At 55.6% G+C, this 57,671-nt stretch carries 46 protein-coding genes and 8 tRNA genes (1 of these 54 running past the window's edge); 21 read left to right on the top strand and 33 right to left on the bottom strand.

The genetic code is table 11. The features are described from left to right. The 6 genes in view from LZP73_RS16140 to cmoA are tightly spaced (at most 23 nt apart) and all read right to left on the bottom strand, a layout consistent with a single transcriptional unit that may run on beyond the window. Positions 1-916, bottom strand: partial view of a M2 family metallopeptidase gene (locus LZP73_RS16140; RefSeq protein WP_234235999.1) — the 5' portion only. Its footprint begins 881 nt before the window's first position; only the first 916 of its 1,797 coding nucleotides appear in the window; its start codon is at positions 914-916; its stop codon lies off the left edge, out of view. Continuing rightward, a complete protein-coding gene (locus tag LZP73_RS16135; protein WP_234235998.1) occupies positions 879-1,835 on the bottom strand; it encodes an alpha-L-glutamate ligase-like protein in 957 nt (318 codons plus the stop codon). Before LZP73_RS16135 ends, LZP73_RS16140 begins: the two co-directional genes overlap by 38 nt. A 2-nt stretch (positions 1,836-1,837) precedes the next feature. Further along, positions 1,838-3,343 carry a UUP1 family membrane protein gene (locus tag LZP73_RS16130; RefSeq protein ID WP_234235997.1) on the bottom strand — a complete coding sequence of 502 codons (1,506 nt, stop codon included), beginning with the start codon at positions 3,341-3,343 and terminating at the stop codon, positions 1,838-1,840. 8 nt (positions 3,344-3,351) lie between these two features. Further along, a complete protein-coding gene (locus tag LZP73_RS16125; protein WP_234235996.1) occupies positions 3,352-4,113 on the bottom strand; it encodes an ATP-dependent zinc protease family protein in 762 nt (253 codons plus the stop codon). A 23-nt stretch (positions 4,114-4,136) separates the two neighbouring features. Further along, on the bottom strand, positions 4,137-5,129 hold the full coding sequence (gene cmoB, locus LZP73_RS16120; RefSeq protein WP_234235995.1) for a tRNA 5-methoxyuridine(34)/uridine 5-oxyacetic acid(34) synthase CmoB: 993 nt from the start codon (positions 5,127-5,129) through the stop codon (positions 4,137-4,139). Beyond that, positions 5,126-5,857, bottom strand: coding sequence for a carboxy-S-adenosyl-L-methionine synthase CmoA (gene cmoA, locus LZP73_RS16115; RefSeq protein WP_234235994.1), 732 nt, complete (start codon positions 5,855-5,857; stop codon positions 5,126-5,128). Before cmoA ends, cmoB begins: the two co-directional genes overlap by 4 nt. A gap of 150 nt (positions 5,858-6,007) precedes the next feature. On the opposite strand from cmoA, the gene LZP73_RS16110 reads away from it, so the two are divergent. From LZP73_RS16110 to LZP73_RS16075, 8 genes are all read left to right on the top strand, one after another. Then, positions 6,008-8,860 (top strand): transporter substrate-binding domain-containing protein, encoded by a 2,853-nt coding sequence (locus LZP73_RS16110; RefSeq protein ID WP_234235993.1) that lies wholly within the window; start codon positions 6,008-6,010, stop codon positions 8,858-8,860. Between the two features lie 186 nt (positions 8,861-9,046). Then, a complete protein-coding gene (gene aspS / locus LZP73_RS16105; protein WP_234235992.1) occupies positions 9,047-10,849 on the top strand; it encodes an aspartate--tRNA ligase in 1,803 nt (600 codons plus the stop codon). Between the two features lie 88 nt (positions 10,850-10,937). After that, positions 10,938-11,684 (top strand): YebC/PmpR family DNA-binding transcriptional regulator, encoded by a 747-nt coding sequence (locus tag LZP73_RS16100; RefSeq protein WP_234235991.1) that lies wholly within the window; start codon positions 10,938-10,940, stop codon positions 11,682-11,684. 20 nt (positions 11,685-11,704) lie between these two features. Further along, positions 11,705-12,226 carry a crossover junction endodeoxyribonuclease RuvC gene (gene ruvC, locus LZP73_RS16095; protein WP_234235990.1) on the top strand — a complete coding sequence of 174 codons (522 nt, stop codon included), beginning with the start codon at positions 11,705-11,707 and terminating at the stop codon, positions 12,224-12,226. After that, positions 12,223-12,840 (top strand): Holliday junction branch migration protein RuvA, encoded by a 618-nt coding sequence (ruvA, locus tag LZP73_RS16090; protein ID WP_234235989.1) that lies wholly within the window; start codon positions 12,223-12,225, stop codon positions 12,838-12,840. The genes ruvC and ruvA overlap by 4 nt, the downstream gene beginning before the upstream one ends. A 15-nt stretch (positions 12,841-12,855) precedes the next feature. After that, positions 12,856-13,860 carry a Holliday junction branch migration DNA helicase RuvB gene (gene ruvB, locus LZP73_RS16085; protein WP_234235988.1) on the top strand — a complete coding sequence of 335 codons (1,005 nt, stop codon included), beginning with the start codon at positions 12,856-12,858 and terminating at the stop codon, positions 13,858-13,860. A 220-nt stretch (positions 13,861-14,080) separates the two neighbouring features. Beyond that, positions 14,081-14,335, top strand: coding sequence for a hypothetical protein (locus LZP73_RS16080; RefSeq protein WP_234235987.1), 255 nt, complete (start codon positions 14,081-14,083; stop codon positions 14,333-14,335). A gap of 238 nt (positions 14,336-14,573) precedes the next feature. Then, positions 14,574-17,123: a TonB-dependent receptor plug domain-containing protein gene (locus tag LZP73_RS16075; RefSeq protein ID WP_234235986.1), complete on the top strand. Its 2,550-nt coding sequence runs from the start codon at positions 14,574-14,576 to the stop codon at positions 17,121-17,123. A 142-nt stretch (positions 17,124-17,265) separates the two neighbouring features. Here LZP73_RS16075 and gloA read toward each other — a convergent pair whose 3' ends face one another. The 13 genes from gloA to LZP73_RS16010 form a co-directional block, all read right to left on the bottom strand. Continuing rightward, a complete protein-coding gene (gene gloA / locus LZP73_RS16070; protein WP_169562496.1) occupies positions 17,266-17,676 on the bottom strand; it encodes a lactoylglutathione lyase in 411 nt (136 codons plus the stop codon). Between the two features lie 463 nt (positions 17,677-18,139). Further along, entirely contained in the window at positions 18,140-18,781 is a 642-nt protein-coding gene (gene nth / locus LZP73_RS16065) for an endonuclease III (protein WP_234235985.1), read from the bottom strand. A gap of 30 nt (positions 18,782-18,811) precedes the next feature. Beyond that, positions 18,812-19,507, bottom strand: a complete 696-nt coding sequence (locus LZP73_RS16060; protein ID WP_234235984.1) for an electron transport complex subunit E — start codon at positions 19,505-19,507, stop codon at positions 18,812-18,814. Beyond that, positions 19,500-20,138: an electron transport complex subunit RsxG gene (gene rsxG, locus LZP73_RS16055; protein ID WP_234235983.1), complete on the bottom strand. Its 639-nt coding sequence runs from the start codon at positions 20,136-20,138 to the stop codon at positions 19,500-19,502. The genes LZP73_RS16060 and rsxG overlap by 8 nt, the downstream gene beginning before the upstream one ends. Positions 20,139-20,150: 12 nt before the next feature. After that, on the bottom strand, positions 20,151-21,203 hold the full coding sequence (rsxD, locus tag LZP73_RS16050) for an electron transport complex subunit RsxD (protein ID WP_234235982.1): 1,053 nt from the start codon (positions 21,201-21,203) through the stop codon (positions 20,151-20,153). Between the two features lie 3 nt (positions 21,204-21,206). Next, complete coding sequence (gene rsxC / locus LZP73_RS16045; protein ID WP_234235981.1) at positions 21,207-23,423, bottom strand: electron transport complex subunit RsxC; 2,217 nt, start codon at positions 23,421-23,423, stop codon at positions 21,207-21,209. Next, positions 23,417-23,986, bottom strand: a complete 570-nt coding sequence (gene rsxB / locus LZP73_RS16040) for an electron transport complex subunit RsxB (RefSeq protein ID WP_234235980.1) — start codon at positions 23,984-23,986, stop codon at positions 23,417-23,419. The genes rsxC and rsxB overlap by 7 nt, the downstream gene beginning before the upstream one ends. Further along, complete coding sequence (rsxA, locus tag LZP73_RS16035) at positions 23,987-24,565, bottom strand: electron transport complex subunit RsxA (RefSeq protein WP_169562502.1); 579 nt, start codon at positions 24,563-24,565, stop codon at positions 23,987-23,989. Positions 24,566-24,829: 264 nt separating this feature from the next. Beyond that, positions 24,830-24,905 (bottom strand) — tRNA-Asn (locus tag LZP73_RS16030). A gap of 33 nt (positions 24,906-24,938) precedes the next feature. Then, a tRNA-Asn gene (locus tag LZP73_RS16025) sits at positions 24,939-25,014 on the bottom strand. Positions 25,015-25,049: 35 nt separating this feature from the next. Continuing rightward, positions 25,050-25,125: transfer RNA gene (locus LZP73_RS16020), tRNA-Asn, on the bottom strand. A 57-nt stretch (positions 25,126-25,182) separates the two neighbouring features. Then, positions 25,183-25,258: transfer RNA gene (locus tag LZP73_RS16015), tRNA-Asn, on the bottom strand. Between the two features lie 76 nt (positions 25,259-25,334). Further along, a tRNA-Asn gene (locus tag LZP73_RS16010) sits at positions 25,335-25,410 on the bottom strand. A gap of 1,046 nt (positions 25,411-26,456) precedes the next feature. Here LZP73_RS16010 and uvrB point away from each other — a divergent pair. Next, positions 26,457-28,466 carry an excinuclease ABC subunit UvrB gene (uvrB, locus tag LZP73_RS16005; protein ID WP_234235979.1) on the top strand — a complete coding sequence of 670 codons (2,010 nt, stop codon included), beginning with the start codon at positions 26,457-26,459 and terminating at the stop codon, positions 28,464-28,466. A 51-nt stretch (positions 28,467-28,517) separates the two neighbouring features. Here the strand turns inward: uvrB and rrtA are convergent, their stop codons facing one another. Both rrtA and queC read right to left on the bottom strand, forming a co-directional pair. After that, entirely contained in the window at positions 28,518-29,141 is a 624-nt protein-coding gene (gene rrtA / locus LZP73_RS16000) for a rhombosortase (RefSeq protein ID WP_234235978.1), read from the bottom strand. Next, positions 29,138-29,818, bottom strand: coding sequence for a 7-cyano-7-deazaguanine synthase QueC (gene queC, locus LZP73_RS15995; RefSeq protein WP_234235977.1), 681 nt, complete (start codon positions 29,816-29,818; stop codon positions 29,138-29,140). Before queC ends, rrtA begins: the two co-directional genes overlap by 4 nt. A gap of 188 nt (positions 29,819-30,006) precedes the next feature. Between queC and queE the strand changes: the two genes are divergently transcribed. After that, positions 30,007-30,675 carry a 7-carboxy-7-deazaguanine synthase QueE gene (queE, locus tag LZP73_RS15990; protein ID WP_234235976.1) on the top strand — a complete coding sequence of 223 codons (669 nt, stop codon included), beginning with the start codon at positions 30,007-30,009 and terminating at the stop codon, positions 30,673-30,675. A gap of 101 nt (positions 30,676-30,776) precedes the next feature. On the opposite strand, the gene LZP73_RS15985 is transcribed toward queE, so the two are convergent. The 4 genes from LZP73_RS15985 to LZP73_RS15970 all read right to left on the bottom strand — a co-directional run bounded on the left by LZP73_RS15985 (position 30,777) and on the right by LZP73_RS15970 (position 32,476). Continuing rightward, positions 30,777-31,838 carry a PLP-dependent cysteine synthase family protein gene (locus LZP73_RS15985; protein ID WP_234235975.1) on the bottom strand — a complete coding sequence of 354 codons (1,062 nt, stop codon included), beginning with the start codon at positions 31,836-31,838 and terminating at the stop codon, positions 30,777-30,779. A 316-nt stretch (positions 31,839-32,154) separates the two neighbouring features. Further along, positions 32,155-32,239 (bottom strand) — tRNA-Tyr (locus tag LZP73_RS15980). Positions 32,240-32,265: 26 nt separating this feature from the next. Continuing rightward, positions 32,266-32,350: transfer RNA gene (locus LZP73_RS15975), tRNA-Tyr, on the bottom strand. A gap of 41 nt (positions 32,351-32,391) precedes the next feature. Beyond that, positions 32,392-32,476: transfer RNA gene (locus LZP73_RS15970), tRNA-Tyr, on the bottom strand. 125 nt (positions 32,477-32,601) lie between these two features. Here LZP73_RS15970 and LZP73_RS15965 point away from each other — a divergent pair. Continuing rightward, the gene (locus LZP73_RS15965) at positions 32,602-33,090 is read left to right on the top strand and encodes a VC2046/SO_2500 family protein (protein ID WP_234235974.1); all 489 of its coding nucleotides are present in this window, start codon (positions 32,602-32,604) and stop codon (positions 33,088-33,090) included. Between the two features lie 197 nt (positions 33,091-33,287). Continuing rightward, entirely contained in the window at positions 33,288-35,474 is a 2,187-nt protein-coding gene (locus LZP73_RS15960) for a putative bifunctional diguanylate cyclase/phosphodiesterase (protein ID WP_234235973.1), read from the top strand. 120 nt (positions 35,475-35,594) lie between these two features. Here LZP73_RS15960 and LZP73_RS15955 read toward each other — a convergent pair whose 3' ends face one another. From LZP73_RS15955 to LZP73_RS15945, 3 genes are all read right to left on the bottom strand, one after another. Continuing rightward, complete coding sequence (locus LZP73_RS15955) at positions 35,595-36,068, bottom strand: YchJ family protein (RefSeq protein ID WP_234235972.1); 474 nt, start codon at positions 36,066-36,068, stop codon at positions 35,595-35,597. Continuing rightward, the gene (locus tag LZP73_RS15950; protein ID WP_234235971.1) at positions 36,061-36,630 is read right to left on the bottom strand and encodes a YybH family protein; all 570 of its coding nucleotides are present in this window, start codon (positions 36,628-36,630) and stop codon (positions 36,061-36,063) included. The genes LZP73_RS15955 and LZP73_RS15950 overlap by 8 nt, the downstream gene beginning before the upstream one ends. A 346-nt stretch (positions 36,631-36,976) precedes the next feature. Beyond that, positions 36,977-38,833: a M2 family metallopeptidase gene (locus LZP73_RS15945; protein ID WP_234235970.1), complete on the bottom strand. Its 1,857-nt coding sequence runs from the start codon at positions 38,831-38,833 to the stop codon at positions 36,977-36,979. 199 nt (positions 38,834-39,032) lie between these two features. Between LZP73_RS15945 and LZP73_RS15940 the strand changes: the two genes are divergently transcribed. Both LZP73_RS15940 and LZP73_RS15935 read left to right on the top strand, forming a co-directional pair. Further along, on the top strand, positions 39,033-39,689 hold the full coding sequence (locus LZP73_RS15940) for a TetR/AcrR family transcriptional regulator (RefSeq protein WP_169562512.1): 657 nt from the start codon (positions 39,033-39,035) through the stop codon (positions 39,687-39,689). Then, entirely contained in the window at positions 39,686-41,962 is a 2,277-nt protein-coding gene (locus LZP73_RS15935) for an acyl-CoA dehydrogenase (RefSeq protein WP_234235969.1), read from the top strand. The genes LZP73_RS15940 and LZP73_RS15935 overlap by 4 nt, the downstream gene beginning before the upstream one ends. An 80-nt stretch (positions 41,963-42,042) precedes the next feature. Here the strand turns inward: LZP73_RS15935 and pyk are convergent, their stop codons facing one another. Both pyk and LZP73_RS15925 read right to left on the bottom strand, forming a co-directional pair. Then, complete coding sequence (gene pyk / locus LZP73_RS15930) at positions 42,043-43,482, bottom strand: pyruvate kinase (protein ID WP_169562514.1); 1,440 nt, start codon at positions 43,480-43,482, stop codon at positions 42,043-42,045. Positions 43,483-43,665: 183 nt separating this feature from the next. Beyond that, positions 43,666-44,520 carry a MurR/RpiR family transcriptional regulator gene (locus tag LZP73_RS15925; protein ID WP_169562515.1) on the bottom strand — a complete coding sequence of 285 codons (855 nt, stop codon included), beginning with the start codon at positions 44,518-44,520 and terminating at the stop codon, positions 43,666-43,668. 302 nt (positions 44,521-44,822) lie between these two features. Between LZP73_RS15925 and zwf the strand changes: the two genes are divergently transcribed. From zwf to LZP73_RS15905, 4 genes are read left to right on the top strand one after another with little or no spacing between them, the layout of a single operon-like run. After that, complete coding sequence (gene zwf / locus LZP73_RS15920; protein WP_234235968.1) at positions 44,823-46,295, top strand: glucose-6-phosphate dehydrogenase; 1,473 nt, start codon at positions 44,823-44,825, stop codon at positions 46,293-46,295. Positions 46,296-46,305: 10 nt separating this feature from the next. Then, a complete protein-coding gene (gene pgl / locus LZP73_RS15915; RefSeq protein WP_234235967.1) occupies positions 46,306-47,004 on the top strand; it encodes a 6-phosphogluconolactonase in 699 nt (232 codons plus the stop codon). 9 nt (positions 47,005-47,013) lie between these two features. Continuing rightward, a complete protein-coding gene (gene edd / locus LZP73_RS15910) occupies positions 47,014-48,840 on the top strand; it encodes a phosphogluconate dehydratase (protein WP_234235966.1) in 1,827 nt (608 codons plus the stop codon). 21 nt (positions 48,841-48,861) lie between these two features. Then, positions 48,862-49,503, top strand: coding sequence for a bifunctional 4-hydroxy-2-oxoglutarate aldolase/2-dehydro-3-deoxy-phosphogluconate aldolase (locus LZP73_RS15905; protein WP_169562519.1), 642 nt, complete (start codon positions 48,862-48,864; stop codon positions 49,501-49,503). An 83-nt stretch (positions 49,504-49,586) separates the two neighbouring features. Here LZP73_RS15905 and LZP73_RS15900 read toward each other — a convergent pair whose 3' ends face one another. The 3 genes from LZP73_RS15900 to LZP73_RS15890 all read right to left on the bottom strand — a co-directional run bounded on the left by LZP73_RS15900 (position 49,587) and on the right by LZP73_RS15890 (position 52,884). Continuing rightward, positions 49,587-50,915: an anti-phage deoxyguanosine triphosphatase gene (locus tag LZP73_RS15900; RefSeq protein WP_234235965.1), complete on the bottom strand. Its 1,329-nt coding sequence runs from the start codon at positions 50,913-50,915 to the stop codon at positions 49,587-49,589. Positions 50,916-50,923: 8 nt separating this feature from the next. Continuing rightward, a complete protein-coding gene (gene yfbR / locus LZP73_RS15895) occupies positions 50,924-51,511 on the bottom strand; it encodes a 5'-deoxynucleotidase (RefSeq protein ID WP_169562521.1) in 588 nt (195 codons plus the stop codon). Positions 51,512-51,669: 158 nt separating this feature from the next. Continuing rightward, positions 51,670-52,884 carry a pyridoxal phosphate-dependent aminotransferase gene (locus tag LZP73_RS15890; protein ID WP_234235964.1) on the bottom strand — a complete coding sequence of 405 codons (1,215 nt, stop codon included), beginning with the start codon at positions 52,882-52,884 and terminating at the stop codon, positions 51,670-51,672. 698 nt (positions 52,885-53,582) lie between these two features. On the opposite strand from LZP73_RS15890, the gene LZP73_RS15885 reads away from it, so the two are divergent. The 3 genes from LZP73_RS15885 to LZP73_RS15875 all read left to right on the top strand — a co-directional run bounded on the left by LZP73_RS15885 (position 53,583) and on the right by LZP73_RS15875 (position 57,490). Continuing rightward, positions 53,583-54,962 carry a Na+/H+ antiporter NhaC family protein gene (locus LZP73_RS15885; protein WP_234235963.1) on the top strand — a complete coding sequence of 460 codons (1,380 nt, stop codon included), beginning with the start codon at positions 53,583-53,585 and terminating at the stop codon, positions 54,960-54,962. Positions 54,963-55,654: 692 nt separating this feature from the next. Continuing rightward, a complete protein-coding gene (locus LZP73_RS15880) occupies positions 55,655-56,626 on the top strand; it encodes a heme-binding protein (protein WP_234235962.1) in 972 nt (323 codons plus the stop codon). Between the two features lie 684 nt (positions 56,627-57,310). Beyond that, positions 57,311-57,490, top strand: a complete 180-nt coding sequence (locus tag LZP73_RS15875) for a hypothetical protein (RefSeq protein WP_234235961.1) — start codon at positions 57,311-57,313, stop codon at positions 57,488-57,490. Positions 57,491-57,671: the final 181 nt, after the last annotated feature.

Raw genomic sequence — 57,671 nt, 5'->3', positions numbered from 1 at the left:
TGGGGGCTGTTGCCAGCGCCCGCCCGAGATCCCAGGGGCTGAGGGTTAACTGCCGGGTTTGGCCATCGAGAAAGGCCTTGACCAGTTCAGGGGTATGCAGTTGCTGTCCTGCCAGGCGATAAGTGCTGAAGTCGCTGAAGCCCGCCTCCTCGGCCTGGGAGGCACTGAGCGCCAAGATGCGCTCGAACGCCTGGCGGTTACGCTCTGTGGCCCGGGTTTGATAAGCCTGCCACACCCTGAAGCGGCATAGGTCGTCGCTCTGATGCATGAGATAAGCGGCGATGCTGACATCTAAGCTGGGCTTGTTTGCCTGCTTGCTCACCTGCTTGCTCATTGGGGGGGCGTCGGCCGCCGGGGGCTCGCTGGTTGAGGCCATCTCGGGCGCCGGGCTTGAGGGAACAGGCGAGGGTAACTGGCATTGCTCGGCGGCGATCACCAGACTCAGGTCCTGACTGTCGAGGTTTTGCTTTATGCCTGTCTGGGCCGTATGCAGTTGCGATTTGCGCTCCCGCGGCCAGCTTTGCTGTTGCAGCAGGGCCAGATGTTTGGCCAGCCGGCGCTGGGTCCGGTCGCCTTCAGCCAGCGCCAGGCTTAAGTCAGTCAGTTCGTGGCTTGCGAGCAGGCCCTGAAGCGTGTCGGCGAGGAACAGCTGACATTGCAGCAGCGCCTGACTGTCGTCCGGGGTGAGCCGGTAACCCCGGTAATAATTGAGCCTGTCGTTGACATTATTGAGTGCCAGGGTCTGACGTTCGAACGCCAGCGCCAGCCGGTCGGGATCCGCCCCGGGGGCGACGGAGGGCAGTTCCTGGGACAGTTGCAGGCACTGCTCGACCAGCAGGCTGATGGGTGTGCTGGTGGCCTGGGCCACCGCAGGCAAACTAAAATACAGAACTGCTGCTAAAATGCGTCTTGGCATAAGCCACCCTTTCCTCCGGTGACATGCTGGGGCCTCTCATGGCCTCTATGTGTCTCAGTCTGGGTAAAATCCCCTTACCGTTCGCTATCTGAATGGCCAGCCCAGGACGGGCATTGAGTTCCAGCAGCAAGGGGCCCTTGCGCTGATCCAACACCATGTCGGTACCCAGATAACCCAGTTCACACATCTCATAGGTGCTCGAAGCCGTATGCAACAGGGTATCCCAGTGGGGCACCTTGATGTCTATGAGTCTTTTGCCTGTATCCGGATGATGCTCGAGCGGGCAATCGAACTGGACCGCATGCAAGCCTTGTCCTGTGGCGATATCCAGGCCGACACCGACGGCGCCCTGATGCAAGTTGGCCTTGCCGTCCGAGGCCGTGGTCGACAACCTGAGCATGCCCATCACGGGAAAGCCTTTGAAGACGATGAGGCGAATGTCGGGCACGCCCTCGTAACTGTAACCGTCGAACACGGGATCGAATTCGATCAGCCCCTCGACTATGGCCACATCCGTCTTGCCGCCGAGGGAGAATAGGCCGCTGAGAATGTTGGAAACATGGCGGTCGACTTCGGACGGGGTGATCTCATGGCCATTGGGTTTGTAATAGCGGTGATGTTCTACATGGGTGATCACCAGTATGCCCTTGCCACCCGAACCCTTGGCGGGTTTGATCACGAAACCGCTGCGGCCGCGGACCATTTCGGGAATGTCGGCGATTTCGTGTTGTTCACGTATCACGCCGATGAGATCCGGCACTGCTATGTCATTGGCCAGTGCCAGCTGCTTGGTGAGCAGCTTGTCATCGACCCGCTTATAGTGTTTCCGCGGATTATAACGCCCAATATAATTGATATTGCGCATGTTCATGTTGAGCACGCCATTACGGCGCAACTGCCAGGGCCAGGCGTATTTCATGCTTATTCTCCCGCCAGAGGTTTAAAGCGCTTGAGTTCGAGCAGCCGGTAGCCCGTGTATTGGCCCATGAGCAACACCAACGCGAGGATCACCAAGTGCATGCCGAGAAAGTTAAATACCCAATGCTGCACCCAGGTCGCGCTCATCGCCAGGTAGGCCAGGGTGGCGACCAACAGGCTGCCGCCGCCTTGCATGACGACTTCCTTGGCGCCTTGCTCCTCCCAGAGGATCGACATACGTTCTATGGTCCAGGCGAGAATGATCATGGGGAAGTAGGTGATGGTCAAACCTTCGCTCAGGCCAAACTTATAGGCCAGCATGGTGAACAGGCCTATGATGCCTATCACTACTATGATCACCGCCGAGATGCGTGAGATCAGCAACAGATTCAGGTAAGAAAGGTAGGAGCGGATCATCAGGCCGAAGGAGACGATCAGCAGGAAACCTATCAGACCGGTCAAGAGGGTGGTCTGGATGAATGCCAGGGCGATCAGCACAGGCATGAAGGTGCCCGAGGTCTTGATCCCTATGATGACACGCAAGAACACCACCATGAGCACCCCTATGGGGATCAACAGTATGCTCTTAAACAGGCTCTGCTCTTCCAGCGGCAACTGATACAGGGAAAAGTCCAGCGCATTCTTGTTGACCATCATATCTATGGAGGTCGCGAGCGCCGAACGTGTGTCCTGCAACATGGAGAAATTCACCAGGGAATTGACCCCGCCCATGACATCGAGCACCGATCTGCCGGTGCGTTCCCATAACAACAGGTTGTTGGGGCGGCCCTGGGTCCCCTTATTCAGGTCGAACAGTACCCATTGCTGCTTATGGTAGACTTCGACGAAGCTGGACAATTGCTGGCGCCGGCGCTGATCTTCCAAATACAAGCCGTTGACTTCCATCGCCGGAATGCCTTTGCTGTGCAGCATACGGACAAACAACTTGGTTGGACTCTGGCTCGAGAGCAGCAACTCCACGTTCTGGCTTCTGTCCTTGCCTGTGATCACCGCCATGAGTTGCTGGGCGAAGGTCAGGTTGCTGGCGCTGCGGCTCCAGACTTCATCTATCACTTTTTCGGCCGCCGTCTGTTCGGTCGCCGGCCACAGATACTCTTCCACGGCTGGCGGTGTGTCCGGTGCGGCTATTTGGGTTTGACCCGTTGGGATCAGCGTGACCTTATAGTAGAGGTCCTGTTTGCCTATGGCGTTGCGGGTCGACCAGACGGCGCGTCTGTCGTGTTCGTTATTGCTTATGGTCAGGCCATAGCCAGGGGAGGTGGTATTTTCGACCAAGATCTCGAAGGCCGGGTCCTGTGGCAAGGAGAAGGAGACTTCGGCCGGTTCACCCTTGCCCTGAAAGCTGACCTTGGCATCGACCGTCCAGCTCTGCACCTGTTCGCCGGGCAGGAAGGGAACGTGATGCTCTATGCCACGGTAGATGCTGGCACTGAGCCCGAGGGCGAAGAGCAGTGCCACGAAGAGGTAAAAGGGTTTACGTGAATGCATGCTGGCTCCTATTGTGATGCCGATGTCACTTGGTTCTTCGCTTTACCATGGACATAACTCTGACCCACATCGACCACGGCAATATCCTTCATGAATTTCCGCCCGAGTAGCAACGGATAGTCCAGGTGGCTGCGATCTGTCAGGTTGAGATCTGTCTCGGCGGCATATTTGCCTATCTTGAGATGGGCATGGATGACGGGACGGCGATCATCGTCCGTGTCTGCGTCTTGTTTGATGCGCACGAAACGTACTACCCTGGACTCGAAGGTCTGCGGCGGCGCATCATTGCCTTGGGTCAGGACATCGAAGCGGACCCATTTGTGACCGTCGCGTTCGAACACCACTATGTTGCGGGCGTCGATGGAAGAGGACTCGGCGCCTGTATCTATGCGGGTCGCAAAATTGGCATTGAGCTCATCGACCATCACACTCTCCACTTCCCCCAAGATAAACTTCTCGCCTATGGGGGAGGTTTCGCATTGGTCCGGCACTGCGGGCTCGGGAACCTTGGGGGTGTTCTGCAACTGGGTAACTTGTCGTTGTAACTTTTTCAGTTGCTGTTGTACATCCTGTGTCAGGGTACTCAAGGGGCCAAGATCTGACTGACAGTGCTGCTGCACCCCTTCTATTATGTCGCTCTGCTGCTTTGTCAGGGCGGTATTCAAGGCGGCGGCGTCTATGGGGACAGGCGCTTGGGAGGGCGCCTGGGTGCTGGTGCAGCCGCTAGCCAGGGTGGCGGTGACAGCGATAGCGATCATCTGCTTTAACATAGTCTTTCCTTCTTGCATTCCGGCTAGATCAAGTCATGATTCGGTTGGTTTTTTACCGCTATTATGGTCGCCCTCTTGGGGGCCGGATAACCTTCTACCGTGCGACTGACATCATTTGGATCTAAGTAATCGACTAAAGATTCATTCGGCATCCAATCGGTTCTGCGTTGTTCGGCGAGCGAGGTCATATCGACATCGACACAGCGGACATCGGTGAAATCACATTTCTCCAACCAGAGGATGAGAGCGGCAATCGAAGGAATGAACCATACATTATTCATCTTGCCATATCTATCCTGGGGTACCAGAACGGCGTTCTCATCACCGTCTATCACCAAGGTTTCCAGGACCAACTCACCGCCGGTGCGCAATTGATCTCTCAGTTGCAACAAATGATCTATGGGCGAGCGCCTGTGATAGAGCACGCCCATGGAGAATACAGTGTCGAAGGCGTCCAAGGGGGGCAATTCCTCTATGCCCAGAGGCAAGAGGTGCACCGGATGCTGTTGACCGGCCAGGCGCTTGACCGCTTCGAACTGGCAGAGAAACAGCGGCGATGGGTCTATACCCACGACGCGTTTGGCTCCGGCGCCGAGCATGCGCCACATGTGGTAGCCGCTGCCACAACCTACGTCCAGCACGGTACGGTTGGTCAGGGGGGCAATATGGGGCTTGACCCTGTCCCATTTCCAGTCGCTGCGCCACTCCGTGTCTATGTGTATGCCATGAATATGGTATGGCCCCTTGCGCCATGGCTGAAACAGGCGCAATAAATTCTCGAGTTTTTCCTGCTGGCCCGCCGCCAACTGCTTGCCCGAACCTATGGTGACACTGTCGACTAAGTCTAGGCTATCGGCATCTGGGTAGTGCAGCTTGTTGAGCACCTTTTCCCATTTGGGCAAGTTGCCGTGTTTATGTTCCCGCTGCCACTCCCCCAAGAGTGAGGGTAAGGTTTCCAGCCAGTGTTGCAGATTGGAGTCGGCGATTTGTTGGTAGAACGAACTGAAGCTGATCACTTGATGGCCACCATAGAGGCAAAGTTAAAACATTGAAACCAGAGGCTGAAATGGCTGAAGCCCTGGGCCTTGAGCCTCTGCTCATGGGTGGCCAGGGTATCGGGTTTCATCACGTTCTCCAGGGCGCTGCGTTTCTGGCTGATCTCCAGCTCGCTGTAGCCGTTGGCGCGTTTGAAGTCCAGATGACGCTCTTCCAGCAGTGCCTGGATCGGGGCATCGTCGAAGCATAACTTTTCCGACAGGACCAGGAGACCACCGGGATTCAGTCCCTGATAGATCTTGGTGATCAGGGCATCACGATCCTCGGGTGGCAAAAATTGTAGGGTAAAATTCAGCACTACCATGGAGGCGTTTTCGATTTCTATATCCCGTATGTCACCGCAAATGAGATCCACCTGGGTATCGCTGACATAGGCGTTGAGATTTTCCTGACAGCGCTCGATCATCGACTGACTGTTATCCACGGCCAGGATGCGGCAGTTTCTGCCCTGGATCTGCCGGCGTATACTCAAGGTGGCTGCCCCGAGCGAGCAGCCGAGATCATAGACGCGGCTGTCTGGGGTGACCAGGTTGTTGGCGAAGTCGCCCAGGGTATTGATGATCTGGGTATAACCCGGAACCGAGCGGCGGATCATGTCACTGAATACACCTGCTACCCTATTATCAAACTGAAAGTCACTGATGTGTTCGCTCGCTTGAGCGTAGAGAGTATCTTGAGTAGAGTTCATCTGGGCGTTATTGGGTGGGTTCAATTAGGCATTTTAGCCAATCAGGTCGAGGAGCAGCAAGTATCCTGCTGGCAATTTGCGATAAATTTTTGTCTAATACCTTGGAAACAACAAATTTTTTACAGGTACTTAAGGTACTAGGGACAGCGCTTGAAGCGAGTAATTCACTTGGTTGTTATCTTTTGCACCTTCTTGCTGGCGCTGCAGAGCACGGCGAAGGCCGCTGCCATGGACGTCGCCATAGACGCTGCCAAGGGCAGCGCCGGGAGCAATACGCCGCCCCTCATCATAGTTGCCGGGGAAGATAGTTATCCATTTCAATTCCTTGACGATCAGGGAGAGGTTGCCGGCCTGTTGGTCGAACTCTGGCAGGAGTGGTCCAGAGTCACGGCAACCCCAGTGGTGTTCGTGGCCAGACATTGGTCCGAGTCCTTGGAGCAGCTCAGGCAAGGACACGCCCAGGTGCATATCGGCCTGGGGAAAACGGCGCAACGCAGCAGCGAGTTTGATTTTTCCGCCCCCATCTCCGAAGTCGGCACCTATCTCTATCTGCATAAGAGCCTCAAGGACAAGAAACAGTTCAAGGATTTGCTGCCCTACCAGATAGGCGTGGTGGCAGATTCGGCCCATATTCCAGAGCTGCAACGCCTGCAACCCGGATTGATGCTCAAGACCTACCCGAGTCGCGAGGCCCTGCTGGAGGCTGTGTCCAGGGGAGAACTCTATATCTTCGCCGGCATGGAAGGGTACCTGAGGGATCAAGGGCTGCAGCAGGACATAATGAACAGCTTCCCGGCCAATATCCGTATCGCCATCAAGAAGACCCCAATCCGGGCGGCGGTACGCAAGGGCGAGCACAAGTTGCTGGCGCAGATCGACTCAGGCTTTGCGCGACTGGATAAGGATTTCATTCAGCAAGCCGAGCGGCGTTGGTTGGGTTACCAGCGTCAACAGGCGGGGATCCGCATCGCCATGCCGCTCGGGGCCGAGCCCTACGGGGATCTTGGGCTGGATGGCCAGCCACACGGACTGTTTGTCGACATTTGGCAACTCTGGTCCGAAAAAACCGGCATCAGCATCGACTTCGTTGCCAGCGACATGAATGGCAGCCTCAAAGACGTGCGCAATGGCATAGCGGACGTGCAGATAGGTTACCCGGAAAACGATGAACTCAACTCGGGTCTGCAGCGGGTATGGAACCTCTATACCATGAAGAGCAGGTTGTTCGTGTACCAGCAGCCACTGACGGACTTGACCGAGCTCAAGGGCAAACGCATAGGCGTGTTTCCTACTTCTCCCTACCTGGCACAGTTGCGCCAGGCCCTGCCTGAGACCCAGATCCGTTTCTACGACAGCATGGCGGCCATGACGGCGGCGGCGCGCAAGGGCGACATCACTGGCTTTGTCGCCTCGGGTGCGCTGACGTCACATTACCTGCTGCTGACCCAGGGCTGGGGGGATTTTCACCAGGCGCCCATGCTGGAGTTCAGCACCAATAATTATGTGTTGACCCGCGAAGATGAAAAGGGCCTGGCGCAACGGGTCGCCTCTGGCTTCAACAGCATAAGTCTGCAGGAACTGGCGGCGATCGAACGCAAGTGGATGTTGAATCCCCAGGATCTGATCTTCACCGGGGCAGACAAGCGGGTGGTGCTCAACGACAGCCAGCAAGCCTATCTTGCCGGTCTGGGCGAGTTGAAAATGGGTTATCTCAAGCATTGGTCGCCGATGGAATTCACAGATGCTGCCGGTAAGTTCGCCGGTATCAACAGCGATGTCGCCAAGCTGCTGACGGAGCAGCTGGGTCTCAAGCTAGTGCCCCTGGCCTTCGATGACTGGCAGTCGCTCATCCAGGCACTGCTCCGCGGCGACATAGATATTGCCGGCAGCGTTGCCGAAACGGCCGAGCGCAAACAGAGCCTGGCATTCAGTGCCCCCTATTGGCCATCGCCTTGGGCCCTGGTCAGCCGGCTGCAGCAGGTGTCGGTTTTTAACCTGGAGCAACTCTCGGGCCAGCGGCTCGCCGTGGTGGAAGGTTATCACCTGGTGCCCCTGTTGATGAGTCTGCAACCCGGGCTCAAGCTGGTGCTGGTGGCCGACTCGGATGCCGGCCTGGCAGCGGTTGCCGACGGCAAGGCCGATGTGTTTATCGACAAGGTGGTCACCCTGGCCCAGCGCCTGCAGGGGGGGCATTTCGGGGAGCTCAAGCTGTCTTTGCTGGCCGACTTTTCCGATCAGCACAGTCGTTTGGGGATCAATCCCAAGTATGCCGAGCTGGTGCCGCTGATTGATATGGCGCTGGGCATGCTGGATAAACCCAGGCAGCAGCGGATCTACGAGCATTGGCTGACGGCAGATGCAGGGCATGGGCCGCTGCAGATGTCAGGCTGGCTGAGTTATTTGCTGGTGAGCCTCTTGAGTCTGGGCCTGGCCCTGGTGGGGTTACTCATCTATCGCCGTCATGGCGCCGAAGCGCAACTGCGGCGCAAGTTAGAGAAACAGCTGCAGCTCTTGGGCAACCGCGACCGCCTGACAGGTTTGCCAAACCGTCATTTGCTGGATGACAGGTTGCAGCAGGCGGTGTTGATGCATGGGCGTGAGCAGGGAAGTTTCGCTTTGGTATTTGTCGGGCTGGATGAAGTTAAACGCCTGACCAAGGCCCGCAGCGCCAAGGAAATGGATAGAATACTGCTGATAGTCGCCGGCTTGCTGCAGGACGCGGTCAGGGAGTCGGATACGGTCGCTCGCTTCGGCGCCGAGGAGTTTGTGCTGATCCTCAACAGGATCCATGGCCGCGACCAAGTGTACCAGCTGGTCGATAGCCTGTTACATGGATTGACGACGGCGGCTGAGTTATTGCAGGGCAAGGATGCCGTTTCGGCCAGTATAGGTGTGGCCTTCTATCCCAAAGACGGCGACACCGCCATCGACATACTCAAACGGGCGGTGCAGCTCAGCTCCTTGGCCAAGGAGAGTGGCGGCAGCTGTTATCGGGTCGGTTAGCTGGTTTTTTGAACGCTCGTGGGAGTTGGCCGCCTCAGGCGCTGGCCAGGGGGAAAAAACTGTCTGATACTTCGCCGCCTAAGCGTTAAGTAGTTTGGTAATCGGCATTATTTCATTATAATGCCGCTTTTATCTCGTTTTGATCATTTCCAGAGCACAGGTTGCAGGAACAAAGGATAGGGCTAGATGCGCAGTCATTATTGTGGAGACGTCAATAAGTCTCACGTTGGAGAAGAAGTTACCCTGGTGGGTTGGGTGAACCGTAGTCGCGATCTCGGCGGCGTGGTGTTTTTGGATCTTCGCGACCGCGAAGGGTTGATCCAGGTCGTTTACGACCCCGACTTGCCTGAGGTTTTCGAAGTCGCCAGCACGCTGCGCGGTGAGTTCTGTGTCCAGGTCAAAGGCCTGGTACGCGCCCGTCCCGACAGCCAAGTCAACGCCCATATGAAGACGGGTGAAGTCGAAGTCTTGGGCAAGGCCTTGACCATAATCAATGCCGCCGATCCGCTGCCGCTGAACATGGACCAACATCAGCATAACAGTGAAGAGCAGCGTCTCAAGTACCGCTACCTGGACCTGCGTCGCCCTGAAATGGCCGAACGTCTGATTTTCCGTGCAAAAGTGACCAGCGCCGTGCGGCGTTTCCTTGATGGCAATGGTTTCCTGGACATAGAAACCCCTATCCTGACCAAGGCGACTCCCGAGGGTGCCCGTGACTATCTGGTCCCCAGCCGTACCTATAAGGGCCAGTTCTTCGCGCTGCCGCAGTCGCCACAGTTGTTCAAGCAATTGCTGATGATGTCCGGTTTCGATCGTTACTATCAAATCGTTAAATGTTTCCGTGACGAAGACTTGCGCGCCGACCGTCAGCCCGAATTTACCCAGATAGACATAGAAACGTCTTTCATGACCTCTGAGCAGGTGATGGCCAAGACGGAAGAAATGATGCGCGGCCTGTTCCTCGAGCTGCTGAATGTGGACCTGGGCGAGTTCCCGCGCATGAGCTACGACGAGGCCATGCGCCGTTTCGGTTCCGACAAGCCGGACTTGCGTAACCCGCTGGAACTGGTCGACGTTGCCGATCTGCTCAAAGAGGTCGAGTTTGCCGTGTTCAACGGCCCGGCCAACGACCCTGAGGGGCGGGTCGCCGCGCTGCGCATTCCGGGTGGCGCCTCGCTTTCCCGCAAGCAAATAGATGAATACACTAAGTTTGTCGGCATCTATGGCGCTAAGGGCCTGGCTTGGATGAAGATCAACGATCTGGACGCCGGCATGGAAGGCATACAGTCGCCCGTGCTCAAGTTCCTCAACGAGTCGATCGTTAACGACATCCTGGCGCGTACCAGCGCCCAGAGTGGCGATATCCTGCTGTTCGGTGCGGATAAGGCCATGGTGGTTGCCGAAGCCATGGGCGCCCTGCGTCTGAAGGCGGGTGAAGATTTTGAGTTGCTCGAAGGTGAATGGCGGCCGCTATGGGTGGTCGACTTCCCCATGTTCGAGAAGATCAATGGCTGCTTCCACGCAGTGCATCATCCCTTCACCGCCCCACGTGGCGTGACGGCGGCAGAACTGGAAGCGGATCCGGCCAACCGCGTCTCGGATGCCTATGACATGGTGCTCAACGGTTGTGAACTCGGTGGCGGCTCTGTGCGTATCCATAATCAGGATATGCAGAGTGCGGTATTCCGCATCCTGGGGATAGGCGACGAAGAAGCCAAAGAGAAGTTTGGCTTCCTGCTCGAAGCCCTGCGTTACGGCACCCCGCCTCATGCGGGTCTGGCCTTCGGCCTGGATCGCATCATAATGCTGATGACGGGGGCGACCTCTATCCGTGATGTGATGGCCTTCCCGAAAACCACCACTGCAGCCTGTCCGCTGACCAATGCGCCCGGATTTGCCAATCCGCTGCAGTTGTCCGATTTGGGCATAGAGGTGGTCAAAAAAGTAGCTGCCGGCGATGAGCAGGGTGACGAGAAGCACCAGGACTGATAAGTGTAAATAAACCGGGGCGCAAGCCTCGGTCTGTTTTTATCCCTGTTAATAGTGTCGACAACAGGCGATACAGAGGAGAATGATTATGGCAGGTCACAGTAAATGGGCCAACATCAAACACCGCAAGGCGGCACAAGACGCCAAACGCGGCAAGCTGTTTACTAAACTGATCCGCGAGTTGACCGTCGCCGCCCGTGAAGGAGGCTCAGATCCCGATGCCAATCCCCGCTTGCGTACCGCGATAGACAAGGCGCTGGGCGGCAACATGACCCGCGACACAGTCGAGCGGGCCATCAAACGTGGCGCCGGCGAGCTGGAAGGCCAGCAGCTGGAAACCATCATCTATGAAGGTTATGGTCCGGGTGGCACGGCCGTGATGGTCGAAACCATGACAGATAACCGCAACCGCACTGTGACCGGGGTGCGCAATGCCTTCAACAAGTCCGGCGGTAACTTGGGCACAGACGGCTCTGTTGCCTACCTGTTTACCAAACTTGGGGTGCTTTCCTATGAGAGCGGCGTCGACGAAGATGCCCTGATGGACGCCGCATTGGAGGCGGGTGCCGAGGATGTGGTCACCAACGACGACATGTCTATCGATGTGTTTACCCCGCCGGCAGATTTTTACAGCGTCAAAGATGCGCTGGTGGCGGCTGGATTTGTGCCTGCTCATGATGAGATAGCCATGATAGCCTCGACCAAGGCGGAGTTGGATGCCGATACCGCGGCCAAGTTCCTGCGCTTGATTGATACCCTCGAGGAGCATGACGATGTGCAGGAAGTCTATCATAACGCCGAGATCTCCGATGAGATCATGGACAGCCTGGAATAGCGGCTGTTATTAAGGAACCTATGGCCATTATTTTAGGGGTCGACCCGGGATCCAGGATCACAGGCTACGGGGTGATCCAATGCCAGGGGCGACACCAGTTGTATTTAGGCAGTGGCTGTATTCGCACTTCTTCCGATGAACTTCCCGGCAGGCTGAAACAGATCTTCGATGGCCTCTCCGAAATTATTCGTCAGTACCAGCCGGATGAGTTCGCCATCGAACGTGTGTTCATGGCCAAGAATGCCGATTCGGCGTTGAAGCTGGGCCAGGCCCGTGGTGCCGCCATAGTAGCGGCCACAGTTGCCAATCTGCCTGTGGCGGAATACAGTGCCACTCAGATCAAGAGCGCCGTGGTGGGCACTGGACGGGCGGAAAAAGCCCAGGTACAGCATATGATCCAACAGTTGTTGAAATTACCCGCAACTCCCCAGGCCGACGCCGCCGATGCACTCGGAGTGGCGGTATGCCATTATCATACCGGCCAGAGCCTGGTGGCATTGAGCGGCAGGGCGAGAAGCAGAACATACGGAAGGTATAAATGATAGGTAGACTCAAGGGCGTGTTGCTGGAAAAACAGGCGCCGGAAATATTGTTGGATGTCGGCGGTGTGGGTTATGAGCTGCAGATGCCGCTCACCAGTTTCTATGAGCTGCCGGAGATCAATCAACAGGCTGTGCTCTACACCCATTTCGTGGTGCGCGAAGACGCCCAGCTGCTCTATGGCTTCATTACCAAGCAGGAAAGGGCGCTGTTTCGCTTGTTGATCAAGACCAACGGTGTCGGTCCCAAGTTGGCCTTAACCATATTGTCCGGGATGACGGCGGGCGAGTTTGTCGGCTGCGTCGAGCGTGATGATATAGCGACTCTGGTCAAGCTGCCGGGTGTCGGCAAGAAGACCGCCGAGCGTTTGCTGGTCGAGATGCGCGATAAGCTCAAGAGCCTGATGGCGGCATCACAAGGCTCGGAGCGTGAGTTTGTGTTGCAGTCCAACTTTACCCCGGCTCCAACTGTCAATACGGCCGAAGAGGATGCCATAGCGGCCTTGATTTCCCTCGGCTATAAGCCGCCACAGGCGAGCAAGTCTGTGTCCGCCGCCTTCAAGGAAGGCATGGACAGCGAAACTTTGATCAAAGCCGCACTCAAATCAATGTTGTAGGCATAAGGAATCGGCATGATAGAGGCAGACAGACTGATCCAACCCCAGAGCGTAGGCCTGGACGAATCCATCGACAGGGCCATGCGCCCCAAGTTGCTCGATGAATATACGGGCCAGGACGACACCCGTGCGCAGCTCAAGGTGTTTATCCAGGCGGCCAGGAATCGCGGCGAGGCCCTGGATCACATGCTGATCTACGGTCCTCCCGGATTGGGTAAAACCACCCTGGCGATGATAGTCGCCAACGAGATGGAGGTCAGCATCAAGTCCACCTCGGGTCCCGTATTGGAAAAGGCCGGCGATCTGGCGGCGCTGCTGACTAACCTGGAAGCCGGCGACGTATTATTTATCGATGAAATACACCGTTTGAGCCCAGTGGTGGAAGAAATCCTCTATCCGGCGATGGAAGACTATCAGCTGGACATAATGATAGGCGAGGGGCCGGCGGCGCGCTCGATCAAGCTGGATTTGCCTCCCTTCACCCTCGTCGGTGCCACTACCAGAGCCGGCGCGCTCACCTCTCCGCTGCGGGCCCGCTTCGGCATACCGCTGCGGCTGGAATTTTATAACCTCAAGGATTTGACCACCATAGTGACCCGTTCGGCCCAGGTGATGGAGTTGGAGATAGATGCCGGCGGTGCCACCGAGATTGCCCGCCGTGCCCGCGGTACGCCGCGTATAGCCAACCGTTTGCTGCGCCGGGTGCGTGACTATGCCGAGGTGCAGCACCAGGGCAAGGTCAGTCAGTTTGTTGCCGAGCAGGCGCTGGACTTGCTGGATGTCGACACCGAGGGCTTCGACTACATGGACAGGAAACTCTTGCTGGCCATCATAGACAAGTTCGCTGGTGGCCCCGTGGGCTTGGATAACCTGGCCGCCGCCATAGGTGAGGAGCGGGAAACCATAGAGGATGTATTGGAGCCTTTCCTCATTCAACAGGGCTTCGTGCAGCGCACCCCCAGGGGGCGTATCGCCACTTCGCGGGCCTACCAACACTTCGAGATAATCAAGCCTGAATAGCAGGCTGCCAAGGCGTTGATGGGGATTGTCGAGTTGCAAGACTGAGAGAGCCTAGGCTCTCTTCTTGTTTCCGGCAAGCTGCGGCTAGCATCCAATGCCCATTAAGCACAGTAGCCCTCATCTATAGCTGCCTGTCTTGCCTTCATGCATATCCACAGTGCACAGCCTAGCTATTGGCATAACGTCTGTCTGCCACTCCCTATCTCCCATGTCTCAAGCCATGCACAAGAAATTAACAAAGGTATCGCTTCCCCGGCTTGGCGCCGCAATGGGCCTTGGCCTGGCAGGCACAGGCTTGCCGAGGGTTGAAAGTAAACGTCTTGTATCAAAAGCTTATTCGATGGTTGTTTATGCAGTTTTTTCGAGTGATGCATTCGATAAATGGCATTTTTTTGTGACCGGTGTCACGTTTTTATTATTTTACAATGTTGCGTACTCGTTGGGTTTTAACAAGCAGGAATCACTGCTCTTTTAAAGTTTGGCTGATTTTTTATGCTGGTGCGTATAAATAATAGCCCGCCATGGCCGGGTCGTTTCTCTGTAATTAACAAATTGAGACCTTTTGGGTAACAAAATGCCCTCCATAGGTTAAAAATCGGGGTGATTGACGGGGCAAAGGTGAAACTTCAGTATCGTGCAACGTCGTGCGCTAATGCACTAATAAGACGTCGAATGATTAGAAAAATAAACTAGGTAGTAAGGGAGTTTTATCTATGATCAAGAAAACCAAATTGGCCGATGCCGTTAAGCTTGGCTTAATCGCATCGCTTTCAACTTCAGCCTTCGTTGCCTCTCAAACTGCTGTCGCCGCCGAAGGCGAAGCCAAAGTTGAGCGCATCGAAGTGACAGGTTCACGTATCCAACGCCAGGATATGGAAACGGCTTCGCCTGTGACTGTGATCGATGCCAGCGCCATTCGTGCCGAAGGCTTCACCTCAGTCGACCAGTTGCTGCAGGCACAAACTTCCATGGCGGGTGCCGCAATAGGCTCCACTTCCAACAACGGTTCCGGCGGTTCGGCTCAGGTGGATCTGCGCGGCATGGGTGCCGAGCGTACCCTGGTACTGCTCAACGGTCGCCGCATGGTCAGCTCAGGCACGGGCGCCGACAGTGCCGTGGATCTGAACTCCATCCCAGTTGCCATGATTGCCCGGGTTGAAATCCTTAAAGACGGTGCATCTGCCGTTTACGGTTCCGACGCTATCGCCGGCGTGGTGAACATCATCACCAAGAAAGACTTCGACGGTCTGCTGCTGGATGTTAATGGCAGCGGCACAGACAGAGGCGATGGCCAAACAGCCGAGATGAGCGCCCTGTATGGCGTCAACACAGATTCAGGTAACTACACCTTCGGTGCCGCTTACTCGGACCGTAAGAGTGTGATCCAATCTGATCGCGCCTGGACCGAGGCAGGTAGCAGCTCTTATATCCCAACCGGCACTTTGGGCGGCAAGGTACAAGACGCCAACGGCAACTGGGTTAAGCGTACAACAGGTTACGACTTCACCCAAGACAGCTATTATCAGACGCCAAGCGAACGCTACAGTCTGTTTGCCAACATGACCCAAGATCTGGGCAGCGACTTAGTGCTGACAGGCGACATACTGTACACCAAGCGTAAGTCCAACCAACAGATGGCGGCTCAGCCTGCCTCAGTTATGTTGGACGTCTGTGGTGCGCCTGGTGCCGATGCAGCCAAGTGCATCACCCTGGACAGCGCCATGACAGCCGGCGGCATTGAGGCCGACAAGACAGGCCGGGTAGAATACCGCCGCCGTACCAGCGATGTGGGTCCACGTATCAGCTCGCAGGACACAGATACTTACCGCGCTTCAGTAGATTTAGCCGGTTCGCTGGACATCAACACAGGCATGAACTGGGATGTGTCTTACACCTACGGCAAGAACAAGGCGTCGTCCACAGTCGACAACTCGATCAATGCCACCAAGATGGAGCAATCTGTCTACGCCAACCAGGATGCCTGGTTCAGCGGTCAGCCTCTGACTCAAGACATCATGGGTGACATAGGCTACTTCCAACAAGCCGATGGCGGCAACGAGCAACACACAGTTGCCGGTGTGTTGAACGGTGAGCTGTTCGATCTCAGCGCCGGTGCCGTAGGTTTCGCTATCGGGGCCGAATACCGTCGTGAGAGCGGTTATTACAACCCGGATCCTGTGGTTGTTGCCGGTGACAGCACCTCTGCCCAACAAGATCCTACCGATGGCAACTACAACGTTATCTCTTTCTACCAGGAAGTGAGCGTGCCTTTCACCGAGAAATTGACCGGTGAATTTGCCCTGCGTTTCGACGATTACTCTACCTTCGGCAAGGCGACTACCTGGAAGATAGGCCTGACCTATGAAGCGACAGATGAGCTTATGCTTCGTACCGTTGCTGCGACCGGTTTCCGCGCACCTAACGTGAGCGAGCTGTTCGGCGGCAATACAGGTTCATTCGACTATCTCGATGATCCTTGGGGTAATGAGCAAGATCCACAGATCAAGGTTAACTACACCTCAGATCCGGATTTGAAGCCTGAAGAGTCTGAGTCTTATACCGCGGGTCTGGTGTACTCACCAAGCTTCATCGATGGCATGTCTGTGACGCTGGACTACTGGCGTTTCAAGGTCACTAACGCCATCACGCGTCTGGATGCGCAAACCGGTCTGAACGAGTGTCATGCCGGCAATGTTACAGCCTGTGAAACCTTCAAGATCACCTTGGACGGTAACCTGGACGATTTCACCAATCCTCTGACCAACGTAGGGACTCAGGATACCAGTGGTATCGATTTCAACCTGGCCTATGGCTTCGAAGCCTTGGGTCTGGATTGGAAAATCAGCAACGACATGACTTATCTGCTGAACTTCGAGCAAGATAAAGATGATTATACCGGAACTATCGACGGCAACTTCGGTGCCTACGCCAAGATCCGTAACAACTTCAGCATTCAAGCGGGTCAGGGCGATTGGAGCGTAACTTACTTCAACCGCTTCATCGATTCCATGGATGATATCTACACGGATTACGACGCCAACGATGAGCCATTTACCGCGGTTCGTCAGTCTGACTCAGTGCTGTATCACAACATCACTGGTACTTACCATGCAACGGATGCACTGACAGTGAGCGTCGGCGTGAAGAACTTCACAGACGAGAAGCCATCGACAGTGAGTAACGGCAGCGACGGCGGCACAGTACCAGAAGTTTACGACACTATAGGTCGTCAAATTTATGGTGGCGTGACTTACAAGTTCTAAGCTTGTAGTAGCCTAAAGAAAAAAAGCGCCGTAAGGCGCTTTTTTTTTTTGAGGGAGGATGGGCTTCAATGTGCAGTATGCGCAGCAGTACCACTGAGCAGCAAAGCCACCTACAAGGGTGGTTTTTTATTAATGCCGGAGATCAGCCCAAGCCGTTCGAGGCAGACTTCATCTGGATCAGCTCTATCTTGTAACCGTCCGGATCTTCGACGAAGGCGATTTCCGTGCGGCCACCGGCAACCGGGCCTGGGGCGCGGACTATCTTGCCACCGGCGGCGGCTATGGCCTCACAACGGGCATAGATGTCGTCTTCGCCTATGGCGAGATGGCCGAAGGCAGTACCCAGGTCGTAACTCTCGGTGCCCCAGTTGTAGGTCAGTTCGACCACGGCTTGGCCGGAGGATTCATCGGCGTAACCTACGAAGGCCAAGGTATACTTGTACTCAGGATTTTCCGAGGTCCGCAGCAGTTTCATGCCCATAACCTGGGTATAGAAGGCGATACTGCGTTCCAGATTGCCGACACGCAGCATGGTATGTAAGAGTTGTGACATAGGATCCTCATCTTGGGATTGAAATGGGCCTCATGGAGCTGGAGGCGTTAAGGCTTTGGCATTATAGCAAATTTCTGGAGGGGGTCGGCGGAAATAGGGCTTCTGGGCCGGTATATAGCATGAGCTGCAGTAAGGGGATAACAGCGACAGCCAGATGCACTAGGCTGGCCCATGTTGCAAGGATTGGGCTAGAGTAACAGGGAGTGGCAATCAGGGGAGGCAATGTGACTCTGACAGCCCCCACCAGGGATTGGCACACGAGGGAGTCACAGATGGAGAGCAAAACATGAATACCGAACTTAAGATGGCATTGGCGATTAGCCTGATCATCGCCTTATGCCTGAGTGTGTTCTTTTTTATGATGTTTTAGGCTTGCCCCCTGCTGGCCATTGGCCATTGGCCATTGGCTATTGGCTATTGTCTGTTAGCTATTGCTATGGGGGGGGGCCGGCATTTCAGCCGGTTATTCTTCCGGGTAGACCTTGTCTTTGAACTCGCACAGATCTTCTATGATACAGCTGCCACAACGGGGTTTGCGTGCCAGACAAGTATAACGGCCATGGAGTATGAACCAATGGTGGACATCCACCTTGAATTCGGCCGGCACCACCTTGAGCATACGCTCTTCCACCTCTTGCACATTCTTGCCTGGGGCGAACTTGGTGCGGTTGGCCAAGCGAAAAATATGGGTGTCGACCGCTATGGTCGGCCAGCCGAAGGCGGTATTGAGCACCACATTGGCTGTCTTACGACCAACACCTGGTAAAGACTCCAGAGCTTCCCTGTCTTCGGGCACCTCGCCGTCGTATTTTTCCAGCAAGATCTCACAGGCTTTGATGACGTTTATGGCCTTGTTGTTATATAGGCCTATGGTCTTGATGTAGTCCTTAAGCCCATCGACGCCCAGATCATAGATGGCCTTGGGGGTATTGGCCACGGGAAAGAGTTTAGCGGTCGCCTTGTTGACACTGACATCCGTCGCCTGTGCCGACAAAGTCACGGCGACCAAGAGTTCGAACGGACTGGAGAAGTGCAACTCCGTCTGTGGATGGGGGTTGTTGTCACGCAGTCGGGTTAAGATCTGGCGCCGTTTTTCATTGTTCATAAGTCTGACTCTCGCTCCTAGTCATCATGCTCAACTGACCTTAGTGATCCGCGCCCGGGTCACAGTGGCAGTTTCTATCTTAGGTTGTCTTTCGGCCAGTTTTCTGTCTATGACATTCTTCAGGGCGATGAGCAAACCCATGGCGATGAAGGCGCCGGGTGGCAACATGGCCAGCAGGAAAGGAGTATCTACCTGCCAAACCTGGATGGTGAGTGATTCGGCCCAGGGACCGAGCAGCTGCTCGGCACCGTAGAAGAGGGTGCCTTGCCCCAAGAGTTCACGTACCGTGCCCAGCACCACAAGCACGGACGTGAAGCCCAGCCCCATCATCAAGCCGTCGAAGGCCGAGCTGACGAGGTTATTGCGTGACGCGAAGGCTTCGGCACGGCCTATGATCACGCAGTTGGTCACTATCAGCGGCAGAAAGATCCCCAGCGACAGATAGAGACCATAGGCATAGGCATTGATCAGCAGCTGTACCGCGGTCACCAGCGCGGCGATGATCATCACAAACACAGGAATGCGTATTTCCTTGGGGACGAAGTCGCGTACCAGGGACACCAGCACGTTCGAGCCTATGAGCACCAGCATGGTCGCCAACCCGAGCCCGAGGGCATTGGTGATAGTGGCGGTGACGGCCAGTAGGGGGCATAGCCCGAGTAGCTGCACCAGGCCAGGGTTATTCTTCCACAGTCCCTGCCAGGCGATTTCGCGGAAATTAGTCATGCTGTGCCTCACAATTGCGTGGTTGCCTGAAGATGGCTTGCTGATGCTGTTTAACGTACCAGAGGGCCCGCTTTACCGCCTTGACGTAGGCTCTGGGGGTGATGGTGGCGCCGGTAAATTGATCGAAACTCCCGCCATCCTTCTTGACCCGCCAATGCGCATCGGCTTCATCGCTGAGCTCCTTGCCGGCGAAACTCAATACCCAACCGGATTTTCTCAGCTCTATTCTATCACCCAAGCCAGGGGTTTCCTGGTGGGATAGGGTTCTTACCCCGAGCACGGTACCGGCGGCTGAGATACCGACGATAAGCTTTATCTGGCCGTTATAACCGTCGGGCGCTATGGCCTCGAGTGCAATGGCGACGGCCTGGCCTGCCTGAGTTGCGATATAGGCGGGCAGGGGACTGTCGGTGCCCAGCGCCTCCTTGTCCTGCAACAAGGTGCACTGGGATGTCAGTTCATTGTCGTGTATGGCGTCCGGGATTATCTGGTGCAATACCCGCATCAGTTCATGCTTCTGTTGTTGTTGTATTTTGGCGGCGGTTTGCTGGTTAACCAATGCCACCAGGCCGGTGCAGAGCAAGGCAAACAGGCCGAGCAGCAGGCCATTTTTCATCATAGCGTTCTTCACATCTGTCTCCTGCTAGCTGCCGGCCCTGTGGCCATAGGTCCTGGGACGAACATAATAATCGATAAAGGGGGCACACAGATTCGCCAGTAAGACGGCGAAGGCGAACGCATCCGGGTAACCGCCGAAGGTACGGATGAAATACACCAGCATGCCAATCAGGGCGCCAAAGAGGAAGCGGCCGCGATTGCTGGTCGCCGCGGTGACGGGATCTGTGGCGATGAAAAATGCCGCCAGCATGGTGGCGCCGGAAAACAGGTGCAGCAGTGGGCTGGCGTGGTTATCCGGCCCGAGCATCCAGCCGACGCTGGCGCAGACAAACAGCGCCACCAATATCCCAGTGCTGATCTGCCAGCGGATCGCCTTGAGCTTGAGCAAAACCAAGCCGCCCGCCAGATAGGCCAGGTTGACCCAGAACCAACCTACACCCGTGCTGCCATCGAATATCGCCTTACTCAGGCTTTCGCTGCTGGTCAGGCCCAAGGCGAGATCTGTCTTCAAGGTATCCAGTGGCGTCGCCATGGATACGCCGTCTATGCCCAGGCTATAGAGCTTGAGTTCGCTGCTGGTAAGGCTGCCGAAGATGGCCTGCAGGCTCGCCAGCAGATCCGGGGCCTGCTGTGCCACTGTGCTGGGGGCTACCCAGCTGGTCATCTGCACCGGATAGGAAATGAGCAAGAGGACATAGGCGGCCATCGCGGGGTTGAACAGATTATGTCCCAGGCCGCCATACAGCTGTTTGACTATCACGATAGCGAACACTGTGCCTATGACTATCAGCCACCAAGGCGCCAGGGGGGGGATGGCGACTCCGAGCAAGACAGCGGTCAACATGGCACTGTTATCACCCAGGGCCGCGGCAGGATTTCTGCGTCTCAACTTCATGACGGCCGCTTCGCTGCCGAGGGCGACGGCAATCGCCAGCATCACCTGGATAAGGGTTCCCCAGCCGAAAAATACGCACTGGACCACCAAGCCGGGCAGCAGGCATAAGATCACTCTCTGCATCACGGTTGCCGTATGCAGGTTGCGACTGACATGGGGGGATGAGGCTATTTTGAACGCCATCTATTATTCCTTATCTTGCTTTGCAGCCGAGGCGGCTTTCTTGGCTTTCGCCTTGGCAACGGCGGCGGCGATTCTGGCTTGTTTGTCATCGACAGCGGCCGGAGCTGCAACTGTTGTTTCAGCATTGGAGGCTACTTGCACCTCTGCTTGCACTTCTGTCTGCACTTCGGCTTGGCTATCCGCCTGGGCTTGTTGGGCTTTCTTGGCCTTGGCACGGGCGACGGCGGCGGCGATTCTGGCTTGTTTATCGTCGGCAGCAGGTTGTACTTCTGGTTGCACTTTTGTCCGTACTGCGGCCTGGTTATCCACCTGGGCTTGTTGGGCCTTCTTGGCCTTGGCACGGGCGACGGCGGCGGCGATTCTGGCTTGTTTGTCGTCGGCAGCGCCAGGTTGCACTTCTGTCTGCACTTCTGTTTGCACTTCTGTCCGTACTTCGGCTTGGCTATCCGCCTGGGTTTGTTGGGCCTTCTTGGCCTTGGCGCGGGCAACGGCGGCGGCAATTTTGGCTTGTTTGTCGTCGGCAGCAGGTTGTACTTCTGTCTGCACTTCGGCCTGGCTATCCGCCTGGGCTTGTTGGGCCTTCTTGGCCTTGGCGCGGGCAACGGCGGCCGCGACTGCGGCGGATTTATTGCCGCCGGCCACTTCTGCGGTCTGGACATCCGGGCTAACAGCCGCAGTTTCGCTGGCGGCCTTCTTGGCCTGAATGCGGGCCATGGCGGCGGCGACAGCGTCTTTATCCTTGGTGCTCATGCTGGCCTTACGGCGTTCGGCGGCTTCCTTGGCCTTGGCCTCGCGGGCGAGTTTTTCTTCCTCGAGTCGCTGCAATCTGGCTTCGAATCTCTGCTTGGCGCGCTCGGCCTGCAATTTATCTTCCGCCGCTTGGCGCAATGCCGACTTGGCTACCCGATAATATTCCACCAGGGGGATGTCACTCGGGCAGACATAGCTGCAGCAACCGCATTCGATGCAGTCCTTGAGGTTAAAGTCGGCCGCCTTATCATATTCCTCAGCCTTGGCATGCCAGAACAATTGCTGGGGCAGCAGCTGTGCCGGGCAGGCCTGGGCACATTCGCCGCAGCGGATGCAGGCCTTCTCTTCGACCTCGGCGGCCAGTTCTGCTGCGCCCGGAGCCAGGATACAGTTGGTTCCCTTGAGGACCGGCACTTGCGTCTGCGGCAAGGCATGACCCATCATGGGACCGCCGACGATAATCTTCTGTCCCGCAAAAGCCGTGGAGCCACTGGCCTTGAGCAGATGCGCCACAGGCGTGCCAATAGGTACCCAGTAGTTCCCCGGCCGGCCGATACTCTGACCCGTCACAGTTACCACCCGCTCGATGAGAGGTTGACCTTGCAGCACCGCCGCCTGAATCGCATAGGCAGTGCCGACGTTATGTACCAGGACCCCGAGTTGCGCCGGGATGGCGCCGGCGGGCACTTCCTTGCCCGTGATGATTTGGATCAGCTGTTTCTCACCGCCGGAAGGGTATTTGGTCGGAATGACAGTGACCCTGGTACTGCCGGCCAGCAATTGACTGCGGCCAATCGCCTGGGTCATGGCCTCGGCGGCTTCGGGCTTGTTGTCTTCTATGGCGATCACTATCCGCTGCGGCTGCACCAGCTTGTGAATGATGGCGATGCCGGCGAGGATGTCATCGCTATGCTCACGCATCAGCCTGTCGTCCGAGGTGATATAGGGTTCACACTCGACACCATTGATGATGACCAACTCTATTTCACTGACGGGGTTGAGCTTTATATGACTCGGAAATGCGGCGCCACCCAGACCGGCTATGCCGGCGGAGCGCACCTTATCGAGTATCTGCTGTTGGCTCAGCTCGGCCGGATCGCTCGGCTGCAGGGGACACCAGCTATCCTGGCCGTCGGCCGCTATGATGCAGGTATTGACCGGCAGGGCCGAGGCATGATTGCTCGGGCGCGGCTCTATGGCGATGACGGTGCCCGATGTCGGGGCGTGTACCGGCAAGTGCTGCAGGCTGCTGCCTTGGGTCAGGGGCGTGCCCTTGAGTACCCTGTCGCCGACCTTGACGCTCAGGGTGCAGCTCTCGCCGACCTGAGGCACGGGCACCAGATATTGCTGCGCCAAGGCGAGCCTGGCGATGGCTGTGGTGTTGGACAGGGATTTTTCTTGTGGTGGATGTATGCCACCGGGTGAACGCCAAAGGGTACCTTGGTCGAGTTGATCTAATAAGGTCAGCACGGCTTTTCCTCATCCAACAGCGTGACCGGAATGGCGTTGAGCTGCCAGTTCCAGTTCTTGAGATTAGGTGTCACGGGGATCATGTCGATACAGTCGACCGGGCAGGGTTCGACACATAAGTCGCAACCCGTACAGTCAGCGGTCAGCACTGTGTGCATCAGCTTGCCGGCGCCTATGATGGCATCGACAGGGCAGGCCTGAATACACTTGGTACAACCGATACACTCATCTTCGCGTATATAGGCCACTTTCTTGACCTGTGTCTCGGCGCTGGCATTCAAAGGTTCGGGGTCGACGCCCATGAGTTCGGCGAGTTTTTCCATGGTGGCAGTGCCACCGGGCGGGCATTTGTTGATCTTGTCACCATTGGCTATGGCTTCGGCATAGGGCCTGCAGCCAGGGTAGCCACACTGACCACATTGGGTCTGAGGTAACAGAGTATCTATTTGATCGACAATGGGATTGCCTTCGACTTTAAACTTTTGGGCGGCAAAACCCAGCAAAATCCCAAACACCAGCGCAAGCAGGGTCAACAGACTAACGGCGATAAACATCTCGGACATCTACTTCACCAATCCGGTGAAGCCCATGAAGGCCAGTGACATCAGGCCGGCGGTGATCATGGCGATGGCGCCCCCTCTGAAAGGAAGCGGTACGTCAGCCGCCGCCAGACGCTCACGCATGGCGGAAAACAGAATTAACACCAATGAAAAACCGACGGCAGCCCCGAAACCATAGACGGCCGACTGGATGAAATCATGCTTTTCATTGACATTGAGCAAGGCGACCCCCAACACGGCACAATTGGTGGTGATCAACGGCAGGTAGATCCCCAGGGCGCGGTGCAGCGAGGCACTGGTTTTTTGCACCACCATCTCGGTGAATTGCACTACTACGGCGATCACCAGGATGAAGCTCATGGTGCGCAGGTAGCTGAGGCCGAAAGGCTGCAACAGATATTCATTGACTAAATAACTGAGAATAGAGGCCAGGGTCAGCACGAAGGTCGTCGCCATGGACATGCCAATGGCAGACTCCAGTTTGCTCGACACGCCCATGAAGGGGCATAACCCAAGGAATTTTACCAATACGAAGTTGTTAACCAGTACAGTACCTATCAACAACAGGAGATATTCACTCATCCCGATACTTTTCTAATCCGATCTTAGCGGTATTATCGGCTTTTCCGGCGTCATAAACAACATATAGAATGCAGGGTTAACTATCTTTGGCGTAAATTGCAGCTATGTGCCAGAGAGCAGGACGCAGGGGAGAGGAGCCGGGGGCATTTGCCTTGGCGGGATAATAGGCCAACAGGCAGGGAGATGCTGCAATGGCGCTGAGATGCCTAGGCCATGGTCTGAAGAATAAGAAAGCAAGCAGGTGTGGAGTAGGATTCGATAAATTGGCTCCCCAGACTGGACTTGAACCAGTGACATACGGATTAACAGTCCGCCGTTCTACCGACTGAACTACTGGGGAGTAGGGATATTGCTGAGGTGTTGCTTGATAAATTGGCTCCCCAGACTGGACTTGAACCAGTGACATACGGATTAACAGTCCGCCGTTCTACCGACTGAACTACTGGGGAGTAGAGATATTGTTGCTGTTTTGCTTGTTAAAAATTGGCTCCCCAGACTGGACTTGAACCAGTGACATACGGATTAACAGTCCGCCGTTCTACCGACTGAACTACTGGGGAATTAATTTTTGACCTGAACTCATTCATGTCACAAACAAAGTTGAATATTCATTTGTGTGGCTCCCCAGACTGGACTTGAACCAGTGACATACGGATTAACAGTCCGCCGTTCTACCGACTGAACTACTGGGGAATACACAATTAGCATTCAATGTTCTTAATACAGTTTTGCGTTTATTTAGTTGATTATATTTATCAATTAAATAAATTGGCTCCCCAGACTGGACTTGAACCAGTGACATACGGATTAACAGTCCGCCGTTCTACCGACTGAACTACTGGGGAATCGTTTCGCAACCTGTCGTTGAGAACGGAGCGCATAGTAAAACGCCCGCTCAGACGAGTCAACTCGAGTTATAAAAAAAAGTGTAATTATAGTGTTAAGTGCTCATCTAATGTGCATGGTGATGCAGAAAGCGGCATTTAGCCCTGAAAATCAGGGAAAGGACGCTGCAATATGGATTATTTCTTCCAGTAAATTCAGGCGACTGCGGCCTGGGATGGCGTTGATTCATAGGCTTGTCCTCATGATGAGGCCCTCAAGGGGTGGGGTTGCCAAGCCGGCCCTATGTTCATGGGTATGTTCATGGGTATGCCCGTGAGTATAGGTCTGATGTATGGCGTGACGTTCGTCCTGTCACGGGACGGCGCAATAGAGGACATGAATAGGAGGCAGAAATAGAGAGCATAAATAACGGGCATAGAGGGCTAAGGGCGGCGACTTTCAAATGTAATAAACTTACCAAAGTCCGGTCGAGGCCGGATAAGGATTGGCGCCGACCGCTAACCCGCGTGGTTTCTGGCTTGTGTCGACTTATCCACTAAATCTGTGGATAAGCCTGTGGGTTAAGGCGAATTTCAGCCGGCAAACCCTTGGCGGGAGGGCGCCGGAGTTAATTTGCACCATTTTGATGGCCTAAAATAAAAGTAAATAAATACAAATAGATAAAATCCAACCCCCGGACGCATCCTGCAGGGTTATCCTGGTTGCAAAATGGTAACCCTGGCGGAGAGTCTCTTGTGTATTAATTTGGCATTTTCAATGGTTTTGCGGGTGATTTGCGCATCTTTATCCTGTTTGTCGCTTTTTGTGCCAAAGTTTCATTGTGGCGCGCTGGAGCAACTGACAGGCGCCCAGGGCCATTTGCCCGCCGGTTGCCGCAGCGCTGTTTTCTGGGACCTTATCGCCAAGGGCCGGATTAAGGTATCATGGGCTCAAGCTTGCAGTAGGGTTTGACATGCGCGGCTCGGCATTCCAGTGCCAGGGCAAGCATGGCAGAATAGGACCAGGCCCAGTGTTTCAGCATAAGTCATATAAAGGATAAGTTTGAGTGTCAGCATCAGTATTCCAACTCGAATCCCAATTTGCCCCCGCCGGTGATCAACCCGCGGCGATCAAACAGCTGGTCGAAGGCCTGGAGTCAGGATTGGCGAGCCAGACCCTGCTCGGCGTTACCGGTTCGGGAAAGACCTTCACAGTAGCCAATGTTATTCAGACGCTTGGCCGGCCAACGATCATCATGGCCCCCAACAAGACATTGGCGGCACAGCTCTACGGGGAGATGAAAGAGTTCTTCCCCCATAATGCGGTGGAGTATTTTGTCTCTTATTACGACTACTACCAACCCGAGGCCTATGTGCCGGCCTCCAACACCTTCATAGAGAAGGATGCCTCGGTCAACGCCCACATAGAGCAGATGCGGCTGTCGGCGACCAAGGCATTGCTGGAGCGCAAAGACGTCGTCTTGATCGCCTCGGTATCCGCCATCTATGGCCTGGGCGATCCCGACTCTTACCTCAAGATGCTACTGCATCTGCGCCAGGGCGATACCATGGGCCAGCGCGACATTCTCAAGCGTCTGAGCGAACTGCAATACAGCCGTAACGACATGGAATTGCAGCGTGGTACTTTCAGGGTGCGCGGCGAGGTGATAGACATTTTCCCCGCAGATTCCGAGCGGGACGCCATCAGGGTCGAGTTGTTCGACGATGAAATTGAGCGCCTGAGCGAGTTCGATCCCCTCACAGGACATATCAATAAACGCATCGCCCGCACCACTGTGTACCCCAAGACACACTATGTGACCCCGAGAGAGAAGATCCTCGAGGCGACGGAGCATATCAAGGTCGAGTTGCGTGAGCGCAAACTGCAACTGCTGGAGCTGCATAAGCTGGTCGAGGAGCAAAGGCTCACCGAGCGGGTGCAATACGATCTCGAGATGATGGTCGAGCTCGGCTATTGCTCCGGCATAGAAAACTATTCCCGCTATCTGTCCGGTCGCGCCGCCGGCGAGGGACCGCCGACCCTGTTGGACTATTTGCCGGCCGACGGTTTGTTGATCATCGACGAGTCCCACGTGACAGTGCCGCAGATAGGCGCCATGTATAAGGGCGACAGATCCCGCAAGACGACCCTGGTGGAATACGGTTTCCGCCTGCCGTCGGCCCTGGATAACCGGCCGCTGAAATTTGAGGAGTTTGAGCAGTTGATGCCCCAGACCATCTTCGTGTCTGCCACCCCCAGCCAATACGAGCTGGATAAGAGTGGCGGTGAAGTGGCGGAGCAGGTGGTGCGGCCGACCGGGCTGCTGGATCCCGAGCTGGAAGTGCGTCCGGTCGCCATTCAGGTGGATGATCTGCTGTCGGAAATTGCCAAGCGGGTGGCGGTCAACGAACGCGTCCTGGTCACCACGCTCACCAAACGCATGTCGGAAGACTTGACCGAATATCTGGACGAGCACGGGGTCAAGGTGCGCTATCTGCATTCGGATATAGACACGGTCGAGCGGGTCGAGATCATCCGCGATCTGCGTCTTGGGGTATTCGATGTGCTGGTCGGCATCAACCTGCTCAGGGAAGGGCTGGACATGCCCGAAGTCTCCCTGGTGTGCATCCTGGATGCGGATAAGGAAGGTTTCCTGCGTTCCGAGCGTTCACTCATCCAGACCATAGGGCGTGCCGCCCGCAACGTGAACGGTAAGGTGATCCTATACGCCGACAGGATCACCAACTCCATGGCCAAAGCCATGGGCGAAACCGAGCGCCGCCGAGAGAAGCAGCGGCAGTATAACCTGGAGCATGGCATAGTGCCCAAGGGCGTGGTGAAACGCATCACGGATGTGATGGATGTCGGCGACAGCAAGCAGGGCAAACGCCAGCCCTACGGCAGAGTCGCAGAGCCTCAGGCCAGCTATCAGGTACTGGATATAGGCGACCTGAGCCATAGGATAGATAAGCTCGAGCAGCAGATGCACGAGCATGCCCGCAACCTGGAGTTCGAGCAGGCGGCGGCGCTGCGCGATGAGGTGAAACACTTGAGTGAGCTGCTGATGAAGGCCTGATATGACTCAGGCCTTATAGCTGCGATGAACACCGCCTGAGCGCTTAAGCGCTCAGGCGGTTTTTTTGATTATGGCTGCGGCTCTGCAGCGGCCATAGCCCAGGACCAAGGCGGCACAGCTTAGACCGCATACCAGGCCGACAAGGTGCGACTCGGTCGCGACCCTGGCGCCTATCATGGCGCTGACGTCGGCGGGGGCACCGAACAATTGCTCATTCGCGACCTTTATCATCACTCCGAGCAATAGCAGGTAGCCCGACTTGGTGCCCGTGCGTATGTCCTGGATGGCGCCATAGGCGAACAGCCCATGAAGCACGCCGCTGAGGCCAACATAGGCCAGCAGGCCAGGGTAGAAGAGGTACAACCCCAGCCCTTCGAGCAGACAGAGGCAGGCCAGCAGGCAGAGCAAACCTTTGAGCCGGTAATGGAAATGGTGCAGCAAGAGCAGCACCCACAGACCGGCCAGGTTCATCAACAGGTGCCAATGATTGGTGTGCAGTAAATTACCGCTGATGAGTCGCCACCACTGGCCCTGGGCTATCTCGGTTCTGCGGTAGGCCAGCCCGGCATCCAAGCCGGTGAAGTAGAGCCCGGCAAGATACAACCCCAGGCATACCAGACTCAACAAGATGGCCGCCATATAGGGGCTGTTCAGGCGCCGGGACACAGGGCTCATTGGTGTGCCAACGAAGCCATCACGGCCTGGGCATCCTGCAGATAGTCTTCCAATCCACGTCGCCTGAGCAGGCAGGCGGGGCAATCGCCGCAGCCATCGCCAATGACGCCGTTGTAACAGGTCAGGGTCCGGTTGCGAACCAGCTCAAGTTGCTGGTATTTATCGGCCAAGGCCCAGGTCTGGGCCTTGTTGAGCCACATCAGCGGAGTGACTATCTCAAGCTTTCTGTCCATGCCCTGGACCAGAGCCGATTCCATCGCCTTGACGAAGTCATTACGGCAATCGGGATAACCCGAGAAATCTGTCTCACACACACCAGTGATGATGGCATCTGCGCCGAGCTGGTAGGCATAGATACCTGCGAGGGTGAGGAAGAGGATATTGCGGCCAGGGACGAAGGTGTTCGGCAGGCCGTTGTCCATCAGCTCATGGGACACGGGAATGGCATCCCGGGTCAATGCCGAGATCGCCAGCTCGTTGAGCAGGCTGACATCCATGACTTTATGACTCTTGATCTTCAGTTCTGCGGTCAGGTCCTTGGCGACCTGGATCTCCTGACTATGACGCTGACCATAGTCGAAGGTGATGGCATGGACTTCATCATACTGGCCAAGGGCCTGGATCAAACAAGTGGTCGAATCCTGACCACCACTAAACACAACGACAGCTTTTGACATAATTTTGCATCACAGGATCATAAGGATCTCTAGTGTAACCCAGCGGCGGGGGCTTTTAAACCTGAGGGAAAGGGCGTAAAAACTTGCAGCACCTGATAAAATCCTCTATAAATGCCGCCCCACGAATGCGCAGACGCATGACTCAAGTGCAATAGAAGTGCAATAGTTGACAGTGTTGAAGGTAACCCATGAAATATCCGGTAAATGAAGTATTCGAGACCATACAAGGCGAAGGCGTCTTTACCGGGGTGCCGGCGATATTCGTGCGTCTGCAGGGATGCCCCGTCGGCTGTGCCTGGTGTGATACCAAGCAAACCTGGGAACTGCTGCCGGCAAACAAGGTGAGCCCGGAGCAAGTGATCCGGGTCGATGGCAGTATAGGCCGTTGGGCCGAGCACACGCCCCAGAGCCTGATCGCCGCCTTCGAGGCCAAGGGCTTCACTGCCCGTCACCTGGTGATCACCGGCGGTGAGCCCTGCCTGTACGATCTTGTCGACCTGACCCGGGCGCTGCATGCGGCAGGTTACCAAACCCAGATAGAAACCAGTGGCACCTTCGAAGTGCATTGCGCCGACGAGACCTGGGTGACTGTCTCTCCCAAGATCAATATGAAAGGCGGCTATAAGGTGCTGACCCAGGCCTTGGAACGCGCCAATGAGATCAAGCATCCCATTGCCACAGAAAAACACCTGGATGAGCTGGATGCCTTGTTGGCGCCGATAGATCTGAGTGACAAGACCATATGCCTGCAACCCATCAGCCAAAAGCCCAGGGCCACGGCACTGGCGATGCGGGTATGTATCGCCCGTAACTGGCGGCTGTCGATCCAGACCCATAAGTATCTCGACATAGACTGAGCCTGCCATGGTCCAGCCTCACTGCCTGATAAAAGAAACGCCGAATGTCCTGCATTCGGCGTTTTTTATTGGGCTTATGCCTTTGTGTTTAGGGAGCCACTCTAGGTTAACTTGCCGCTGCGACTGAATTCGGCCAGTTTGGCCTGATACTCACTCAGATCCCCTATCTGCTCCGCTATCCACTGGGGATTGTAATAGGTGTCCAGGTAGCGCTCGCCCGAATCGCAGATCAGTGTCACTATCGAACCTGTCTGCCCCTTGGCCTGCATCTCGGCCGCCAACAACAGGGCGCCGTAGAGGTTAGTGCCTGTGGAAGCGCCTGTCTTACGGCCGAGCAGCTGTTCCAGCCATTGAACGGTGGCTATCGACGCTGTATCGGCAATCTTAAACATATGATCTACGACCCCGGGAATGAAAGACGGCTCGACCCTGGGTCTGCCTATGCCTTCGATCTTGCTGCCATTGCAGCAGGTGATGCCCGCATCCCTGTTGTGGTAATAGTCGAAGAACACAGAGTTTTGCGGATCGACCACGCACAGCCGGCTGTTGAGTCTCTGGTAGCGAATGTAACGCCCTATGGTGGCCGAGGTACCGCCCGTGCCCGGACTCATGACTATCCAGCTGGGAATGGGATGAGGCTCGTGCGACATCTGCTCGAAGATGGAATTGGCTATGTTGTTGTTGCCGCGCCAGTCGGTGGCGCGTTCGGCATAGGTGAACTGATCCATATAATGGCCATTCAGTTCGCGGGCCAGGCGTTCAGATTCGGCATAGATCTGACTCGAGTGTTCGACGAAATGACATTGACCGCCATAGAAGCTGATCTGCTCTATCTTCTTCTTGGCCGTCGAGCTGGGCATCACGGCGATGAAGGGCAGGCCCAGCAGACGGGCAAAATAGGCCTCGGAGATGGCCGTGCTGCCGGATGATGACTCGATAATAGGCGTGCCTTCCTTGATCCAACCATTACACAAGGCGTAGAGGAAGAGTGAACGTGCCAGCCTGTGTTTGAGGCTGCCGGTCGGGTGAGTGCTCTCATCCTTGAGATAGAGATCTATGCCCTGCAAGGCGGGCAGTTCCAGCTTAATCAGGTGGGTATCTGCGCTGCGCTGAAAGTCGGCTTCAATTTTCGCTATGGCTTGATTTACCCATGGCTCTATCATGTTGTCTCCGCTGAGATATAACTTAAAGAGATAAATCATAATTAAAAAGCATGAATAAGGGTAGCGAAAGCTGGCAACGGGCCGCAATCTCTGGCGTTAATGAGAGCAGATCTACTTGCGGGGAGATGTATGACAAGAGTGTGAGCTTGGGGGCTGTTCGAGCCGTAGAAGATGAGCTGAGAGAAGACTGGATGTAGATGCTGCTATTGCTACCGATATAGGAACTGATGCGATAACTAGGATTTGGGTGATAACTCGAATTTTGTCAATGAAAGATATGCTGGCGTTGGCGTCTGGAATGGAGCGGGGGAGAAAATGGTGGAGGGAGAAGGATTCGAACCTTCGAAGGCTGAGCCGTCAGATTTACAGTCTGATCCCTTTGGCCACTCGGGAACCCCTCCACTGATATATGATATGAGAGTAAAGATGGTGGAGGGAGAAGGATTCGAACCTTCGAAGGCTGAGCCGTCAGATTTACAGTCTGATCCCTTTGGCCACTCGGGAACCCCTCCACGAATATCTTTATTCGCACAACATATTTTTTCTTCGCAAATGGTGGAGGGAGAAGGATTCGAACCTTCGAAGGCTGAGCCGTCAGATTTACAGTCTGATCCCTTTGGCCACTCGGGAACCCCTCCTCAATTGCGGCGGCAATAGTAGTCACAAAAGATTTGTATGTAAAGGGCGAATATGAAAATAATCCTAAAGTTATGTATCGACTGGTCGATTAACTAACAACGAATTGTTTTCCTGATGTTTTTATATGCAAATTGATGTCCCTTTAGTCAACGAAGCCCAAATAGGCAGCCGACTCAACTTAGCGGTCGAATCCGACCGTCGTGGTGAGTTCGGCCTGCTGTTGGCCTTGTTGTCGACCGATGCGAGGGACATGGCGCAGTTTCATTGGCAAGCCGAATTGGATCAGCAACAGAAACTGCAGCGCAGCTTCCAGTTGCCGCCGGCCGAGGTACTGGTCGCGGATCTCTCCGCCGGGCAGCCCGTGGTGGATAATGCCAGGGCCTTCGGCGCCGATGGCATCAAGGGGTTTCAGTTACAGCAGGCACTGATGCCCGAGGCGCTGGTGATACGTGGTCAAAGGGACACAGGGCTGAATGATGCGCTCAACAACTCTGGTCACCTGACCCGCTTACGACATCAGGCAGCACTCAGCATGCCGGCGTCAAAGCCTGTGGATCTTGCCGAGCTGCTGACCATGCAACGGCAGTGGGGCCAGAGGGTTAACCTGCTGTAAACCCGGCGCCACAACTTGTACCAGTGTTAATGCATCCTCCGGGCTGCAAAACAGTGTTGCTTATATTGCGTACTTATTGATCTATGGTGTATTCTGCTGAGCCTTTCGGGGTTAATAAAGCACTATTCCAAATTAATCAATTTGTTACCGTGTTTAGGGAAGTCTGCACCCAGGACTGCAGTTTTTTGGGGGTGAGTGTGAAGCGACATCAGCAGCAACAAATACTAGCGCTCGTAGTCAACTCTGTTGCCAAGCAGCAGGGGGACTTCTTGAAAACGGCAGAGCTTATCACCGAGCTCCTGAGTCAGCATCTGCAGGTCACCGATGTGGCCGTGTGGTCATTTTCCGACGATCAGCAGATGCAGATACTCGCGGCTCACTATGGCACCCTCTTGACCCAGGACACCAGCCGTCCTGCACACATAGTCGAATTCCCCGATTATCTGGCCGAACTCAGATCCCACCGTTTCATCGATGCCTTGGATACCAGTACCGACGCCAGATTGAGCGAATTATATGCGGGTTATTTTAAACCCAGGGGGATCCAATCCAGCCTGGAAGTGGCGATAAGGATCAATGGCCATCTCGAAGGTGTCTTATGTCTGGAGCGTCTCAGGGGCGGCCGGCGTTGGAGCGAAGGTGAAATTCATATCGCCTGTCAGCTCGCAGACCAACTGGCACTGACCTTGGCGACCAAGCATGCCCATGACAAAGACGAGAGTCTGACCCTGTTCCGTAACGCCGCCGAGCAGTCGTCGCAGGTGACCATGCTGATCAACCTGCATACTGAAACTGTGGAATACATCAACCGCGCATACAGCGACATTACCGGGGTGCCGGCCGACAGTGTCCTTGGGTGCCGTTTGCATGAACTGGAATATTTCAAGCAGCATCCTGAGTTGGCCGAACAGTCGCTGGCCCAAATTCACCGCGGCGAAATGGCGAGGGGTGAGGTGCAGCTGAGGCGCCAGGATGGCAGCAGCTATTGGATCAAGTTCAACGCCAATCCTTTTATTACCGACAGAGGCAGCCATTATCTGCTGGTCACCAGTAACGACAACAGTGCCGAGCACAGGTATCAGGCTGAGTTGGAACGTCTGGCCTGGCGTTGCAGTTTAACCGGCCTCTATAACAGGGCGCATTTCAATCGGGTGCTGGACCGCAGTGCCCAAGGCTCACTGATCTTGGTGGACCTTATGGGCTTCAAACGCTTCAACGATACCTATGGTCATGAGCAAGGGGATACCTTGCTGTGTGAGGTAGCACGGCGTTTGCGGCATTTTGCCGAACTCAATAAAGCCACTGAGACTGCCAGGGTGGGCAGTGACGAGTTTGCCCTCTTGTTGCCAAGTGACATAAGTGCCCTGGAGCTGGATGTCCTCTCGGCTCGCCTGCACCAGCAGCTGTCGGTGCCCATGCTCATAGGGCGTGAGCAGGTCGACCCCAAACCCGCCATAGCCATAGTCGATATCGCTTCTGTGGTCGGCTTGTTTGCGCCCTTGAGTTGCGCCGATATCGCCATTCAATACGCCAAGAAGAAGCAGAGCAGCGCGATTCAGATTTTCAACAGCGACCTCTTCAGTGCGTTTAAAGAAGATGCCCAGATAGAGAAAGATCTGCATTGGGCCATACGTGGCCGGCAGTTTGAATTGTATTACCAGCCGCTGATGGATCTCAAGACCCATGCCTATATAGGGGCAGAGGCCCTGATCCGTTGGCATCATCCCAAGCGAGGGGTGCTCTATCCCGGAGTGTTCATCGACATCGCCGAGCAGTCCGGCTTGATCAATACCATAGGCGCCTGGGTGCTTGAGGCCGCCTGTCGTCAGCTGGATCAGTGGCAGCGGCATAATGTGGATATGGCCATGCATGTGAATGTATCGGCAAGGCAGTTTTTCAGCGGTAACCTGTATGAACAGGTGTGGCAGCTGCTGAACCGTTATCGTCTCAAACCCCAGAGCCTGATCCTGGAGATCACCGAGACTGAGCTGATGGAAGACATAAGGTATGCCACCAACCTATGCCAGGAATTGTCTGAGCTGGGGGTAGGGCTGGCCATAGACGATTTCGGCACAGGCTACAGCTCGATGCGCTATCTCAAGCAGTTCCCTATCAGCAAGCTCAAGATAGACAGGTCATTTATCTCAGATCTGAGTGTCAGCAGGGAAAGCCGGGAAATCGTCAGTGCCATCATTGCCATGGCGAAGGCGCTGAATATTTCCCTGACGGCAGAAGGGGTGGAGACCCTGGAGCAGGAGAAATTCCTGGCCGATAACCTATGCCACCATGCCCAGGGCTTCTTGTACAGTCCGGCACTGCGCGAGCCCGAGTTTGCCCAGTTCCTGTTTCAGTCCAACAGCCGATTGGCGGCAATGACCCACTGATTAACAGCTCATATTGAATCAGAGTCTGCTGCCTTGGCACACCTGGCTTTCACTAAGCCTTGGCCGCTGTCGCCAGGCGCTGCGGCTGTCACTCTTGGTGTGCGGATTAGTATGTGCAGGCTAGGCTGTGCGGGCGCAACATTGTTTGAATTTCTTGCCGCTGTGGCAGACACAAGGATCGTTGCGACCCGGAAGTTTGGCCGGCAATTGTTCCCCTTGGGTGTAATACCAACGTCCCTGCTCGCGCACGAAGAGCGAATGCTCATGGATCACTTCCAGACGGCCATCGAGCCGATACCAGGCCTTGAAGCTGACCTCGCCTCTATCTTGCTCCTGACTCGAACCCATGACATCCAGGCCCAGCCAATTGGGTGACGGCTCCCGCGCCAATTCCGCCAGCGTCAGGCCGGCGAGGAACTCAGGGTGCTGGCTGGCGAGGATGTAATCAAATTTTTTCAAAGCAAAGGCGGCGTAGCGTGAACGCATCAGTTGCTCCGGCGTCTGGGGCAGGCTGTCGCCCGAATGGAATGGCTGACAACAGAGGCCGTAACTCTTTCCTGTGCCGCAAGGGCAATTTTTCTCTGGGTTAATCATGTTTTGCCGCTGGGGGTAAGGGGGAGAATTGACGACCGAAATACCAATTTTGACTGGGCTTGGCACTGAAATAGAAGCTGGGTTCAGCGCGATTGTTGGTATCGACCGTCAGATGCCATTTTCCATCCGGGCGTTTCTTGGCCATCATCACAAACTTGCCGGCAAATTCACTCACAGGTTCTTCCGTCTCGGCGGCGGGGTAAAACCTGACCAGGTAATAGCCGACATCCGTGGCGCTCTTGTCTTCGATCTGGCGGTTTACCACCCGGAAGTCTATGTCTATCTGGGCGTTCTTGGCGCGGATCTTGCCGAAAAATGCCTTGTAGAGTGCCAGTATGTTTTCCCGGCCCTCTACAATACCTTTATCTTGGTTTTCCGATACATAACAAGCGTTGTCGGCATAGAGCTTCTCTATGATTTGCGGCTCCAATTGACTGAAGGCGAGCACGAATTGGTCGTAGTTGAGATTCAGCGCCTGATCATCTTCCGACAAGGGGGGGGCTGCCTTGGCAACCACCAGGGAACAGAGTAATAAACTAAGAGTGAATAACAAAAATCTCATTAAATGGGGTCTGCTTGGCTATCGTAGGGGCAACTATAATGTATGACCATGATTAACTAAAGTATTGAATGTTTACAAAGTGTGTTCCATCACGGCCTGGCGGGCCTGCTGCGGCTCTGGGCTAAGCTTAAACCTGTCACTGGGCATGGCTTGCCACGACTGCGGCAGGGGGCCTCTATTTGTAACCAAGCCTGCAACCAGAGCCGCAGCCTGAGTCCGTAACCAGAGCCCGTATCTTGAGCCCAAATCCAGGTTTGGCCGCACATAAAAAACGCCCTCTGAGGGCGTTTTGACTATGACAGCCAGCCTGTCGTGACTTCCCGGCCTTAGCCGGCTGGCCGCAGGGCTACCAGCCACATTGACGTTTGGCCTGCTGGTTCTGTGCATCCAACCAGGTCTGCAGCGGCGCGAAGTAGTCCAATACCGCCTCGGCATCCATGCGCTTTTTACCGGTCACAGTGGCCAAGGCTTCGGGCCAGGGCTGACTCTGACCCATTTCCAGCATTTTATTGAGCTTGGCACCTGCGTCCTTATTGCCATAGATGCTGCAGCGATGCACCTGGCCCGTATCGCCGGCAATATCACACAGGGCCCTATGGAACTGAAACTGCAGTATATGGGCCAAGAAATAACGTGTGTAGGGGACGTTGCCCGGCACATGGTACTTGGCCCCGGGGTCGAAGTCTGTCTCGTCGCGGCTAACGGGCGCGCTCACGCCCTGATATTTATTCCTCAGTTCCCACCAGGCCTGGTTGTACTGAGCCGGGCTGATCTCACCGCTGAACACCTTCCAGCGCCATTGATCTATCATCAGGCCGAAGGGCAGGAAGGCTATCTTGTCCAGCGCCTGCTTGAGCAGCAAGCCTATGTCCTTGGAGGCATCGGGCACCTCATCGAGCAGACCTATCTGCTTGAGGTAACTCGGGGTGATGGACAGGGCTATGGTATCGCCTATGGCCTCATGGAAGCCGTCGTTGGCGCTATTCTTGAAAATGAAGGGCTGATCCTTATAGGCGCGCTGATAGAAGTTATGCCCTAGCTCGTGGTGAATGACGCTAAAGTCTTCGGCCGTTTTCTGGATACACATCTTGATACGAAGATCTTCCTCATTGTCCAGATCCCAGGCGGAGGCGTGGCAAACGACGTCCCTGTCTCTGGGTTGCACGAATAGCGAGCGTGTCCAGAAGCTGTCAGGCAGGGCATCGAAGCCCAGGGAGGTGAAGAAGCTTTCCGCCTGCTTGACCATCTTGTGTTCATCATAGCCATGCTCGGCCAGCAGTTGCGTGACGTCATAGCCGGGATCTGCATCCTTGGGGGCGACCATGTCGTAGATATTGCCCCATTGCTGGGCCCACATGTTGCCCAGCAGATGAGCCGGGATAGGGCCCGTCTTGGGCACAGTCTCATCACCGTATCTTGCATTGAGCTCGCCGCGCACATAGCAATGCAGGGATTCGTACAGGGGCTTGACCTGGCCCCAGAGCCTGTCGAGTTCGGCAGAGAAGTCGTCCGGCTGCATATCATATTGACTGCGCCACAATTCGGACAAGTTGGCATAACCCAGTTCCTGAGCCCCTTGATTGGCCAACTCTACCTCACGTTCGAACAGCGGGCGCATGGGCTTGGCTATGTTACGCCAGCCTTGCCAGACCTCGAGCAGTTGCGCCGGATCCCGGGATTCGGCCATGATGCTGGAGAGCTCGGGTTGGGTCAGGCAGCGACCATCGTCGAAGCAATACTTGCCTTTGCCATAGAGGCCATTGAGTTCCGAGCTGATCTTGGCCAGTTCGGCATTCTTCTGCGGATCCAGGGGCGCCGGCAGGACCAGGGCACTGCGGAGGATTTTGAGCTTGCGGGCATTGACAGGGTCCAGTGGCAGCTGAGCGTATTTGGCCGCCTGGGTGGCATATTTTACCGAGCTGGCCGTCAGTTTCTCGCCAACGGCGGCCGACAGGGCGGCGGTATCCTGGGTGATGAAATTGCTGTAGATCCATTCGGCACGGTTGGCTTCGATGGAGAGCTGTGCCAGATCGGCTTCGGCATCCTTGATGAAGCTTAAGGCTTCGGCCTGGTCGACGGGCTTAGCGGCCATGGGCTTGGCCGCCTGTGGCTGCTCGCCACTGTCCCGGTTACAGGCGGTTAAGCCCAGGGCGAGCGCAACCAGCAGCGCCAGCTTGGAAGTGGCTGGGGAAGAGAAGTTCATCAGTGTTCATCCTTGTGGTTTTTGCTGTTGTCCAGTGTAGCCAAGCCTGGGCAGTTTTGTATATTGGCGGCCCGGTATTAGTTGAAATCCACTCATTTTATGGCGGTGAGTCTCAGTTGTTACAGGGATTTTTAGTTTGACTTATGCTGTGGCAATGTTTAATTTAAACGAGTGTTTTAAATCAATTCAAGGGCTGTGAATGGCAAGTCGATCCGATACAAAAACAAGAATACTCGATGCGGCAGAAAAACTGTTCGCCGAGCGGGGCTTCTCCGAGACCTCGCTGCGGCTGATCACCAGCAAGGCTGAAGTCAATCTGGCATCGGTCAATTATCACTTCGGCTCGAAGAAAGAATTGATCCGTGCCGTGCTGGCCCGTTACCTGGATGTCTTCATGCCGGCGGCGGCCAAAGAAATCAGCCGGCTGCACACGGCGCCGAATCAGGCGTCGCTCGATGAGATTTTTTCCGCGCTGGTGGCGCCATTGCTCGAACTCAACAAGTTGCGCGCCGAAGGCACTACTATCTTCCTGCAGCTGCTGGGACGGGGTTACATAGAGAGCCAGGGCCATCTGCGCTGGTTTATCACGACTCACTATGGCGAGCCCTTGGCCAAGTTTGTCAAGGCAGTACAGGCCAGTGTCCCCCATATTCCGTCGGCCGAGATGTTCTGGCGTTTGCATTTCACCTTGGGCACTGTGGTCTTTACCATGGCTTCGGCCGACGCCCTGACCGAAATTGCTGCCGCCGATTTTGGCGAACATAATGATATTGAAGCCGTGATCAGAAAAGTGATCCCCTATATGGCAGCCGGTGTTGCCGTTCCCGTCATCAACAATGAAAAAGGTCTGCTATGAGTATCCTACTGCTTGTATTGTTAGCCATAGTGATAGTGTTTGCCGTACCTGCCGTCAGGATGCAAGTGATCACCCGGCCGGTATTTTCTTTCTTCAAGAAAGTCCTGCCGCCCCTGTCTGACACAGAAAAAGAAGCCATGGAAGCCGGCGATGTCTGGTGGGAAGGGGAGCTGTTTCGCGGCAAACCCAACTGGAATACCCTGCATAGCTATGGCAAGCCGGCGTTAACGGCCGAAGAGAAAGACTTCATCGACAATCAGGTGATGACAGCGCTCACCATGATAGACGATTTCGACATAGTGCATAATCGCAAGGATTTGCCGCCTGAGCTGTGGCAATACTTTAAGGAGCAAGGCTTCTTCGCCCTGATCATCCCCAAGAAGTATGGCGGCAAGGCCTTTTCTGCCTATGCCAACTCGACCATTGTCAGCAAGTTGGCCAGTCGCAGCGTGAGCGCGGCGGTGACCGTCATGGTACCCAACTCGCTCGGCCCTGGGGAGCTGCTGACCCACTATGGCACCACTGAGCAGAAGGAGCGTTGGTTGCCGGCGCTGGCCAAGGGTGATGAAATTCCCTGCTTCGCCCTGACCGGCCCAGAAGCCGGCTCGGACGCAGGCGCCATTCCCGATGTCGGTATCGTGTGCCGCCAGAGCTTCAACGGTGAAGAGGTGCTCGGCCTCAAACTGACCTGGGACAAACGCTATATCACACTGGCCCCGGTGGCGACTGTGCTGGGGTTGGCGTTCCAGATGCAGGATCCCGATGCCTTGTTGGGTGATAAGGTGAATCTGGGCATCACCTGCGCGCTGATCCCCACAGATCACCCGGGAGTCGAGATAGGCCGCAGGCATAATCCCCTCGACATGGCCTTCATGAATGGCACCACCCGGGGTGAGCAAGTCTTCATTCCCCTGGATTGGATCATAGGCGGGCCCCAGTTTGCCGGTAAGGGCTGGCGCATGCTGGTCGAGTGTTTGTCGGCCGGCCGCGGCATTTCCTTGCCGGCGCTGGCGACAGCGTCCGGCCACATGGCAACCAAGACGACGACTGCCTATAGCTATGTGCGTCAGCAGTTTGGTCTCTCCATAGGTCATTTCGAAGGGGTGCAGGAAGCCCTGGCGCGCATCATTGCCAATACCTATCAGCTGGAGGCGGCACGCCGCCTGACCACCACAGGGATAGATCTCAAGGTTAAACCTTCTGTGGTGACCGCCATCGCCAAATACCATATGACGGAACTGGGCCGGGATGTGATCAACGATGCCATGGATATCCAGTCCGGCAAGGGCATTCAATTGGGGCCGAAGAACTATTTGGGCCATCCCTACATGTCCAACCCCATCTCTATTACCGTCGAGGGGGCGAACATACTCACGCGCTCCCTGATGATCTTCGGCCAGGGGGCAACCCGCTGCCACCCTTACGTCTTGCCCGAAATGGAAGCGGCGGCAATGGAAGATAAGGAGCAGGCCGAGGAAAAATTCGATGCGCTGCTGCTGGGCCATATGGGTTATGCCTGTCGTAATGCCTTTTCCGCGCTGGCCAACGCCTTGACCGGCAGCCGCTTCGCTTCGGCCCCTGTATGCGGCGAGACGCGGCAGTATTATAAAGACATGTCGCGGATCTCGGCCGCATTGGCGCTGTTGACCGATATGTCCATGTTGATCATGGGCGGCGATCTCAAGCGCAAGGAAATGCTGTCGGCCCGCATGGGGGACGTGCTGAGCCAGCTGTATCTGGGCTCGGCAACGGTGAAACTGTTCGAAGACAATGGTCGTCAACAGGATGATCTGCCGGCGGTGCGTTATGTCATGACCCAGAGGCTGCACCTGGCGGCCAAGGCCCTGGAAGACACTGTCCGCAACTTCCCCAATCGCCCGGTGGCTTGGTTGTTGAGGGTGCTTATCTTCCCTCTGGGCAACCACTTCAACGCTCCGTCGGATAAGCAAGTGACAGAGTTGGTCCAGGGGATGATGAAACCCGGTCCCGCCAGGGAAAGGCTCACTTTCCTCTGTCCCGACTTTGCCGGTGACACGGGGGGCGTAGCCGAGGTGGAACAGGCTTTCCTGGCCCAGTACGCCAGCAGGGGCCTGCATAAGAAGTTGAAGAAGGCCCAGCGCAGTGGCGCGCTGCCGGCGAAAGTGCCCATGTTGACTTTGTTCGACGCTGCGCTGGAGCAGGCGGTGATCACTGAGGAAGAACATAAACAGTTACTGGCGGCCGATGCCCTGCGCCTGGCGGCCATCCTGGTGGACGATTTCGATAAGTTGTAATCGCCCTAGCTGAGAAACAAAAAAACCACCTCGATTGAGGTGGTTTTTTTATGGCGCGATGCTAGCTGACGAAGCGGCTATCAGGCAACGATCAGCACCTTGCAGGTGTTGGTGCCACCTATGGTTTCCATCACGTCACCCTTGGTCATCAGCACCATGTCGCCGCTCTGCAGGAAACCCGCCTCGGACAGTGAGTCGAGGGCCTTCTGGGCCACTTCCTCGGCCGCATGGACTGTGGTGTCGAAATAGACAGGCATGACACCGCGATAGAGTGCCATCTTGGCCAGGGTCGTCTGGTGGCGGGAGAGGGCGAAAATCGGCAGTGACGAGCTGATGCGTGACATCATGAGTGGCGTCGCGCCCGATTCCGTCAGGGCGATGATCGCCTTGACGCCTTCGAGGTGGTTGGCGGCGTACATGGTCGACATGGCGATGGTTTCTTCCACCGAAGTGAAGCTCTGATCCATTCTATGTTTGGACACCTTGACACTCGGGTGGGCCTCGGCGCCGATGCACACATTGGCCATGGCCTTGACGGTTTCCTCGGGGAAATCACCGGCGGCGGTTTCGGCCGACAGCATCACGGCATCTGTGCCATCGAGTACCGCGTTGGCCACGTCCATCACTTCGGCGCGGGTCGGCATGGGACTGGAGATCATCGACTCCATCATCTGGGTGGCGGTGATCACCGTCTTGTTGAGCTGACGTGAGCGGCTGATGAGCTTCTTCTGTACGGCCACCAGCGCGGCATCGCCTATCTCGACGCCGAGATCGCCACGGGCCACCATGACGGCATCGGATGCCAGGATCACATCGTCCATGGCGGCATCTGTGGCGACAGCTTCGGCGCGTTCCACCTTGGCGACTATCAGCGCCTTGCTGCCGGCAGCCTCGGCCAAGCCGCGGGCGAGATCGAGATCCGCACCGGTACGTGGGAAGGACACGGCCAGGTAATCGACCTGGATCATCGCGGCCGTGAGTATGTCGGCCTTATCTTTCTCGGTCAACGCAGGTGCGGTTAAGCCGCCGCCTTGCTTGTTGATGCCTTTGTTATTGGAGAGCGGACCGGCAACAGTTACCGTGGTAAACACCTTACGACCTTCGACCCGTTCGACCCTGAGTTGCACCCGGCCATCGTCCAGCATCAAGATATCGCCTATCCTGACATCATCGGGTAACTCTTTGTAGTCGATGCCAACCTGAGTCTCATCGCCTTCGCCCTTGGCCAATTCGGCATCGAGAATAAAGGCCTGGCCCAAGTCCAGTTGCACCTTCTTATTGTCTTTGAAGGTGGAAACCCGGATCTTGGGGCCCTGCAGGTCACCCAAAATGGCCACATGCACTCCCAGCTCCTTGGCGATGGCGCGGGTCTGGTTGGCCCTTTGCAGGTGATCTTCCGGTGAGCCGTGGGAAAAATTGAGGCGTACAACATTGGCGCCGGCAGCTATGATGCGGCGTAGATTGTCATCACGATCGGTCGCTGGACCCAAGGTAGTGACGATTTTGGTTCTGCGGAACATGGGATACTCCGTTAGTTTTTAAAATTCTGTTTATATACTAGCAGACAATAGCGCTTTTTGTAGGAAAGTTACAAACAAAATGATCTTCGCGGGCGGGAAATTTTTAGTGCCATGACGGGAAAAATAGTCGAAAAAAAGCGGCTGTCGTCGATGACAGCCGCGCTTTAGTGCCCGGAAAGTGAATTACAGTATCGGATCTTTATTGATGCGGGACTCTTTCAGCACTTCCTTAACCCGTTTGAGGTTGTCCCTGAAACGTGGGCCGCGGCGCAGGGTAAAGCCGGTCGCCAGCACGTCTATGGTCACCAACTGTGCCAGGCGTGAGGCCATCGGCAGGTACATGTCCGTGTCTTCCGGCACTTCCATGGTGACGGGCAGGGTGCACTCCATCGACAGAGGTGAATTGCGCGCCGTGATCCCTATGACGGCGGCGCCGTTTTCTCTCGCCAATCTTGCTATATCAATCAATGATTTAGTTCGACCTGTGTGGGAGATCAACACCACGACGTCACCTTCGTTGCTGTTGATGCAGCTCATGCGCTGCATCAGCACATCATCGAAGCAAATGACGGGGACATTGAAACGGAAAAATTTGTTCTGGGCGTCGTGGGCGACCGAGGCTGAGGCGCCCAGGCCGAAGAAGGAAATCGTCTTAGCTTGAGTCAGAATATCGACGGCTTTGTTTATTGCTGCCGTGTCTAAGCTCTGCCTGGCAGTGTCGAGCGAAGCCATTGAAGATTCGAATATTTTTGTCGTATATGAGTCTGTGGAGTCGTCTTCTTCGACGTGGCGGCTCACATAGGGAGTGCCGTTCGCAAGACTTTGTGCCAGATGTAATTTAAAATCAGGAAAGCCCTTGGTGTCCAGGCGGCGGCAGAAGCGATTCACTGTGGGTTCACTGACATCGGCCATCTTGGCCAGAGTGGCTATGCTGGAATGGATGGCAGTTTGCGGTGACGCCAGGATCACTTCCGCAACTTTGCGTTCTGACTTACTGAAATGGGTGAGGCTTTTTTGAACCTTTTCTAGGGTATTCATACGCATACGTCCGCTGAAATCGAGTTGTTGTTTTATTTATTAATTCGGATTAAACCAAGGCAGTGTAAAAAACACCTGGCCAAAACTGAATGTAGTAACTTTTCTATCTAAGCTTTGACCGGATATCGTAATTTAAGCACAAAAAGCATATCAGATTTATGCCGATAATGCCTAGTTTAGCCCGGCATGAATAATTTCAAATTCTAGATGCATTTAACAATTTCTGTTGTTATATTACAACAAAAGTGTGCTTATCTTCATTGTGATGAGGCTGGGCAGTAATAAAAGGAGAGTTTAAAGCAATGGGCAAAACAACATCGGGAGCCAAAGCTTGTGACTTCGTACTCTTTGGTACCAAGGGTGACCTGGCGCGGCGTAAGTTGTTACCTTCTCTATACCAGCTGGATAAAGCCGGGTTACTCAATGTAGACACCAAGGTCATAGGTGTCGCCAAAGACGAGTTTACCCAGGAAGCGTTCAAAGAGTTAGTGGTGCTTGCTTTAAACACCTTCGTCAAGGAATCTCTCTGCGAAGACACACTCCAACGTTTCCTATCCCGCTGCCATTATATCGGCACCAACTTCACCGAATCAGCCGGTTACAGCGCCTTCCATGAGTTACTCGAGCCATCCAAGCGCGTCATGGTCAATTATTTCGCCACCCCACCTTCGATATTCGGCGACATAGGCCGTTGCCTGCATGAGCAGAATCTCATTCACAGCGATACCCGGGTCGTGCTGGAAAAACCCATAGGCTCGGATCTCGAGTCGTCCAGGGTGATCAACGATCAAGTGTCTGCCTATTTCAGCGAGCGCCAGATATATCGCATCGATCATTACCTGGGTAAGGAGACGGTGCAGAACCTGATCGCATTGCGGTTCGCCAACTCCCTGTTCGCCTCCAAGTGGGATAACCGCACCATAGATCATGTGCAGATCACTGTCGCAGAAGAAGTGGGCATCGAAGGCCGTTGGGGCTATTTCGATAAGGCCGGGCAGATGCGCGACATGATCCAGAACCACCTGCTGCAGGTTCTGACCCTGGTGGCCATGGATCCGCCGGTGAATCTGGATGCCGACAGCATCCGCGATGAGAAGGTCAAAGTGCTCAAGTCGCTGCGTCCCATCACGGCCGACAACGTCTACGAGAATACGGTTCGCGGTCAGTACAGTGCCGGCTTCCTCAAGGGCAGTCCTGTGCCTGGCTACCTGGAAGAAGAGGGCGCCAACACGCAATCCAACACCGAGAGCTTCGTGGCGCTGCGGGTCGACATAGACAACTGGCGCTGGGCCGGGGTGCCTTTCTACCTGCGCAGCGGTAAGCGCATGCCGTTCAAGAGTTCGGAAATTGTGGTGTATTTCAAGAATCCGCCCCATAACCTGTACCGCTCCAGCTACCGCAACCTGCCGCCGAACAAGCTCACCATACGTCTGCAGCCCCATGAAGGGGTCGAGATCCAGATGATGAACAAGGTCCCCGGCCTGGAACAGAAGCAGCGCCTGCAAACCACCAAGCTGGATCTGAGCTTCTCGGATACCTTCAAGAATGAGCGTATCGCCGACGCCTACGAGCGTCTGCTGCTGGAAGCCATGCTGGGCAACCAGGCGTTATTCGTGCGCCGCGATGAAGTGGAGCAAGCCTGGACCTGGGTCGATGGCATCATACAGTCATGGGAAGCCAGCAATGAAAAGCCTAAACCTTATCCTGCCGGCACCTGGGGACCTGTGGCGTCCGTCGCCCTGATCACCAAAGATGGCCGTTCCTGGGATGAGTAAGGAGCCGAACATGCCAAAAGAAACCGTCTTTAAATCTTTCGCCAATCCCGCCGCACTCGAGCAGGATCTGGCCGAGCGGATTGCCCGTCAGCTGCAACACGCGGTCGACGCCCGGGGCAAGGCCAGCCTGGTGGTCTCGGGCGGCTCGACGCCGCTGAAGCTGTTCCAACAGCTGAGCCTCAAGGCCATAGATTGGAGCGACGTCTATATCACCCTCGCCGATGAGCGTTGGGTCGAAGCCGATGCCCAGGATTCCAATGAGCGTTTGGTGCGCGAGCATCTGTTGCAGAACCGAGCCGCCAATGCCAAGTTTCGTGGCTTGAAGAACATGTTTGCCACGCCAGAGCTGGGCTGTGACATGGCCGCCGAGTCCCTGGCCAATTTCCCGCGACCCTTCGATGTGGTGGTGCTGGGCATGGGCAATGACGGCCATACCTGTTCCTGGTTCCCGTGCGCCGCCGAGTTGCAACTGGCGTTGTCGACCCAGGCACTCTGCGCGGCCGTTAACCCAAGCACTGCGCCCCATCCGCGGATCACCCTCTCCAAGAGCGGGATCTTGAATAGCCGGCAGATTTACCTGCACTTGGTGGGGGAGCAAAAACTTGCCGTGTATCGTCAAGCCCTGGAGAGTGACGATGTGAAAGCCATGCCAATCCGAGCCGTACTAGCCCAACACAAGACCCCGGTCGATGTGTTCTGGAGCGCTTAAGGAGTCACAATGCATTCAGTAGTCCAAGCTGTTACCGACAGAATCATAGCCCGCAGCCAGGGTCCCCGTGAACGTTATCTGAAGGCGCTCGGCGATGCCAGAGCCAAGGGTGTACATCGCAGCTCCCTGAGTTGCGGCAACCTGGCCCATGGTTTTGCCGCCTGTAGTCCGGAGGATAAAAACACCCTGCGTCATCTGACCAAGGCCAACATAGGCATAGTCACCGCCTTCAACGACATGTTGTCGGCGCACCAGCCCTACGGCGACTATCCGGCGATCCTCAAGCAGGCCTGCCATGAAGTCGGCAGCGTGGCCCAGGTCGCCGGCGGCGTGCCTGCCATGTGTGACGGGGTGACCCAGGGTCAACCCGGGATGGAGCTGAGCCTGTTGAGCCGCGAGATCATCGCCATGTCGACCGCCATAGGCTTGTCCCACAACATGTTTGATGGCGCCCTGTTGCTGGGGATCTGCGACAAGATAGTCCCCGGACTGCTGATAGGTGCCCTGAGTTTCGGCCACCTGCCCATGCTGTTCGTGCCTGCCGGGCCGATGAGATCCGGTATTCCCAACAAGGAAAAGGCACGGGTGCGGCAGCAATTCGCCCAGGGCAAGGTCGACAGGGCCAAGCTGCTCGAAGCCGAGTCTCAGTCTTACCATAGCGCCGGCACTTGTACCTTCTACGGCACGGCCAATTCCAACCAACTCATGCTGGAAGTCATGGGCCTGCAATTGCCGGGTTCCTCCTTCGTCAATCCGGACGATCCGCTGCGGGCCGCCCTCAACTCTGTGGCCGCCAAACAGGTATGCCGTCTGACCGAGATGGGCAGCCAGTACACCCCAATAGGTGAAGTCGTCAATGAGAAGTCCGTGGTCAACGGCATAGTGGCGCTGCTGGCCACCGGCGGCTCTACCAACCTGACCATGCATATCGTCGCCGCCGCGCGCGCCGCCGGTATCCTGGTCAACTGGGATGATTTCTCCGAATTGTCCGATGCCGTGCCTCTGCTGGCGCGGGTCTACCCCAATGGTCAGGCCGATATCAATCACTTCCACGCCGCCGGTGGCATGGCCTTCCTGATCAAGGAATTGCTCGATGCCGGCCTGTTGCATGAAGATGTCAACACAGTGGCAGGCATGGGCCTGAGGCGCTACACCCAGGAGCCGAGATTGCTCGACGGGGAACTGCGCTGGGTCGATGGTCCGACACAGAGCCTGGATACCGACGTCTTGACCGGCGTCGCCGCGCCATTCCAGAGCAACGGCGGTCTCAAACTGCTCAAGGGTAACCTGGGCAGGGCGGTGATCAAGGTGTCTGCGGTACAGGAAAAACATAGGATTGTCGAAGCGCCGGCGCTAGTGATAGACGATCAGAATAAACTCGATGCCCTGTTCAAGGCCGGTGCCCTGGACAGAGACTGTGTGGTGGTGGTCAAGGGCCAAGGGCCGAAGGCCAACGGCATGCCAGAACTGCATAAACTGACCCCCATGCTCGGCAGTCAACAGGACAAGGGCTTCAAGGTTGCCTTGTTGACCGATGGCCGCATGTCCGGTGCCTCGGGCAAGGTGCCTGCGGCCATACATTTGACTCCCGAAGCGCTGGATGGCGGCTTGATCGCCAAGGTCAGGGACGGCGACATGGTCAGGGTCAATGCCATGACTGGCGAACTGACACTCCTGGTGTCCGAAGCCGAACTGGCGACCCGTGAGGCCGAAGCTGTCGACCTGCATCACTCCCGCTACGGCATGGGCCGCGAGTTGTTCGGTGCGCTCAGGGCGAACCTTAGCAGTCCTGAGACGGGTGCACGAAGCACCAGTGCCATCGACGAACTTTACTAATTATTAAGGAAGAATGACGCAATGTTTGAGAATAACTGGTCTTTGCAGCCACAAGATATTTTTAATCGCAGCCCTATTGTTCCTGTCATGGTTATCAATAAGATAGAGCATGCTGTGCCGCTGGCCAAGGCCCTGGTTGCCGGCGGGATCAGCGTCCTGGAAGTGACCCTGCGCACCCCCTGTGCCCTGGAAGCCATCACCAAGATAGCCAAGGAAGTGCCCGAGGCCCTGGTGGGCGCCGGCACTGTGTTGAATGAGGCGCAACTGGCGCAGGCGGTTGCCGCCGGTGCCCAGTTCATCATCACCCCTGGGGCGACCACAGAGCTGCTGAAGGCGGCGATGAAGGGCACTGTGCCTTTGATCCCCGGCGTCGCCAGCATCTCAGAGGTGATGACAGCCATGGAGCTTGGGTATCGCAACTTCAAGTTTTTCCCGGCTGAAGCCTCCGGCGGTGTCGATGCGCTCAAGGCGTTCTCGGGTCCCCTGGCGGACATACGTTTCTGTCCGACCGGCGGCATCACCCCGAGCAGCTACAAGGATTATCTGGCGCTGAAGAATGTCGATTGCATCGGTGGCAGCTGGATAGCCCCAACGGATGCGATGGAGCAGGGCGACTGGGACAGGATCACCCGCCTATGCAAGGAAGCCATCGAAGGGCTCTGAGCTTTCGATACACAGGGCTTTAGAGCCAATGAAAAAGCCACCCATGGGTGGCTTTTTTTTTGCCGCCGGCTTGAGTCCGGTGGCTAAAGCTCCCGGCTCAGGTCTATGATAACGCCGGATTTGGGGCTGAAGAGCTGTTGATGCAGCCGGCCGGCAAACTCATCCGTCATGCCGGAAATATAATCTGCTATCACCCTATGCCCATTCAAGCCAGCTTCCTGGCCTTCCCGCCAGCGCTCCTGGGTATTGAGCGGCAACAGGCGTTCGGGATCCGAAGCGAAGGCCTCGAACAACTCCATCACCAGCTGCTGCCCCTTGTATTCGAGCATCTGGATTTCCGGCTTACGGATCACGTACTTAAACACGAATAGTTTCAACACCTGCAGCGCCTCGGCAAAGGCCGGCGCCAGACAGGCGTTGCAGCGCAGCAGAGGCTCGTTGAACTCGGTATTTTCGACCACGGAAATGGCGGTCACGAAGCCATTGACCAGTGTGCCTATGGCATCTTTTCTCAGGTGATGTTGATGGGAGAATAACTTGTCCCCTATGGCGGCAAATTCCTTGCTGATCCACGCATCCTGGCTGAGCGCCAACACTTGGGCCACATCCTGCTGCCAGCGTCCGGCACTGACGATTCCCATGACTATGGCATCCTCCAGATCGTGGACCGCGTAGGCTATGTCATCGGCCAGCTCCATGATGGAGCAATCGAAGGAAATGAAGCGGGTGCGGTGATGACTCTGGGTGTCATAGTGGCTCTGGAATAACATCTTGTCGTCGAGCGACAGGGGCTCCAGTACCCAATCGAGAATGTCGCGATCGTCGTCGAAAATACCCTTAACCGGCGGCCATTGTGCGGGTTTTAGCTGCCTATGATTGGTGATGGCGGCGGTATCCCCCGGGATATGCAGCTGGGAATAGGGCGCCGGATACTTGAGAATGCCCAGCAGGGTACGGCGGCAGAGGTTCATGCCATAGTCCAGGGTATAGGGCTCCAGCCGGGTCAAGATCCTGAAGGTCTGGCCGTTGCCTTCGAAGCCGCCGTGCAGGCGCATCATGTAATTGAGGGCGATCTCGCCGCCGTGGCCGAAAGGCGGGTGACCTATGTCGTGGGCCAGACAGAGGGATTCCAGCAGGCTCATGGAGCCGAGCAGATGCCTGTGTTGGGGGAATTTCTGTTTCAGTTGGGCGGCTATGCCTGTGCCTATCTGTGACACCTCCAGCGAATGGGTCAGGCGGGTGCGATAGAAGTCATTCATGCCGACACCCAGCACCTGAGTCTTGGCTTGCAGGCGCCGGAAAGCGGCGGAATGCAAGATCCTGGCTCTGTCTCTCTGGTAAGGGCTGCGGTGATCGTCCCGCCTGTGTTTATCCTCGCCTAAGCGGCGTTCCTGCCACACTGGTGTTGTCATAGCCATCCTTAAAACATCTTGTTGATATCGTCGAGATTGAGTTTAAAGCTGGGGATGAAGCAATCGATGAAATACCTTACCGCAGGTTCAGGGTTGGTTTCCAGCATGGCTTCCAGGCGCTTGCGGGCGGTATTGAACTCACTATTCCCGGCGCGATTCTCTTCCAGGCACTTGAGGTAGGCACATAGGGTATCGGCCGACTTGACCAGCGTCTTGTAGACGGGATCGGCCGCCTGGCTGTCGAACAGGCTGCGATAGTCGTCCTTGAACTCCTCCGGCACCATCTCCAGCATGCGCTGCTCGGCGATGGCCTCGATCTTCTTGTATTCGGCTTCGATCTCTTTATTGAAGTACTTCACAGGCGTAGGCAGATCGCCCGTGAGAATTTCACTGGCATCGTGAAATATGGCCATGGTAGCGGCCTGATTTGGGTCCAGTGAGGTATTGAATTTCTTATTGCTGATGATCGCCAGCGCATGGGCCACCATGGCGACCTGCAACGAATGCTCCTGCACATTCTCGGGGCGAACGTTATACATCAGCGGCCAGCGTTGGATAAGTTTCATTCTGGCCAGATGGGCGAACAGGTGACTCATAAACATACTTCCCTAATTTAGCCTTTGCCTTGCTACCTTAGCACAGGGCCGGGGGGCGGCGGCAAATATTCCAGACAAAAAAAGCGACCCTGGGGTCGCTGTTGAACATCTTTTTAAGCCTGCTATATGAAGAGCTTACAAAATAGCGCCGGCGTGGGCTACTGGCGATAATCGGTTAGGAAGTCGCCGAACTCGGACAGTGCCCTGGTGAGATCTTCCTTATGGGGAAGAAACACCACCCGGAAGTGATCCGGCTCTGGCCAGTTGAATGCCGTGCCTTGGACCAGCAGGATCTTCTTCTCCCTGAGCAAGTCCAGCACCAGACGTTCATCGTCACGTATGTTGAACTTCTTCATGTCCAGCTTGGGGAAAGCATAGAGCGCCCCCTTGGGCTTGGTGACGCTGACACCTGGGATCTGATTGAGCAGCTCATAGCAGGCATCGCGCTGCACCGTTAGACGGCCATTGGGCAGCAGCAGCTCCTTGATGCTCTGATAGCCCCCGAGTGCGGTCTGGATCGCGTGCTGATTGGGCACATTGGCACACAGGCGCATGGAGGCCAGCATCTCCAGGCCTTCTATATAACTCTTGGCCGCCTTCAGATTCCCCGAGAGCATCATCCAACCCACCCTGAAGCCCGCCGCCCTATAGGTCTTGGACAGGCCGTTGAAGGTCACGGTCAAGATGTCGTCCGCCAGGCTGGCAGCCGGGATATGGCTGGCCTCATCGTAGAGGATCTTGTCGTAAATCTCGTCGGCAAACAGGATCAGCTGGTGCTGACGGCATAACTCGACGATTTGCAGCAGCAGTTCCCTGCTGTAAACCGCACCCGTGGGGTTATTGGGGTTGATCAGCACTATGCCGCGGGTACGGGAACTGAGCTTGCGCTTGATGTCATCCAGATCCGGAAACCAATCAGCCTCTTCATCGCAACGATAGTGCACCGCCTTGCCGCCGGCGAGGTTGGCCGCCGCGGTCCACAGGGGGTAATCGGGCGAGGGGATGAGGATCTCATCGTCGGTATTGAGCAGGCCCTGCATGGCCATGACGATAAGTTCGGACACCCCATTGCCTATGTAGATGTCTTCGATGTCGACCCCGAAGATCCCTTGGGCCTGATAATGTTGCACTATGGCCTTGCGGGCCGAGAACAGCCCCTTGGACTCGCAGTATCCCTGGGCACTGGGCAGGTTGAGGATAACATCCCTGACTATCTCTTCCGGGGCTTCGAAACCGAAGGGCGCCGGGTTGCCTATGTTGAGCTTGAGGATGCGGTGACCTTCGTCTTCCAGGCGTCTGGCTTCCTTATGTACCGGCCCCCGAATGTCGTAACAGACTGAATCTAATTTATTCGATTTAATGATAGGCCGCATCTATACCTCAAAATACGCTGGAAGAGTGAAACATAAGTTAGCGAACCATATCGAAATTACCCAGGATAAGGAAGGCCCGGCGGCGTTAAAACACCACTTTTTTTCAAACGGTTCCAGCTTATTCCTCTTTTCAGTGCCGTTATTTATTCATCATTTAGGTTTTTGTCTTGTTTTTAGCCTTGCTTTCGATGTTTTGCTCTTGGGTTTTATCTCTGTCATAGCGTGAACTGCGGCTATTGGCTTCCCGGGGCCAAGGGCCGGGTTGCTCCGGCAGATGACTCAAACAGCATGCTCCAACAGGGAAGCGGCATCCAGGCGGGAAGCTTGGCCGAATGGCCCGGGGAACCGCGGGGATGCTTAGCCGGATTTAGCTGGATAGAGTGCATGAATATTTGCTGAGCCCCAGGCTCAGCTTTGCAAATGTGCCAGATAGCCGTATAGAAAACAGTGTTATAGCCACTTCGCTTATGTTCGGGCAGAAATTTTTGGTTGAATGTTAATTTAAGGTTGACTCACTATTGGATGCGCTTTATTTTCAGCGCCGATGTTTTGGCGCGACGCCGGCATAAGCCAGAGTCAATCCTGGTAGAGATGCTCTATGTCAATAATAAAACAGCAGTAGGGTGTGTTGCCGCCATGGGTAGCAGACACCTTTCTCATTTTTGCCTGGATAGGCTATTTATAGAGGACCTGAATGCATGTCTGAAGCGACTGCCTTGAGTCTGGTTCCACCTCTGGTGGTTCTGGTGTTAGCCATCTGGCTGCGCCGCCCGATACTTTCCCTCATCATAGGCGCGATAGCCGGCTTGTTGCTGCTCGACGCGAGCCAGGTGCTGAACAACTTTGCCGCGGCCTCGCTCAAGGTGATGGCCGACGAGACCATAGGCTGGCTCATCCTGGTCTGTGGCAGTTTCGGTGCCCTGATCGCGCTGCTGGTGCGTACCGGTGGCGCGCTGGCTTTCGGCCGCAATGCCTTGGCCCTGGCCAAGGGGCCCAAGTCTTCGTTGTTCATGACCTTTGTCCTCGGGATAGTGATCTTTATCGATGATTATCTCAATGCCCTGACCGTGGGTGAGACCATGAAGCGGGTGACGGATAAGTTCAAGATCTCCCGCGAGATGCTGGCCTATGTGGTGGACTCTACCGCGGCGCCGGTGTGCGTACTCGTGCCCCTGTCGACCTGGGCGGTATTTTTCGGTGGCCTGCTGGTGGACAATGGTGTCGCCGCCGAAGGCCAGGGCATTGCCGTCTACATGCAGGCGATCCCCTATATGCTTTACGCCTGGCTGGCCGTCGGCATGGTGCTGTTGGTGGTGCTTGGCATAGTGCCGGCGCTGGGGCCGATGAAGAAGGCCCAGCAGCTGGCGGCCCAGGGGATCCCCGCCTTGGAGTCGGACTCGGAACAGGTGCAGACCCCGGACGATTATGGGGTCAAAGCCATAGAGGAAGAGTTCGAACATGCGGATCATCAGGGTAAATTGCATAATTTCCTGGTGCCCATAGTGCTCCTGGTCGGTTTTACCGTGTATTTCGATATCGATGTGTGGAAGGGGCTGTTGGCGACACTGGTCATCACCTTGCCATACTATGGCGTGCAGCGGCTGATGCCGCTGGCGGAAATGATGGAGCAGATGATCGACGGCTTCAAGAGCATGCTGCCAGCCATAGGCACAGTGATCGCCGCGTTTATCTTCAAGGAGGTATGCGATCAGCTGTTATTGCCCCAATATGTGATCGAGTCCCTCAGCCCCTTCATGACCCCCAAGCTGCTGCCGGCTGTGGTCTTCCTGGCGATGGCGATCCTGGCATTTGCCACGGGATCCAGCTGGGGCATCTTCGCCGTGACCATACCCATAGTCATGCCACTGGCGCAGTCGGTCGGCGCCGATATCCCCTTGGTGATTGGCGCCTTGCTGTCGGCTTCCTCCTTTGGCAGCCAGGCCTGTTTCTACTCGGACTCGACCGTGTTGGCCGCTCAGGGTTCGGGCTGTAACTTGATGAGTCATGCTGTGACGCAATTGCCCTATACCTTGATCGCCGCGGCTCTGGCCTTCTTAGGTTTTATCCTCATCGCCTGAGGATGTTCCGGCGACGCCTGCTGGCCATGGAAGGCCGCAGGAATGACTGCCAGAATGACAGCAGGAAATGCCAATGGCGGCCTGCAGTCGCCAATGGTCATGGGCGTTATGTCTCCATTGCAGTGCGCCCAGCTCCTGCCTTCTACCTCCAAACTCTTAACTCCGAACTCTTAACTCCGAACATCAACTATTGAACGTCGAAGTGCCGCAGGGGCTATGCAGTAGAGGCTTGCCTTTCGGCCATGGGTCATGACGGCCTTCGCTATCTCCCTCCCATACCTCTCCGTTATTCATCCCGGGTTGGTGTTTTTCGCTGCCTAGCTGCCCAGCTACTAGTTGCCGAGTTGCGACGAGTAGTGAAACTCAGCCGGCGGCCCTGTGCAGGACAGCAGCCGTAATGAAATATTAATCACCTTGGAAATCAAATTATTAGCCAGGACTGCGGGTTTTGTGCCGCCTGGATCCTGGCGAGGCAGATTTCGACTGCTATATTAAGCGCTTGTATCCATTCAAAAACGGAGCGTGTCGGTTCATTCAACATCCTTGCCGGGAGCTTCCTTAGGGGCATCTTGCCCGGGGGAGCGAGTGCCGCTTAGTCATGCAGGCTCTGGTCGTGGGTCACACCATGGCCGGCTCCTATGCCTGGCTCGGCTAACCTTTCTTACGTCGATCTGAAATAAAGGGAATTAACCATGAAAAAATTCGATATCAATGAGTTTCAGCGCCTCAGCGGTGCATCGAGCAAACGCCTGCGTCACGATCCCGGTCAGGCGTTGTTGGAGAAAACCCCGTCGGCCAGCCTGACCCCTGAGCAGCAAACTACCCAGTTTTTCAACGATCTGCAAGGCGACTGGTTCGGCAACAAGGGGTGGAACATCATAGCAGTGCCGTCCCAGGGCTCGACCCCGATCAGCAAGGGCGACTTTAAACTTCTGGTCGCCCCCTACGCTGAAACTCTCAGCTTCATCGATGCCGGCGCCCCGGCGCGCAACCGCGGCGGCAGCGTAGATCAGTTTGTTGCTGCATTGAAATACCAGCAGAGGGTGTTCAACCGCGACACAGGCGAGGGGTTGCACGTCGAAAACGGCATGTTTATGAACCTGTCCGAAATCGTCAACAACAATAATCAGAACCAACCCTTACCCGAATACAGTGTCGCTCGCAGTGGCACCATACCCCACGGGGATTCGATCATGCTGCTCAGCAAGCTGCCGCTTACCGAGGCTGGGGCACCGGATATCCCGGATATTTCCACCTTGCCACCTGATATCGGCTCACCTGCTCCCCTGGGTTACCTGGATCCTTATTTGGTGCCGAACCCTGAGATCAACGTCAGCAACCCGAATGCCAACCTGAGAAGGGATCTCGAACTGCAGGCAGGCGAAGGCTTTGAGATATTGCAGACCCAGACCCTGATATTGGACTCGGACAACGCAGGGGCCATCAACAACATTCCCTTTATCGTGCACCACGCCAATGCAACCCGGATGCAGGCGGTGTTCTGGCTCGAAAAGGTGCGCAACAACAACACGGGCCAGGAGTTCGATCAGCTGCAATATACCCAGATCATCGACTTGGCGTTCCACCTCAAGTTTGGTCAGGATGATCCGACCAATCTCATCACCTGGCCCCATGTCACCATCAATACTATGGTCAAACAATAGGAGCCGGGGAGGGCTGACAAGAGTGCGGTGCCTGGGTATCAAACCCAGGCAACCGCCTCTGTACTCAGTGCAACAACGTCCTGTTAATCGCAGTTTCGCTCATTAAACAACTCGCTACTGTTATGATGATCTCAACCAATCACCTGCGGTGAGCTTTCGCACTGTTACACCAGTGACTCGCCGTGGATACATCCCTGTAGTCTCGACGGCGACATCCATGTCGCCAACGGTCACTGGCGCAACAGTGCCTGTTTTGGTTTCCCACTTTGGCAACTGAGTTTGGACAATGTCATGCCAGTCCTATGTTCACTGCGCACGCTTTGCCCTTAACCGATAAATAAAGCGCTTGATGAAATTCATAAATACCAGTAGCTTAGCTAAAGAGCCATGGAAGATAACAGGCGCAGTGCAGGCCGCCACGCTTTGCACTAGTCTGAGATGATAAAGGCGCAAGCGCGTTAGACAAACGTTATGCACTGAACGGGAGGTTTAGTGGACCATCATATTAAAGCGAATCTTTACCCTTGTGCTCACTGTTGCGAAACTGGGGCATGCACTACAGGAAAAGATGGAAAGTCTTGCCTGGCTTGCATAAAAGCCAGCGAACTAAGGGGTAAGGAGCTGTATGGAATAATCTGCGGAACATGCAATGGTCTGGGTCAGGCAGAACCCCGGACAGAACGGATGAACAAACGTATAAAGCCGCTGCTAGCTGTCGCTATCATATTTTCATTACTCGGCGGTGTTTTCGTGTCAGCTATACTTGGTAGTCCCTATTTCTCAGAAATTTTGGCTTTTAGCGCCACGCTGTTGGGGAGTATCGTGACTTATTACTTTTCGATGCAGCAGGGTAAAAATGCATAACCAAGTGCACCAATTCACGACGGCCTTCGCCTGCGTCGCTCGCCGTAATGCATTGCGTTGATATGATTCCTTTTGTCAAATAGGCAAATAGTGTCCTTACCGGAAACCCAAAAAATTTCCGGTAAGGACACTCTGACAGTAGGCTTTGGCCAGTAAGTGTCGGCGGTTGACCTTGCTGATA

It is taken from the genome of Shewanella sp. AS16, assembly GCF_021412365.1.
Taxonomy (GTDB): Bacteria; Pseudomonadota; Gammaproteobacteria; order Enterobacterales; family Shewanellaceae; genus Shewanella; species Shewanella salipaludis.
The sequence above is the reverse complement of the archived record's forward strand: the minus strand, read 5'-3'. Positions and strand labels throughout refer to the sequence as shown.

Bases quoted from the DNA above. Each gene is read 5' to 3' on its own strand.
- LZP73_RS16135 (WP_234235998.1), bottom strand. From the start codon at position 1,835: ATGAAATACGCCTGGCCCTGGCAGTTGCGCCGTAATGGCGTGCTCAAC.
- LZP73_RS16130 (WP_234235997.1), bottom strand. From the start codon at position 3,343: ATGCATTCACGTAAACCCTTTTACCTCTTCGTGGCACTGCTCTTCGCC.
- LZP73_RS16125 (WP_234235996.1), bottom strand. From the start codon at position 4,113: ATGTTAAAGCAGATGATCGCTATCGCTGTCACCGCCACCCTGGCTAGC.
- cmoA (WP_234235994.1), bottom strand. From the start codon at position 5,857: ATGAACTCTACTCAAGATACTCTCTACGCTCAAGCGAGCGAACACATC.
- aspS (WP_234235992.1), top strand. From the start codon at position 9,047: ATGCGCAGTCATTATTGTGGAGACGTCAATAAGTCTCACGTTGGAGAA.
- LZP73_RS16100 (WP_234235991.1), top strand. From the start codon at position 10,938: ATGGCAGGTCACAGTAAATGGGCCAACATCAAACACCGCAAGGCGGCA.
- ruvC (WP_234235990.1), top strand. From the start codon at position 11,705: ATGGCCATTATTTTAGGGGTCGACCCGGGATCCAGGATCACAGGCTAC.
- ruvA (WP_234235989.1), top strand. From the start codon at position 12,223: ATGATAGGTAGACTCAAGGGCGTGTTGCTGGAAAAACAGGCGCCGGAA.
- ruvB (WP_234235988.1), top strand. From the start codon at position 12,856: ATGATAGAGGCAGACAGACTGATCCAACCCCAGAGCGTAGGCCTGGAC.
- LZP73_RS16080 (WP_234235987.1), top strand. From the start codon at position 14,081: ATGCACAAGAAATTAACAAAGGTATCGCTTCCCCGGCTTGGCGCCGCA.
- LZP73_RS16075 (WP_234235986.1), top strand. From the start codon at position 14,574: ATGATCAAGAAAACCAAATTGGCCGATGCCGTTAAGCTTGGCTTAATC.
- gloA (WP_169562496.1), bottom strand. From the start codon at position 17,676: ATGTCACAACTCTTACATACCATGCTGCGTGTCGGCAATCTGGAACGC.
- nth (WP_234235985.1), bottom strand. From the start codon at position 18,781: ATGAACAATGAAAAACGGCGCCAGATCTTAACCCGACTGCGTGACAAC.
- LZP73_RS16060 (WP_234235984.1), bottom strand. From the start codon at position 19,507: ATGACTAATTTCCGCGAAATCGCCTGGCAGGGACTGTGGAAGAATAAC.
- rsxD (WP_234235982.1), bottom strand. From the start codon at position 21,203: ATGGCGTTCAAAATAGCCTCATCCCCCCATGTCAGTCGCAACCTGCAT.
- rsxB (WP_234235980.1), bottom strand. From the start codon at position 23,986: ATGTCCGAGATGTTTATCGCCGTTAGTCTGTTGACCCTGCTTGCGCTG.
- rsxA (WP_169562502.1), bottom strand. From the start codon at position 24,565: ATGAGTGAATATCTCCTGTTGTTGATAGGTACTGTACTGGTTAACAAC.
- rrtA (WP_234235978.1), bottom strand. From the start codon at position 29,141: ATGAGCCCTGTGTCCCGGCGCCTGAACAGCCCCTATATGGCGGCCATC.
- queC (WP_234235977.1), bottom strand. From the start codon at position 29,818: ATGTCAAAAGCTGTCGTTGTGTTTAGTGGTGGTCAGGATTCGACCACT.
- queE (WP_234235976.1), top strand. From the start codon at position 30,007: ATGAAATATCCGGTAAATGAAGTATTCGAGACCATACAAGGCGAAGGC.
- LZP73_RS15985 (WP_234235975.1), bottom strand. From the start codon at position 31,838: ATGATAGAGCCATGGGTAAATCAAGCCATAGCGAAAATTGAAGCCGAC.
- LZP73_RS15965 (WP_234235974.1), top strand. From the start codon at position 32,602: ATGCAAATTGATGTCCCTTTAGTCAACGAAGCCCAAATAGGCAGCCGA.
- LZP73_RS15955 (WP_234235972.1), bottom strand. From the start codon at position 36,068: ATGATTAACCCAGAGAAAAATTGCCCTTGCGGCACAGGAAAGAGTTAC.
- LZP73_RS15950 (WP_234235971.1), bottom strand. From the start codon at position 36,630: ATGAGATTTTTGTTATTCACTCTTAGTTTATTACTCTGTTCCCTGGTG.
- LZP73_RS15945 (WP_234235970.1), bottom strand. From the start codon at position 38,833: ATGAACTTCTCTTCCCCAGCCACTTCCAAGCTGGCGCTGCTGGTTGCG.
- LZP73_RS15940 (WP_169562512.1), top strand. From the start codon at position 39,033: ATGGCAAGTCGATCCGATACAAAAACAAGAATACTCGATGCGGCAGAA.
- LZP73_RS15935 (WP_234235969.1), top strand. From the start codon at position 39,686: ATGAGTATCCTACTGCTTGTATTGTTAGCCATAGTGATAGTGTTTGCC.
- pyk (WP_169562514.1), bottom strand. From the start codon at position 43,482: ATGTTCCGCAGAACCAAAATCGTCACTACCTTGGGTCCAGCGACCGAT.
- LZP73_RS15925 (WP_169562515.1), bottom strand. From the start codon at position 44,520: ATGAATACCCTAGAAAAGGTTCAAAAAAGCCTCACCCATTTCAGTAAG.
- zwf (WP_234235968.1), top strand. From the start codon at position 44,823: ATGGGCAAAACAACATCGGGAGCCAAAGCTTGTGACTTCGTACTCTTT.
- pgl (WP_234235967.1), top strand. From the start codon at position 46,306: ATGCCAAAAGAAACCGTCTTTAAATCTTTCGCCAATCCCGCCGCACTC.
- edd (WP_234235966.1), top strand. From the start codon at position 47,014: ATGCATTCAGTAGTCCAAGCTGTTACCGACAGAATCATAGCCCGCAGC.
- LZP73_RS15905 (WP_169562519.1), top strand. From the start codon at position 48,862: ATGTTTGAGAATAACTGGTCTTTGCAGCCACAAGATATTTTTAATCGC.
- LZP73_RS15900 (WP_234235965.1), bottom strand. From the start codon at position 50,915: ATGACAACACCAGTGTGGCAGGAACGCCGCTTAGGCGAGGATAAACAC.
- yfbR (WP_169562521.1), bottom strand. From the start codon at position 51,511: ATGAGTCACCTGTTCGCCCATCTGGCCAGAATGAAACTTATCCAACGC.
- LZP73_RS15890 (WP_234235964.1), bottom strand. From the start codon at position 52,884: ATGCGGCCTATCATTAAATCGAATAAATTAGATTCAGTCTGTTACGAC.
- LZP73_RS15885 (WP_234235963.1), top strand. From the start codon at position 53,583: ATGTCTGAAGCGACTGCCTTGAGTCTGGTTCCACCTCTGGTGGTTCTG.
- LZP73_RS15880 (WP_234235962.1), top strand. From the start codon at position 55,655: ATGAAAAAATTCGATATCAATGAGTTTCAGCGCCTCAGCGGTGCATCG.
- LZP73_RS15875 (WP_234235961.1), top strand. From the start codon at position 57,311: ATGAACAAACGTATAAAGCCGCTGCTAGCTGTCGCTATCATATTTTCA.